The organism is Pradoshia sp. Z6_59 (assembly GCF_058267515.1).
The window spans coordinates 115,343-173,013 of record NZ_JBZCPP010000004.1 but is presented as its reverse complement, the minus strand read 5'-3'; the positions used below and the strand labels follow the sequence as shown (position 1 = coordinate 173,013).

At 38.3% G+C, this 57,671-nt stretch carries 61 protein-coding genes (2 of these 61 running past the window's edge); 14 read left to right on the top strand and 47 right to left on the bottom strand.

What is annotated here, in order from left to right; genetic code table 11:
- A protein-coding gene (locus AC4D4B_RS06285) for a hypothetical protein (protein WP_490999442.1) crosses the window boundary here: on the top strand, positions 1 to 209 show its 3' portion. 154 nt of this gene lie to the left of the window's left edge; 209 of the gene's 363 nt are visible here — the last part of the coding sequence; the start codon falls outside the window, past its left edge; it ends in the stop codon at positions 207 to 209.
- Positions 206 to 667: a hypothetical protein gene (locus AC4D4B_RS06280; protein ID WP_490999441.1), complete on the top strand. Its 462-nt coding sequence runs from the start codon at positions 206 to 208 to the stop codon at positions 665 to 667. The genes AC4D4B_RS06285 and AC4D4B_RS06280 overlap by 4 nt, the downstream gene beginning before the upstream one ends.
- A gap of 19 nt (positions 668 to 686) precedes the next feature.
- Here AC4D4B_RS06280 and AC4D4B_RS06275 read toward each other — a convergent pair whose 3' ends face one another.
- Positions 687 to 1,079, bottom strand: coding sequence for a hypothetical protein (locus AC4D4B_RS06275; RefSeq protein ID WP_490999440.1), 393 nt, complete (start codon positions 1,077 to 1,079; stop codon positions 687 to 689).
- A 220-nt stretch (positions 1,080 to 1,299) separates the two neighbouring features.
- Here AC4D4B_RS06275 and AC4D4B_RS06270 point away from each other — a divergent pair, with 220 nt between their 5' ends.
- On the top strand, positions 1,300 to 1,917 hold the full coding sequence (locus AC4D4B_RS06270; RefSeq protein WP_066105670.1) for a LysE family transporter: 618 nt from the start codon (positions 1,300 to 1,302) through the stop codon (positions 1,915 to 1,917).
- Between the two features lie 69 nt (positions 1,918 to 1,986).
- On the opposite strand, the gene phoU is transcribed toward AC4D4B_RS06270, so the two are convergent.
- The 9 genes from phoU to AC4D4B_RS06225 all read right to left on the bottom strand — a co-directional run bounded on the left by phoU (position 1,987) and on the right by AC4D4B_RS06225 (position 11,324).
- Positions 1,987 to 2,646 (bottom strand): phosphate signaling complex protein PhoU, encoded by a 660-nt coding sequence (phoU, locus tag AC4D4B_RS06265; RefSeq protein WP_066105126.1) that lies wholly within the window; start codon positions 2,644 to 2,646, stop codon positions 1,987 to 1,989.
- 30 nt (positions 2,647 to 2,676) lie between these two features.
- The gene (pstB, locus tag AC4D4B_RS06260) at positions 2,677 to 3,477 is read right to left on the bottom strand and encodes a phosphate ABC transporter ATP-binding protein PstB (protein ID WP_490999439.1); all 801 of its coding nucleotides are present in this window, start codon (positions 3,475 to 3,477) and stop codon (positions 2,677 to 2,679) included.
- A 32-nt stretch (positions 3,478 to 3,509) separates the two neighbouring features.
- Positions 3,510 to 4,424 (bottom strand): phosphate ABC transporter permease PstA, encoded by a 915-nt coding sequence (gene pstA, locus AC4D4B_RS06255; RefSeq protein WP_490999438.1) that lies wholly within the window; start codon positions 4,422 to 4,424, stop codon positions 3,510 to 3,512.
- Positions 4,421 to 5,308 carry a phosphate ABC transporter permease subunit PstC gene (gene pstC, locus AC4D4B_RS06250; protein ID WP_140462016.1) on the bottom strand — a complete coding sequence of 296 codons (888 nt, stop codon included), beginning with the start codon at positions 5,306 to 5,308 and terminating at the stop codon, positions 4,421 to 4,423. Before pstC ends, pstA begins: the two co-directional genes overlap by 4 nt.
- A gap of 71 nt (positions 5,309 to 5,379) precedes the next feature.
- Positions 5,380 to 6,276, bottom strand: a complete 897-nt coding sequence (locus AC4D4B_RS06245; RefSeq protein ID WP_490999437.1) for a phosphate ABC transporter substrate-binding protein PstS family protein — start codon at positions 6,274 to 6,276, stop codon at positions 5,380 to 5,382.
- Positions 6,277 to 6,557: 281 nt separating this feature from the next.
- Complete coding sequence (locus tag AC4D4B_RS06240) at positions 6,558 to 8,642, bottom strand: peptidoglycan D,D-transpeptidase FtsI family protein (RefSeq protein WP_490999436.1); 2,085 nt, start codon at positions 8,640 to 8,642, stop codon at positions 6,558 to 6,560.
- Positions 8,643 to 8,720: 78 nt separating this feature from the next.
- Positions 8,721 to 9,938, bottom strand: coding sequence for an MFS transporter (locus tag AC4D4B_RS06235; RefSeq protein WP_490999435.1), 1,218 nt, complete (start codon positions 9,936 to 9,938; stop codon positions 8,721 to 8,723).
- Positions 9,939 to 10,108: 170 nt separating this feature from the next.
- Positions 10,109 to 10,717, bottom strand: a complete 609-nt coding sequence (locus AC4D4B_RS06230; RefSeq protein WP_490996654.1) for a superoxide dismutase — start codon at positions 10,715 to 10,717, stop codon at positions 10,109 to 10,111.
- 124 nt (positions 10,718 to 10,841) lie between these two features.
- Positions 10,842 to 11,324 (bottom strand): DUF456 domain-containing protein, encoded by a 483-nt coding sequence (locus AC4D4B_RS06225; RefSeq protein ID WP_490996653.1) that lies wholly within the window; start codon positions 11,322 to 11,324, stop codon positions 10,842 to 10,844.
- 145 nt (positions 11,325 to 11,469) lie between these two features.
- Here AC4D4B_RS06225 and AC4D4B_RS06220 point away from each other — a divergent pair, with 145 nt between their 5' ends.
- The 3 genes from AC4D4B_RS06220 (at position 11,470) to ispG (ending at position 13,978) form a co-directional block, all read left to right on the top strand.
- Positions 11,470 to 12,261, top strand: a complete 792-nt coding sequence (locus AC4D4B_RS06220; protein ID WP_490999434.1) for a DUF1189 domain-containing protein — start codon at positions 11,470 to 11,472, stop codon at positions 12,259 to 12,261.
- A 191-nt stretch (positions 12,262 to 12,452) separates the two neighbouring features.
- A complete protein-coding gene (locus tag AC4D4B_RS06215; protein WP_490999433.1) occupies positions 12,453 to 12,746 on the top strand; it encodes a hypothetical protein in 294 nt (97 codons plus the stop codon).
- 116 nt (positions 12,747 to 12,862) lie between these two features.
- Positions 12,863 to 13,978 carry a flavodoxin-dependent (E)-4-hydroxy-3-methylbut-2-enyl-diphosphate synthase gene (gene ispG / locus AC4D4B_RS06210; RefSeq protein ID WP_490999432.1) on the top strand — a complete coding sequence of 372 codons (1,116 nt, stop codon included), beginning with the start codon at positions 12,863 to 12,865 and terminating at the stop codon, positions 13,976 to 13,978.
- A 216-nt stretch (positions 13,979 to 14,194) separates the two neighbouring features.
- On the opposite strand, the gene AC4D4B_RS06205 is transcribed toward ispG, so the two are convergent.
- On the bottom strand, positions 14,195 to 14,560 hold the full coding sequence (locus tag AC4D4B_RS06205; protein WP_490999431.1) for a hypothetical protein: 366 nt from the start codon (positions 14,558 to 14,560) through the stop codon (positions 14,195 to 14,197).
- A 159-nt stretch (positions 14,561 to 14,719) separates the two neighbouring features.
- Between AC4D4B_RS06205 and AC4D4B_RS06200 the strand changes: the two genes are divergently transcribed.
- Positions 14,720 to 15,298, top strand: a complete 579-nt coding sequence (locus tag AC4D4B_RS06200) for a 5' nucleotidase, NT5C type (protein ID WP_490999430.1) — start codon at positions 14,720 to 14,722, stop codon at positions 15,296 to 15,298.
- Between the two features lie 39 nt (positions 15,299 to 15,337).
- Here AC4D4B_RS06200 and AC4D4B_RS06195 read toward each other — a convergent pair whose 3' ends face one another.
- The 3 genes from AC4D4B_RS06195 to AC4D4B_RS06185 are packed head-to-tail and all read right to left on the bottom strand — an operon-like array spanning position 15,338 to position 17,391.
- Entirely contained in the window at positions 15,338 to 15,772 is a 435-nt protein-coding gene (locus AC4D4B_RS06195; RefSeq protein WP_066105166.1) for a Fur family transcriptional regulator, read from the bottom strand.
- Between the two features lie 14 nt (positions 15,773 to 15,786).
- Complete coding sequence (locus tag AC4D4B_RS06190; protein WP_066105169.1) at positions 15,787 to 16,620, bottom strand: metal ABC transporter permease; 834 nt, start codon at positions 16,618 to 16,620, stop codon at positions 15,787 to 15,789.
- Positions 16,621 to 16,635: 15 nt separating this feature from the next.
- Positions 16,636 to 17,391, bottom strand: coding sequence for a metal ABC transporter ATP-binding protein (locus tag AC4D4B_RS06185; protein ID WP_066105172.1), 756 nt, complete (start codon positions 17,389 to 17,391; stop codon positions 16,636 to 16,638).
- Between the two features lie 147 nt (positions 17,392 to 17,538).
- On the opposite strand from AC4D4B_RS06185, the gene AC4D4B_RS06180 reads away from it, so the two are divergent.
- On the top strand, positions 17,539 to 17,796 hold the full coding sequence (locus tag AC4D4B_RS06180) for a DUF2624 family protein (RefSeq protein ID WP_490999429.1): 258 nt from the start codon (positions 17,539 to 17,541) through the stop codon (positions 17,794 to 17,796).
- Positions 17,797 to 17,833: 37 nt separating this feature from the next.
- Here AC4D4B_RS06180 and AC4D4B_RS06175 read toward each other — a convergent pair whose 3' ends face one another.
- Positions 17,834 to 18,730: a deoxyribonuclease IV gene (locus tag AC4D4B_RS06175; protein WP_490999428.1), complete on the bottom strand. Its 897-nt coding sequence runs from the start codon at positions 18,728 to 18,730 to the stop codon at positions 17,834 to 17,836.
- 21 nt (positions 18,731 to 18,751) lie between these two features.
- Positions 18,752 to 20,047: a DEAD/DEAH box helicase gene (locus AC4D4B_RS06170; RefSeq protein WP_225983608.1), complete on the bottom strand. Its 1,296-nt coding sequence runs from the start codon at positions 20,045 to 20,047 to the stop codon at positions 18,752 to 18,754.
- A 210-nt stretch (positions 20,048 to 20,257) separates the two neighbouring features.
- Between AC4D4B_RS06170 and vrrA the strand changes: the two genes are divergently transcribed.
- Both vrrA and AC4D4B_RS06160 read left to right on the top strand, forming a co-directional pair.
- Entirely contained in the window at positions 20,258 to 20,866 is a 609-nt protein-coding gene (gene vrrA, locus AC4D4B_RS06165) for a VrrA/YqfQ family protein (protein WP_139892582.1), read from the top strand.
- Positions 20,867 to 21,015: 149 nt separating this feature from the next.
- Positions 21,016 to 21,957 (top strand): 4-hydroxy-3-methylbut-2-enyl diphosphate reductase, encoded by a 942-nt coding sequence (locus AC4D4B_RS06160; RefSeq protein ID WP_490999427.1) that lies wholly within the window; start codon positions 21,016 to 21,018, stop codon positions 21,955 to 21,957.
- Positions 21,958 to 22,370: 413 nt separating this feature from the next.
- On the opposite strand, the gene AC4D4B_RS06155 is transcribed toward AC4D4B_RS06160, so the two are convergent.
- Entirely contained in the window at positions 22,371 to 23,492 is a 1,122-nt protein-coding gene (locus AC4D4B_RS06155; RefSeq protein ID WP_490999426.1) for a Nif3-like dinuclear metal center hexameric protein, read from the bottom strand.
- Positions 23,492 to 24,199: a tRNA (adenine(22)-N(1))-methyltransferase gene (locus tag AC4D4B_RS06150; protein ID WP_490999425.1), complete on the bottom strand. Its 708-nt coding sequence runs from the start codon at positions 24,197 to 24,199 to the stop codon at positions 23,492 to 23,494. Before AC4D4B_RS06150 ends, AC4D4B_RS06155 begins: the two co-directional genes overlap by 1 nt.
- A 201-nt stretch (positions 24,200 to 24,400) precedes the next feature.
- Between AC4D4B_RS06150 and AC4D4B_RS06145 the strand changes: the two genes are divergently transcribed.
- Genes AC4D4B_RS06145 through AC4D4B_RS06135 form a run of 3 tightly spaced genes read left to right on the top strand, consistent with a single transcriptional unit; the run spans position 24,401 to position 27,113 of the window.
- Entirely contained in the window at positions 24,401 to 25,204 is an 804-nt protein-coding gene (locus tag AC4D4B_RS06145) for a GDSL-type esterase/lipase family protein (RefSeq protein ID WP_490999424.1), read from the top strand.
- Between the two features lie 3 nt (positions 25,205 to 25,207).
- Positions 25,208 to 26,128, top strand: a complete 921-nt coding sequence (locus AC4D4B_RS06140; RefSeq protein WP_490996642.1) for an ABC transporter ATP-binding protein — start codon at positions 25,208 to 25,210, stop codon at positions 26,126 to 26,128.
- Positions 26,121 to 27,113, top strand: coding sequence for an ABC transporter permease (locus tag AC4D4B_RS06135; RefSeq protein ID WP_490996641.1), 993 nt, complete (start codon positions 26,121 to 26,123; stop codon positions 27,111 to 27,113). The genes AC4D4B_RS06140 and AC4D4B_RS06135 overlap by 8 nt, the downstream gene beginning before the upstream one ends.
- Before the next feature lie 135 nt (positions 27,114 to 27,248).
- Here the strand turns inward: AC4D4B_RS06135 and cccA are convergent, their stop codons facing one another.
- The 16 genes from cccA to yqfC form a co-directional block, all read right to left on the bottom strand.
- Positions 27,249 to 27,605, bottom strand: a complete 357-nt coding sequence (cccA, locus tag AC4D4B_RS06130; RefSeq protein WP_490996640.1) for a cytochrome c550 — start codon at positions 27,603 to 27,605, stop codon at positions 27,249 to 27,251.
- 384 nt (positions 27,606 to 27,989) lie between these two features.
- Complete coding sequence (gene rpoD, locus AC4D4B_RS06125) at positions 27,990 to 29,126, bottom strand: RNA polymerase sigma factor RpoD (RefSeq protein ID WP_066105200.1); 1,137 nt, start codon at positions 29,124 to 29,126, stop codon at positions 27,990 to 27,992.
- Positions 29,127 to 29,163: 37 nt separating this feature from the next.
- Complete coding sequence (dnaG, locus tag AC4D4B_RS06120) at positions 29,164 to 30,981, bottom strand: DNA primase (protein ID WP_490999423.1); 1,818 nt, start codon at positions 30,979 to 30,981, stop codon at positions 29,164 to 29,166.
- A gap of 41 nt (positions 30,982 to 31,022) precedes the next feature.
- Positions 31,023 to 31,514, bottom strand: a complete 492-nt coding sequence (locus AC4D4B_RS06115; RefSeq protein ID WP_490996638.1) for a YaiI/YqxD family protein — start codon at positions 31,512 to 31,514, stop codon at positions 31,023 to 31,025.
- Between the two features lie 246 nt (positions 31,515 to 31,760).
- Entirely contained in the window at positions 31,761 to 32,567 is an 807-nt protein-coding gene (locus AC4D4B_RS06110) for a pyruvate, water dikinase regulatory protein (protein WP_490996637.1), read from the bottom strand.
- Between the two features lie 43 nt (positions 32,568 to 32,610).
- The gene (gene ccpN / locus AC4D4B_RS06105; RefSeq protein WP_490996636.1) at positions 32,611 to 33,249 is read right to left on the bottom strand and encodes a transcriptional regulator CcpN; all 639 of its coding nucleotides are present in this window, start codon (positions 33,247 to 33,249) and stop codon (positions 32,611 to 32,613) included.
- A 135-nt stretch (positions 33,250 to 33,384) separates the two neighbouring features.
- Complete coding sequence (locus AC4D4B_RS06100; protein ID WP_490996635.1) at positions 33,385 to 34,767, bottom strand: glycine--tRNA ligase; 1,383 nt, start codon at positions 34,765 to 34,767, stop codon at positions 33,385 to 33,387.
- 293 nt (positions 34,768 to 35,060) lie between these two features.
- Positions 35,061 to 35,813, bottom strand: a complete 753-nt coding sequence (gene recO / locus AC4D4B_RS06095) for a DNA repair protein RecO (protein ID WP_490999422.1) — start codon at positions 35,811 to 35,813, stop codon at positions 35,061 to 35,063.
- A 30-nt stretch (positions 35,814 to 35,843) separates the two neighbouring features.
- The gene (locus tag AC4D4B_RS06090) at positions 35,844 to 35,987 is read right to left on the bottom strand and encodes a YqzL family protein (protein WP_066105219.1); all 144 of its coding nucleotides are present in this window, start codon (positions 35,985 to 35,987) and stop codon (positions 35,844 to 35,846) included.
- 624 nt (positions 35,988 to 36,611) lie between these two features.
- A complete protein-coding gene (gene era, locus AC4D4B_RS06085) occupies positions 36,612 to 37,529 on the bottom strand; it encodes a GTPase Era (protein WP_490999421.1) in 918 nt (305 codons plus the stop codon).
- Between the two features lie 384 nt (positions 37,530 to 37,913).
- Complete coding sequence (locus tag AC4D4B_RS06080) at positions 37,914 to 38,297, bottom strand: diacylglycerol kinase family protein (protein WP_490999420.1); 384 nt, start codon at positions 38,295 to 38,297, stop codon at positions 37,914 to 37,916.
- A complete protein-coding gene (gene ybeY / locus AC4D4B_RS06075) occupies positions 38,281 to 38,751 on the bottom strand; it encodes an rRNA maturation RNase YbeY (RefSeq protein ID WP_490996631.1) in 471 nt (156 codons plus the stop codon). Before ybeY ends, AC4D4B_RS06080 begins: the two co-directional genes overlap by 17 nt.
- Positions 38,752 to 38,765: 14 nt before the next feature.
- Complete coding sequence (locus AC4D4B_RS06070; RefSeq protein ID WP_490999419.1) at positions 38,766 to 40,910, bottom strand: HD family phosphohydrolase; 2,145 nt, start codon at positions 40,908 to 40,910, stop codon at positions 38,766 to 38,768.
- 162 nt (positions 40,911 to 41,072) lie between these two features.
- Positions 41,073 to 42,044: a PhoH family protein gene (locus AC4D4B_RS06065; RefSeq protein ID WP_490996629.1), complete on the bottom strand. Its 972-nt coding sequence runs from the start codon at positions 42,042 to 42,044 to the stop codon at positions 41,073 to 41,075.
- Between the two features lie 3 nt (positions 42,045 to 42,047).
- Complete coding sequence (gene yqfD, locus AC4D4B_RS06060) at positions 42,048 to 43,235, bottom strand: sporulation protein YqfD (RefSeq protein ID WP_490999418.1); 1,188 nt, start codon at positions 43,233 to 43,235, stop codon at positions 42,048 to 42,050.
- Positions 43,236 to 43,252: 17 nt separating this feature from the next.
- Positions 43,253 to 43,537: a sporulation protein YqfC gene (gene yqfC, locus AC4D4B_RS06055; RefSeq protein ID WP_066105239.1), complete on the bottom strand. Its 285-nt coding sequence runs from the start codon at positions 43,535 to 43,537 to the stop codon at positions 43,253 to 43,255.
- A gap of 405 nt (positions 43,538 to 43,942) precedes the next feature.
- Here yqfC and AC4D4B_RS06050 point away from each other — a divergent pair, with 405 nt between their 5' ends.
- Complete coding sequence (locus AC4D4B_RS06050) at positions 43,943 to 44,449, top strand: DUF1648 domain-containing protein (RefSeq protein WP_490999417.1); 507 nt, start codon at positions 43,943 to 43,945, stop codon at positions 44,447 to 44,449.
- A 156-nt stretch (positions 44,450 to 44,605) separates the two neighbouring features.
- Here the strand turns inward: AC4D4B_RS06050 and AC4D4B_RS06045 are convergent, their stop codons facing one another.
- The 13 genes from AC4D4B_RS06045 to hemW form a co-directional block, all read right to left on the bottom strand.
- Positions 44,606 to 45,157, bottom strand: a complete 552-nt coding sequence (locus AC4D4B_RS06045; RefSeq protein ID WP_490996626.1) for a YqfB family membrane protein — start codon at positions 45,155 to 45,157, stop codon at positions 44,606 to 44,608.
- Positions 45,158 to 45,194: 37 nt separating this feature from the next.
- Positions 45,195 to 46,193 (bottom strand): flotillin-like protein FloA, encoded by a 999-nt coding sequence (floA, locus tag AC4D4B_RS06040; RefSeq protein ID WP_490996625.1) that lies wholly within the window; start codon positions 46,191 to 46,193, stop codon positions 45,195 to 45,197.
- 31 nt (positions 46,194 to 46,224) lie between these two features.
- Complete coding sequence (locus tag AC4D4B_RS06035) at positions 46,225 to 47,541, bottom strand: NfeD family protein (protein ID WP_490996624.1); 1,317 nt, start codon at positions 47,539 to 47,541, stop codon at positions 46,225 to 46,227.
- A gap of 154 nt (positions 47,542 to 47,695) precedes the next feature.
- A complete protein-coding gene (locus tag AC4D4B_RS06030) occupies positions 47,696 to 48,145 on the bottom strand; it encodes a GatB/YqeY domain-containing protein (protein ID WP_066105252.1) in 450 nt (149 codons plus the stop codon).
- Between the two features lie 15 nt (positions 48,146 to 48,160).
- Positions 48,161 to 48,334 carry a 30S ribosomal protein S21 gene (gene rpsU, locus AC4D4B_RS06025; RefSeq protein ID WP_066105253.1) on the bottom strand — a complete coding sequence of 58 codons (174 nt, stop codon included), beginning with the start codon at positions 48,332 to 48,334 and terminating at the stop codon, positions 48,161 to 48,163.
- A 240-nt stretch (positions 48,335 to 48,574) separates the two neighbouring features.
- Positions 48,575 to 49,930 carry a tRNA (N(6)-L-threonylcarbamoyladenosine(37)-C(2))-methylthiotransferase MtaB gene (gene mtaB / locus AC4D4B_RS06020; RefSeq protein ID WP_490996623.1) on the bottom strand — a complete coding sequence of 452 codons (1,356 nt, stop codon included), beginning with the start codon at positions 49,928 to 49,930 and terminating at the stop codon, positions 48,575 to 48,577.
- 5 nt (positions 49,931 to 49,935) lie between these two features.
- Positions 49,936 to 50,682: a 16S rRNA (uracil(1498)-N(3))-methyltransferase gene (locus AC4D4B_RS06015; RefSeq protein ID WP_490996622.1), complete on the bottom strand. Its 747-nt coding sequence runs from the start codon at positions 50,680 to 50,682 to the stop codon at positions 49,936 to 49,938.
- A 203-nt stretch (positions 50,683 to 50,885) separates the two neighbouring features.
- Positions 50,886 to 51,824, bottom strand: a complete 939-nt coding sequence (gene prmA, locus AC4D4B_RS06010) for a 50S ribosomal protein L11 methyltransferase (RefSeq protein WP_490999416.1) — start codon at positions 51,822 to 51,824, stop codon at positions 50,886 to 50,888.
- A 21-nt stretch (positions 51,825 to 51,845) separates the two neighbouring features.
- The gene (gene dnaJ, locus AC4D4B_RS06005) at positions 51,846 to 52,967 is read right to left on the bottom strand and encodes a molecular chaperone DnaJ (protein ID WP_490996620.1); all 1,122 of its coding nucleotides are present in this window, start codon (positions 52,965 to 52,967) and stop codon (positions 51,846 to 51,848) included.
- 155 nt (positions 52,968 to 53,122) lie between these two features.
- Positions 53,123 to 54,949, bottom strand: a complete 1,827-nt coding sequence (dnaK, locus tag AC4D4B_RS06000; RefSeq protein ID WP_066105268.1) for a molecular chaperone DnaK — start codon at positions 54,947 to 54,949, stop codon at positions 53,123 to 53,125.
- 41 nt (positions 54,950 to 54,990) lie between these two features.
- The gene (gene grpE, locus AC4D4B_RS05995; RefSeq protein ID WP_490996619.1) at positions 54,991 to 55,572 is read right to left on the bottom strand and encodes a nucleotide exchange factor GrpE; all 582 of its coding nucleotides are present in this window, start codon (positions 55,570 to 55,572) and stop codon (positions 54,991 to 54,993) included.
- 63 nt (positions 55,573 to 55,635) lie between these two features.
- A complete protein-coding gene (gene hrcA / locus AC4D4B_RS05990; RefSeq protein WP_490996618.1) occupies positions 55,636 to 56,670 on the bottom strand; it encodes a heat-inducible transcriptional repressor HrcA in 1,035 nt (344 codons plus the stop codon).
- Between the two features lie 115 nt (positions 56,671 to 56,785).
- On the bottom strand, positions 56,786 to 57,671 hold the 3' portion of the coding sequence (hemW, locus tag AC4D4B_RS05985; RefSeq protein ID WP_490999415.1) for a radical SAM family heme chaperone HemW. It continues 245 nt past the right edge of the window; 886 of the gene's 1,131 nt are visible here — the last part of the coding sequence; its start codon lies beyond the right edge, outside the window; it ends in the stop codon at positions 56,786 to 56,788.

Genomic DNA, 57,671 nt, shown 5'->3' with positions numbered 1-57,671 from the left:
GTGCACTTGAGGAGGAAATCCTGCACGAGGAATCGTTATCAGAGGTATCTTTTTTAACTAATTCCTCGTCCATACACGCGGTTATTCAAAATCAGGTCATTCATTTGTACAAACAAGGATTATCGATTGAACAAATTTCCAGACAATCTGCATTATCAAACAATGAGGTAATTAGAATCCTTGAAAGTCAGGGAGGCGATCTTCATTGAACCGACTATACATATCTGGAGCAGCTGCAGGTATTTTTTTAGCCACAAGCGTATTTACGGCATATTATCTTGCCACAGATGAATCAGCAGCTACAAATGTGCCCATTTCAAGCGAGGACGCCCATAAAACTCTACAGGAGGCTGGTTATCATGTTTTATCAAAAAGTGAGTGGGATAACTATCAAAAGAACCTTCAATCTATTAATCAACTAAAATCAGAAAATCAACAAAGTAATAAAGAAGAAACTGTAGCCATTAAATTATCGATTAAGCCTGGAATGGCTTCCGACGAGATTATTAGCCTATTAAAAGAGGAGCGCGTGATCGAGGATACCGAAACGTTTTCCACCTACTTGAATGATCGGGATCTCACAAAAAAAATTCAAACCGGGACCTATACAGTTTATAAAAACATGGACTATGCTGCCTTATCTGCCATTTTAACGAAGGGGAAATAGTGCATCAAAATGGCAGCTTTTAAACTGGGATGACCTTTGCAATAACATCCCAGATTTTTCTATTTTGATCAATACTCTCTTCCCCTGAATCGATAATATCGGCCTTTTCAATCAAATTTTTCATCGCCTGATCAACAAAATTAGGTAAGGGCAATTCTTTTATAGCTTTGGCCAGTTTTTCTGGAAAGATATGACCATAGATTTCAATAGCCATAGAAAGCTCAGATACCGATAATTCCCTTCCGTATTTCTTTTGATAGTTTGCTTTCAGTTTCCTTGCCAGCTCAATGGCTGTTTTAGGATTTGGGATGATGGATTCCAATTCTTTATTATTGTCAATATGAACAGCTTTTTCACTCAGAAAATAGGTTATAGGTACACCATTCACTTCTATTGTGTCTCTTTCTTTCATTCTTCTCATCCCCCTTTTATTAATAAATGTTATTTTCTTATATCCAAGTCACCAATTTATAAACCTCTTTAAGGATTGTCCATTAGTCGGATAAAGCTAGAGTTTTAGTTAAACGCTTTTACAACCTCAATAAAACTGTTATACTTATCCACCTTTCCTCATAATATGTACAAGTTACTAATACATAAGAAGATGGAGTGAAAGCGTGAGCGGACATATTATGTTTAGTTATTTTTTGTTAGGAATAACATTGGCAGCACCCATTGGTCCGGTTAACTCAGCCCGAATTGATAAGGGGATCAAAAACGGTTTTTTACACGCCTGGGTAGTAGGCGCAGGATCTATGATTGCGGATGGAATATTCATGCTATTGGTCTATTTGGGTTTTGTACAATTTATTACGATTCCATATGTCCAGATTTTCCTGTGGCTCTTTGGAGGATTTGTTCTTATTTATACCGGAATTGAAAGCATTTTGAGGGTCCATACACTTTCATTGGAAGATTATCGTACGAAGGACTCGTTATCAAAATCTTTTTTAACTGGATTTATAATGTCCATTACAAGTCCATTATCTATCCTCTTTTGGATAGGGATATATGGGTCGGTTCTCGCTAAAACAGTTACTTCGTACGGCACAAGCTCTCTTCTCGTGTACAGCTTGATGATTTTTCTCGGGCTAACTTTTTGGGACATTACCGTTGCCTTTCTAACAACTGGGTTCAGAAGATTTCTGAATGACACTAGCTTGAAAGCTATTTCAGCCTTTTCTGGAATTTCTCTGGTCGGTTTTGGAGTATATTTTGGTTTTCAGGGCATAAAGACATTGTTTTTTTAAGCATTAAAAATAGGAACAAGAAAAAATGGAGTTCCCTATATGGGAATCTCCATTTTTATTATCACAATTCTATTCATTTAAATGATAGTGTCTTCCTTTAATCATATAAAGGGTTTCTTCCGCCATATTAGTTATATGATCGCCTATTCTTTCATAGTGGCGGACAATAAACAATAACTGAGAATTTTCGTTAACCGTAGCAGACTCAGGATGCTTCATTTCAAGTATTTTACGGATTTCCTGTCCATATAAATCATCCACTGTATCATCGAGCTCTGCAAGTTCCTTAGAAAGGACAATATTTTCCTCCATAAAGGATTTATTGAACATATCAAGCATTTTCATACAAGTAGCGTGCATTTCGCCTACAGCCTCATTAACAAAGGGCTTTTCTTCCTTTGATAATCTAATCGCAGTTTTGGCAACATTCTTTGCATAATCACCAACCCGTTCAATTTCAGAACCGATTTTAATAGCTGAAACAATATGCCTTAAATCCGTTGCAACAGGCTGCTGCTTTGCAATCATCAGGATGGCCAGTTCATCAAGCTCTTCTTCCATTTTATCAAGCTTTTTATCATCCTCTATAACAGAAAGTGCTAGCTCTACATCATTTTTCAGCAACGCTTGGTACGATTTATTCAAGGCAGATGAAGCAAAACGTTCCATATCTATTACTTTAAGCTTTAATTCCTTTAGCTCGCTCTCGAATTTTTCTCTTAAAACCATTTTTTTATTCTCCCTTCAAAATGATCTGGCTTATCCGAAACGTCCTGTTATATAATCTTCTGTTCTCTTATCATATGGGTTTGAGAAAATCTTATCTGTCTTGTCATATTCAATGACTTCACCGTTCAAGAAGAAGGCAGTTTTGTCAGATATACGAGCTGCTTGCTGCATATTATGCGTAACGATAATAATACTGAATTTCTCTTTTAATTCTTGTACAAGTTCTTCAACCTTTAATGTTGAAATTGGATCTAATGCAGAAGTCGGTTCGTCCATTAATATCACATCAGGAGAAACGGCTAGGCATCGCGCCAAACAAATACGTTGTTGCTGTCCGCCTGATAGACCGTTGGCATTTGTATGCAATCGATCCTTCACTTCATCCCAGATTGCTGCGCCACGCAAGCTTTTTTCTACAATTTCATCCAATTCTTTTTTGTTTTTAATACCATGTATTTTAGGTCCGTATGCTACATTTTCATAAATAGACTTTGGAAAAGGATTTGGCTTCTGAAATACCATGCCAACTTTTGTCCGTAATTCTTCCACTTGAAAATCTTTATCAAAGATATTCTGTCCCCGGTAAAATATATCACCAGAAGTACGTACACTTGGAACAAGTTCAATCATTCTATTCAATACTTTAATGTAAGTAGATTTCCCACATCCAGATGGGCCAATAATGGCTGTAACTTCATTCTCATTAATGGCAAGATTAATATCCTTTAAAGCATGGTGATCACCATACCACAAATCCAAACCCTGTGTATCGTAAACAAGTTTACTAGACTTTTCCGTTTTAGCCGGGTTGGCTTCTTTTAATTCTATCATCTCAATTTCCCCCTTGGTAATGGTGATTTCACTTAAGACACAGATGCCTTTTGTTTTGTTTTACTTTTGCCGCCTTCAAAATGTTTTTGGATAATTTTTGAGAATAAACGTGCAAGGAGATTAAAGATTAATACCATAATAATCAAGACTGCTGCTGATTTCGTCGCGATTGCCGTTGCATCCGGAACAATTCCTTCAGAATTTAATTTCCAAATATGAACAGCCAATGTCTCTGCAGGTCTGAATATATTAAAAGGATTAACCGGACTTGTTAGATCGGCTGCTGTATTCAAGATTGGTGTTGTCAATCCTGCTGTAAAAATTAACGCTGCTGCTTCACCAAAAATACGGCCAGCTGCCAGGATAACTCCCGTTATAATTTGAGGCATTGCTGTAGGAAGAGCAATTTTTACAATTGTTTGCCATTTGGTAGCCCCAAGTCCCAGACTGGCTTCTTTAACTCCGGCTGATACCTCTGTAATGGCCGCTTCACTGACACGTGTTAAACTCGGTAAATTCAGGATCGTAATTGCAAGTGCCCCACCGATAATGGTGTACCCCCAACCTGTAGCTGTGACAAATACCAATAAACCAAATAAACCAACTACAATGGACGGAAGAGATGCCATCGTATCAATACATAATCGGATAAACGTTAATAACTTACCGGGTTTGGCATACTCCGCCAAATAAATACCTGCGCCTAAGCCAAGTGGTACGGAGATAATCAGAGTAATAATCAACATATAGAAAGAGTTAAATAGCTGATATCCGATTCCCCCACCAGCATCTATATTGCTGGAACGACCAGTTAGAAAAGATGGGTCCCAGAAACCCCAGCCCTTTTTGAGTATTTCAAATACTAAATAACTCAATAAAATAATGACAAAAATAGCAACGATATAGAAAATACTCGTCCAGATTTTATTTACTGTTCTAGCATTCATTTCTGTGCCCCCCTATTCCCGATAAAACGAATAATCATGATGAATAAGAATGACATGATTAAAAGTATTAGCGCGAGGCTCCATAATGCATTATTCCATGCAGTTCCATTCATTGTATTAGACATGTCCATCGTTAAAATTCCAGTTAACGTTGCCGTGGGATCATTTAAGCCAGTCGGCAATTTAACCGTATTTCCGATAACCATCTGAACGGCAAGTGCTTCACCAAAAGCACGGGCAAGCCCCATAACAATTCCTGTAAAGATGCCATTCTTTGCGGCAGGAATGATTACTCGGCTGATTGCCTGCCATCTCGTGGAACCGAGCCCATAGGAGGCTTCCAGAAGCTGTGGCGGGACATTTTTTAACGCATCTGTTGCCAAGCTTGCAATAGTCGGTAATATCATGATACTAAGTACAATTATCCCGGCTGTTAAACTGAATCCTACTCCGCCGAATGTGTTTCTAAGTAGGGGAACTAATAAAGTCACACCTAGCAAACCATAAACAACGGATGGAATACCAACCAGCAATTCCAAAACCGGCTGCAAGACCTTTTTTCCGAATTTCGGGGAAATAAAGTTCGTAAATATTGCTAGAGCTATTGCAATAGGTGCACTGATAACAATGGCACCAATTGATACAAGTATAGAACCGATGATAAATATCAAAGCTCCATATTCCCCATCATTGGGACTCCAGTTTGTTGAGGTCAACATCTCCACTATAGAGATATTACTGTTTGTAAATGACTGAATACCCTTTCCTGTTATAAAAACAATAATAGCCAAAGTTGTTACGACGATTAATAGTCCACATAATGTAACAAGAATCCGTCCGATATATTCACTTTTCCAATAGTTGATTGGTTTATGATCATTCAAGCCTTTTCGCTCCTTCCGGCAAACAGATGATAACCAGGCTGTTTGACTTCCTGTTTACTTCATCCTTGGAATTATTCTTTATTTTCTAGCTCTAACATTGGAATGTATCCCATTTTCGTAACAGTTTCGGCAAACTCATCACTCCTAATGAAATCCATATAACCTTTAACAGCTCCGCCTATTTCTCCTTTCGTTACCATATATTCATAGGACCAAAAAGGGTAGCTGCCATTTACCACATTTTCAATTGTGGGTTCAGCTCCATTAATAGTTACCGGTTTTAAGGATGAGCCTTTCCCCTCAGCAAGGTAACTCATAGCCAGATAACTAATAGAACCAGGTGTGGAATTAATCGAGTTTTCTACAGCACCGTTAGAATCCTGAGTTGTTCCAACCCCTGTATCCATGCTGACATCCTTCATGATTGTTTTTTCAAAGGCATATCGTGTGCCTGATGATTCTGGTCTGTTCACGACATTTATTTCCGAATCAGCTCCGCCAACCTCTTTCCAGTTTTTAATTTTTCCGGAGAAGATTCCTTGAATTTGTTCAATTGTTAAATTATCTACATTGGCATCATCATTCACCACTATGCCAAACGCAATACCGGCTACTTTATAATCGACCAGTTCTTCCGCTAATTTCTCATCTTCAATTTTATCTGCTGAAGGAAGATCAGAGTTTCCGATATTAACTGCACCACTCGCCACTTGATTTATACCTGTTCCGCTTCCACCGCCTTGAACAGTAACCGATACATTTGGATTTTTCGCCATAAATTCAGTTGCTGCTTCATCTGCCAATGGTAGTAAAGCTGTAGAACCAGCTGCATTTATGATCCCTGTGTATCCTTCTTCTTCAGAGCCGCTTCCCGCCTTTGCTCCTCCCCCATTATTACTGGTACAAGCTGCCAGCAATCCGATCATAAGTATCAAAGTAATCATAAATGCTGATTTCCTTCTACGCATTTCCAATCCTCCCGTATACTCTTGTTTTTATTTGTGATTTTTAATTTTCGTCCTTTACATTTTCTATAGTAAAGAAAGATTTTAAATACTCTATTAAGGAATTGTAAACGTAGTGTAAAAAATCATAATTTTATTGTAAAGATGCCTGGAAAGTACTAGAAATCACACTGTTTTTTGTAATAATAATCCAAAATGAATGATAATTACCCAAATTATGAAGGCAGTAAATAAAAAAGGGTCTGCCCCATAAACCCAGGCAGACCCCATTTTCTATTAATCTTTTATTTTTGTTTAGCTCGTTCTTCTTTTAATTCATAGTATTTTTCATAAACTTCTTTTGCGATTTCGAGATTCATTTTATGTCCTGACGAATTTTGATAAGCCCAAGGTACTACTACACTCATGGCAATTTCCGGGTTATCGGCAGGAGCATAGGTGACAAAGGTTATATTATAGGTTTCTGGCTGTACAGTACCCTTTTCCCATTTAGGTCCATCATAAAAGGCTTCCGCTGTCCCTGTTTTACCTGCTGGTTTATAGTCAGCATTTCCAAAATAAGAGTAGGCGGTTCCTCCGGTGGATTGGGTAACTTGTCTAAATCCTTCCTGGACACGTTCAATCCATTCAGTTTTCATCGGAAGAGTATTCAGCACTTCTGTTTTAACCTCTTTAATAACCGGTCCAAGCGTATTATCTTCATCATTATCCACTGGCTCACGGACTTGTTTTAACACATGCGGTTTTATACGGTTACCTCCGTTTGCAATGGTAGAAACATATTGAGCCAACTGCAATGGAGTATACGTATCGTATTGGCCAATGGAAAAGTCCATTAATAATCCGGCACCCTGCGAGGATCCTTTATAGCCGATTTGTTCACCAGGTAAGTCTATACCTGTTTTAACACCTAAACCAAATTGACTGTAATAATTTCTCATTGTGCTGAATGCTGAGTTATTAACTTTCAGGGAGCCTCCCGGAACATAGTTTCCCTTACCAAGAGCAATCGCTGTTTTAAACATGTAGACATTGGAGGATACTTTAAGTGCTTCAATGTCACTAATATTCCCAAAATTCTTCCATGATTTTTTAATTGGCGTGGCTTTAATCTTCATTGGTCCATCATAAATGACTTGTCCAGGTTTTATTGCACCGGTCTGGTATCCAGTTAAAATAGTTGCTCCTTTAACTGAAGAGCCCATGGCATAGGATGAAGTAAATGTTCCCAATGCCATATCATTCATTTGCATTTTTCCTTTATCATCGGCTGCATATTGTTTACCAGCCAGAGTTAAGAGTTCACCAGTATTAGGATTCGTTACAACAACAAAAGCACGATCGAGATATTTTGTATTCCCGCTTGCTTTCTTTTCCTTCAATTGCTTTTCAATAATTTCTTCTGTAGCTATTTGAAGATCCATATCAACGGTTAATACAAGATCCTTACCTCTTTGTCCTTCAGAAATAACCTCCGTGCTGACAATATCGCCGGATGTATTCGTTACATTTCTAATTTTCTCCTGTTGACCGCGTAATAAATCTTCATATTGTTGTTCTAAGTATGAGGTTCCAACTCTATCATTTCGACTGTAGCCCCGAGCTAAATAATAACTTGTTTTATCAGAGGGCAATCCTTCGCTGGCACTTGATACTTTACCTAAAACAGATTTAAGCGTATCACCATACGCATATTTACGTTCCCAATCTGTTGTTGTATCAACTCCTGGAAGAGATTCAATCTGCTCATTAACTCTCGCTACCTCTTCATATGTCGTTCCTTTATTTTTCACAATTTGCGGAGTTAGATAGTAACCGGCAATAAACTTGCTATAGATCGCCAGCACTTCCAATTCACTTTGACTGTAATCAATTTCTTTTTCAGTAATACGCTCAAGCTGTAATTTGTAAATATCATCATCTGTCAGCTTTCCATCACTTAATTGCTGATATTCCTTTTCTGTTACTTTCTTTTTAGCAGCCTCTGGATTGTTTAAAATCCAAAAGTCTTTCTTATCCCGTTCACGAACTTTATCAGTATCAACCTCAATTAGCTTAGAAAGTTTTTCAGCAGTTTCAAGCATCTCTTTGCTTGAGGTTTTTTGTGTACGTGTGTAAGTTATCGCATATAAAGGTTGATTATCAACGATGATTTTTCCATTTCGGTCATATATTTTTCCCCTCGGCACAGAATTGCTCACAGTTACATCCTCTGTCCGTTCTATTTCACGTTTATAGTCATCTCCATATACAATCTGAACGATTCCTAAACGGAGTATTAATGCAGAAAACATTACAAATACTGCGAAAAACAGTAAATTCAGCCGAACAGGTACATGTTTTTTCTTTTTCTTTTTTCTGACTTTCACTGTCCCCATCCCTTCTAATACACATTCCTTATCATTTTATTATCAATTTTTAAAGATTAACAGAAGTAAAAGATTCCATCAACTTTTAGTTGAATACATCTTGATATCTTTTACAAAATAGTAAACAAACAGATGGCCGGATCCTAATAACAATAGTAATATTTTGATGCCCGTACTTTCAGGCAGAGTTTTAATAAACAATATAAATATAAGAATCGATACGGCTCTTCCCATATTTAAAAATAATTCCCGGATTACCACATATTCAATACGATGTTCGCCTGCTTTCCAGGATCGTCCTATTACATCATACGTGACAGACATATAAGGGACAAGCAATAAGGGATAAGCTACAGCAAGAATAGACGCATATGTAAGCAGTTTAGTGAATGACACTTGATATATCAAAAAAAAGATTGAACCATAAAGGAATATGACTCCCACCAGCATCGACCATTTCCGGTAACGAACCTTTAAATATCTGCTGACTAAAAAGTAAGCAATAAACGATATTCCTGAACTAATTAATCCATATGTACCTAAGGCCATTTCGCTACCCGTTTCGACAAATACAAAAACGGAAACAACAAAGAGAAACGTCCCTTCCCTTAGCCCCTGTGAAAAATTGGCATATGTAATTCTTCTCCAATCCTTACTATTTTTTCTTTCATCAAGAATACGCTTCAGCATATACTTTCCATTAGCTGCTCTGCTTTTTAATAAGAAACTGACAAGTACTGCCACGATAAACAAACATAAGGAAAGTCCAAAAATGAGCAGATAGCCATTGTTACCAGTCAAAACTGTAATAATATATCCCGCAAAAAAAGGACCAATCATCCCACCAATGGATCCCGTTATCCCCTGGAGTCCGTTAAATGTATCTCTTGTTTCAGGTTCAGTTATTTCAAAGGTCAGTACATTATAAGCAAGCCAATAGAATCCATAGCCAATCCCCAGTAAACCACCAATCATAACAAGATAAAAGTGATTTGTAGAACTGAAGGTCAGTACCGCTATATAAAATGCAGCTAAAAATAAAATCCCGATCCTTAATACAATAATACGATCTATGTGTTTAGCCAATTTTCCTGCCAAAATAAAAGTAACTCCCTGAAGGACTACAACGGATAGATTATAAATCCCCAGGTTGATCAATGCCTCAGACTGTTTCCATAAATAGATATTAACAAAAGTATTGGAAAGAGCCGTACTTAATGAATAAAGTGCTCCAATCAACAAAAGGATATAAAGTTCTTTATTTGTTTTTATTTTATTGACAAATTGATTATCCATTTTCATAAAAACTCCCCTTCACTTCCGGTTAGTTTTCCTGTAGATAATCCTCTTATGTAGATTTAAATCATTTGGTATTTGTTAACAGCACAATCCTTTATTTTTGCACAAAAAAAGATACAGGAAACGAATCGGATCCGTTTCCTGTACCCACATTTTTTATTATACGATTATTTTGCTGCTGCGTAGCGCTTAGAAACTTCATCCCAATTTACAACATTCCAGAAAGAATTAATGTATTCAGGACGACGGTTTTGGTAGTTTAAGTAGTATGCATGCTCCCAAACATCAAGACCCAGGATTGGTGTTTTACCTTCCATTAATGGAGAATCCTGATTAGCAGTGCTGTAAAGTTCTAGTTCGCCATCTTTAACAGTAAGCCAAGCCCAACCAGAACCAAAACGAGTTGTAGCAGTTTTTGCAAACTCTTCTTTAAAGTTTTCAAAGCTTCCGAATTTAGCTGTTAGTGCATCAGCTAATTCACCTTCTGGTTGTCCGCCTCCATTAGGAGATAGAATATCCCAGAATAAAGTGTGGTTAGCATGTCCACCGCCATTGTTTCTAACAGCAGTACGAATGCTTTCAGGTACAGATTCAATGTCAGCTAAAAGGTCTTCCAAGCTCTTAGCCGCTAATGCTTCCTGTCCTTCTAAAGCATTGTTTAAGTTAGTCACATACGTGTTATGATGTTTTGTGTGATGAATGTTCATTGTTTCTTTGTCGATATGAGGCTCCAACGCATCATACTCATACGGTAATTGTGGTAAAGAATAAGCCATAATTCTCTCCTCCTAATAATTGTAAGAATAAGTACTTTCGGGCAATTCTGTAAGTTCATGTGTTACGAAAGTCTTTATCTTTAGATTAGCAATTGAAACCGTTTATTTCAACCTTTATGCCTTATCAGAGTACTCGGATAAAGAAATAGACAATCATAATAATCTGAATGATAAATTTGGTTATCACACTGCCAACAAATCCAACGACAGAACCCATACCAATTTTCACTGCATTTTTTAGCGATTGTTTATGTACCAACAATTCAGCTATGACTGCACCTAAAAACGGCCCCAGTATAATACCAAGAAAAGGAATAACAAACGGTCCAATCAGCAATCCTATTGTACTACCCCAAACACCTGCTTTTGAACCTCCAAATTTCTTAACACCAAAAAGATTGACCAAATAATCTGCTCCAAACAACAGTAAAACAAACATTCCCTGTACAATCCAGAAAAACCACGAAAACGGTTCAAATGAAAAGAATACCCCGTATAAAAGCATTCCACCTACTATAAATAGAACGCTTGGAATAATAGGATATATCAATCCTACAAACCCAATAATAAATACCAGCCAAATAATAAGCCAATACATCCAATCCATCTTCGACACTCCTCTCAAATACCCTAATTCAATACACATTTAACACTTTTTCGATTTGTTTCGCTATAATAAGCAGAACATTCTTGTCTTATCAACATAAGCCAGATAGAATAAAGAATGAATTTAAAAAAAGGTGTTGTAGCCCATGAATATATTCTCACAATTTATTAAAAGCCTATACTCGCCAAAGCATATTGCGTCCTTTCGCTTTCAGGGTATAGGGAAAACCATCCTCTATGCTTTTTTATTATCTCTATTAACTATTTTACCATCATCGATCTATCTTACAAATGCAATCCTAGATGGGGCAGATCATATGGCAAAAGCATTAACGACAGAATTTCCTGACTTTGAAATTAAAGATGGCAGACTTCATTCAGATGAATCATTACCTGTCATTATTAATGATGATGTAGCTACGTTCCATTTTGACAGCACTGGTAGTCTGAATGCAAATGATATCACCAGCCCTACTGGAGTAGACTTTGGAATACTACAGGATGAATTTGTCATTGCTGCAGACGGGGAATCACAAACCATTCCGTATTCTATGATACCTGGTCTTGAATTAACGAATGAGAAGGCCAGCGATTATATTAAATCTGCAAAAACATCTTTATACATAATAATCGGTCTATGTATGTTAGTCATGTATTTATTTACAACAGCCATATTCTTCTTGGAGATTACACTTCTAGCCTATCTTACCGGCTTATTTGTAACTTCTATGAACAGAAAAGCTACTTTTGGACAGCAGTGGAGGATAGCCACTTACAGCTTTACATTAGCCGTAACCTTCTTTACTTTTATGAATTTTATTCAGGTTCCTGTAATAGGTGATGTTTATGTCAAATGGTTTATTACATTAATGATGATCTACCTGACTATTAAAGAAATGCCTATTCCAAAAAGTAAACAAAAGACCATACAATCATAAAGTGCAGCCCTTCCGAATTTTTGCGGAAGGGTTTATATGTATCCTCTATTATTAAATGCTGATCATCATTCAGCTCAAAAACCTCCTCTATTCTATCTAAACGATAAATCTAAAAAATCCTTCAAAATCAATTCTATTATCTCTACTAACTTCATATACTCTAGTAAAAGATGGAGGGAGTGCTAAAAGAGATGAAAAGAATAATCCTGTTTATCGGCTTTTGTATAGTAGCTTACTCAATATATTTTGATATAAGTGTAGGCACCCTTCCTGCCTACTCCTCCGAGAATATGGATAAAATGAATGAAAACTACTATAATATAAAAGTAGAGCCGGGAGATACCGTTCTTACTATAATAGAGAAAAATGAAGGTACTATCCCAGTACCGATTGATCAAATGATTGAAGACTTTTCTTTATTAAATAACGGAATGAAACCGGAAGAAATAGAAATCGGACAAACTTACCGATTTAAAAATTACTAAATAGCCAATTCATAATCAACTTTATTGTTATTTTAGCTAAAACGCTGATACAATAATTTAGAAGATAATATATTTATTGGTATTGAGGCAAACAGCCTAAAAGGAGAGAATGACCAGTGAGTGAACTAATACATCGTACAAAAACCCGCCCCGTAAAAGTGGGACCACTGACTATCGGTGGCAACGATGAAGTTATAATACAAAGTATGACGACAACGAAGACACATGATGTAGAAGCAACAGTCGCGGAAATAAATCGTTTAGAAGAAGCGGGCTGCCAAATTGTACGTGTAGCTTGTCCTGATGAACGGGCTGCTCATGCAATTTCTGAAATAAAAAAACGTATTAATATACCTTTAGTAGTTGATATTCACTTTGACTATCGTCTGGCTTTAATCGCGATTGAAGGCGGAGCTGATAAAATCCGTATTAACCCGGGCAATATCGGCCGACGCGAAAAAGTGGAAGCCGTTGTAAAAGCAGCTAAGGCGAAAGGGATTCCAATTCGCATCGGGGTCAACGCAGGATCTTTAGAACGTAAAATCCTTGAAAAATACGGTTACCCAACTGCAGACGGTATGGTTGAGAGTGCTTTACATCATATAAAAATTCTTGAGGACTTAGACTTCCATGACATCATCGTATCAATGAAAGCATCTGATGTACGCTTGGCAATTGAAGCCTATGAAAAGGCAGCACAGGCCTTTGATTATCCACTTCACCTTGGAATCACAGAATCCGGTACATTATTCTCAGGAACGATCAAGAGTTCTGCCGGTATTGGTGCCTTATTAAGTAAAGGCATTGGGAATACATTGCGTATTTCTTTAAGTGCTGATCCAGTAGAAGAAGTCAAAGTAGCCAGAGAGCTGTTAAAAGTATTTGGTTTATCAGCCAATTCTGCTACCTTAATATCATGTCCGACATGCGGACGTATAGAGATTGATTTAATTTCCATTGCTAACGAAGTGGATGAATATATTCAAAAAATTAAAGCTCCAATTAAAGTGGCAGTATTAGGTTGTGCCGTTAACGGACCTGGCGAAGCAAGAGAAGCAGATATCGGCATTGCTGGTGCTCGCGGAGAAGGTCTATTGTTCCGCAAGGGTAAAATCGTTCGTAAAGTACCGGAAGAAGTAATGGTTGAGGAACTTAAAAAGGAAATCGATATCCTTGCTGAAGAGTATTACGAAAAACAAAGAATTGAGAAAGAAAAAGCAAGCCTGTCTTAATTCAAGCAGAATCCATTCAGGTTTGAACCAGAAATTTCAAACTTAATTAAAGGTATTAGAATTTATTCTTTCGCCTAATATATGTAAACAAAGAACTTCAAAATAATCTTTATTTTGAAGTTCTTTGTTTTATATCTGTTATTTATGAATGGAGGAATTGGATAAAAATCCAATCCCTAAACTATTTGAGATACGAAACGATTCAGGCCTACTGTATTAGAAAAAGGGATATACCAAAAGACCAGCAGCAACAGAAAATACACCAATTACTATTGCTGCTATCCCCATCATACGCGATTCAGTTTTCATCGCAAAAATCCCTGCGACAATGCCAATTGTCCCAAAAATCACCGGCATAAAAAATAGAGAGGCAATTGACAAGGCTAACGCCACTATACCAAAGCTGCTTACTTTAGAAGTGGTCTTATTATTATTTTCTGTTTGACTTTGACGTCTGTATTCAACAGAATCCATAAATTCTGCTCCTGTCTCCTCACGATAATTGAGCTTTTGACACACGTCTTCATTTTTAAATTTATCTCTTTTATTCCTGGCAGTCCAATGTCTTTTTGAGGCTGACAATAGCGTTCCCCACCTTCCTTTTTTGGAGCCTTCCTAGTTTGCTCCATAAAAGGCTTACTCATAAGCAGAGATTGTTGCATGAATCTACAAAATTTAGAAAAGCAATTTGTCGCATTTTGATGTAAACTACAGACAAACATATTTTGGAGGAAATGCTTCATGTCAAAACCTAAACGTTTTGGAATAGATATTGATGGTACCATCACTACACAGGATTCCATGCTTCCTTATATCAACAAAGCCTTTCGCTTACAATTAACATTAGAGGATATTAACCAATATGAATTTTATCCGTTTGTAAATGTTCCAGAGCATGAATTTGATCTTTGGTTTCAAAAACACGAACCCATCATCTATTCTGAATCACCTATGGCAAAGGATGCCAAAAGAGTTTTACAGGAATGGAAAGAACTATATGAATTGTATTTCATCAGTGCCAGAAACCAAACTTTACTGCCAGTTACAAAGGAGTGGTTCAGTAAAAACGATTTACTCTATCACCACATCGAATTAATCGGTACGCATAATAAAATTGCAACCGTAAAAAAACACGAAATCGATCTTTTCTTTGAGGATAAGCACGATAACGCCGTTGCAATTGCTGAAGAATGTGAAATTCCGGTCATCCTATTTGACGCTCCTTATAATCGGATGGCCATTCCAAACAATGTGATTAGAGTGGAAAATTGGATGGAAGCCTATCAGTGGGTAAACCATTGGACTAAGGAAAATCGATAATAAAAGGGAGCCACTCTCAAATCACAGAATGGCTCCTTTCTAGTTACTTTGTTGTATATTCTCCTGCAAACAATCCGGGCATCTTCCGTATATTTCAAATTTATGTCCTGAAATATCATACCCTTTAAAGTCCTCTGTTATTTTTTCCATTGGACATAACTCTACATTACGAGTTTTCCCACATTCCATACAAATGAAATGATGGTGATGATGATTTCCAACACAAGCAAAACGGAATCTTTTTTCACCAGATAGCTCAGTGGTTTCCAGAATTCCTAAGTTTGCATACAGGGATAAGTTTCGGTATATCGTGTCATAGCTCATACCCGGATATGAGCTTTTCAATTTTTCAAGGACTTCTTTGGCTGTTAAATAACGATTGCTCTTCGAAAAAAGTTCAAGCATATCTTCACGCTTCTCAGTGTATTTGTATCCCTTATCTTTCAAGAGTTGTATTGCTTCTTTAACATCCATCTTCAGCTACCTCCTTACGCAGTCATTCTCCATTTCTTGATAAAAATTGTGATTAAAAGAATGATGATTGCCAATACAACGATTGTACCACCCGGAGCAAGATTTAAGTAATAGGATGTGAATAGCCCCCCTATTACAGCCAATTCTCCAAACAGAATGGAAATAAAAATGGTTTGTTTAAAGCCCTTTGCTACTTTTAAGGCAGCCGCTACCGGTAAAGTCATTAATGAAGAAACAAGCAGGACACCTACAATTCTCATAGAAATGGCAATGACCAAAGCAACGAGCACGATAAAGATAAAGTGAATCGCTTTAGCCGGTATTCCGGAGGTTTTAGCATGCTCCTCATCAAAGGATAAAAGGAATAATTCCTTATATAAGAATATAACAATTGCGATAACAGCAATACTGATTGCCAAAACAATCCATAAGTCTGTCCGACTTACCGCACTGACACTTCCAAATAAATATCCGAATAAATCAGTCGTGAAGCCATTAGCGAGCGAGATAAAAATTGCTCCCAGCCCTACTCCACCGGAAAGAATGATTGGAATGGCAAGTTCCTGATAATGTTTATACACGGAACGCAGTCGCTCTATAAAAAGCGATCCCGTTACCGAGAAGGCCATCCCCATATATAAAGGATTGATAGGACCCAGTGCAGGCACTTCCTTACTTAGTAACAAACTGAATGCAATTCCGGTCAGGGTTACATGGCTAAGAGCATCTGCAATTAAGGAGAGTTTTCGAACTACAATAAACACACCCAACAGCGGAGCTATAATACCAATAACAATCCCTGCTAGAAAGGCATTTTGCAGAAATTCATACTGAAACATTGATAACATACTACTTCCTCCAAATTAATGATCATGTGTTAATGTATAAACATCATGGCCATAAAAAGCTGACATATCCTTATCATCTAAATGTTCATATTCACATGTATTTCCGTGAAAATGCAATTGTTTGTTTAGACAAGCAATATGAGTGACCTTTTCTGTAATGGTACCAGTATCGTGAGTAACCAAAATAAGCGTCAATCCAAGGTTACGGTTTAAATCGTATAGCAGGTCATAAAAATTAGTGACATTCTTTACATCTACACCAACCGTAGGCTCATCCAGTATTAACATGGCAGGATCGCTGACCAGTGCTCTTGCAATGAATACCCGCTGTTGCTGACCGCCCGATAATTCTCCAATTGGTCTTTTGATGAAATCCTGCATTCCTACTTCTTTAAGCGCTTTTACCACTTTTTGGCGATGGGTTTTATTGTAGAAACGAAAAAGTCCTATTTTCTTCGTCAATCCGCTCGCTACAACTTCTTCCACTGTAGCTGGGAAACCACTGTTAAAGGAGTTGGCCTTTTGTGATACATAGCCAATTTTCTCCCAATTTTTAAATTTATTTATTTTCTCACCGAACAAGAAAATTTCACCTTGCTGTACTTTATTTAATCCAAGCATCAGCTTCAGCAATGTTGATTTGCCAGAACCATTCGGTCCGACAATAGCGAGAAAATCTCCATCTTTGACGGATAAGTTAATATCTTCAAGAACGTTTTCTCTCTCATATTTATAAGTAACATGTTCAATTTTAATTAAGTCATTATTCATAATCGGCCACCTGTTAATAAGAATGATTACGATTTATCTCAAGTAGTATACAGGACAATTTCAGTAAAGTAAACACATTTACTTAATATTGTATAATTTAGTTCATTTTTTTCTGTCCTATTCATATGGTAAACATGGGGTGGTAATTTGAAGCTATTTGAAAGCATTGTTAACTTAAAAATCAATCGTATCACTGCCAGTGAATTGCTTGATTTTGCCGGGCAGAATGGTTTAACTTTAACAAAAACTGAAGCTGAGGAAATAACCAAACTAATCCGGGGGAAATCCGTTAATATTTTTGATCAGACTGAACGAAAACAGCTCTTAACAAAAATCGAGAAAATTACCGGTGCTAAGAAAGCGCAGCAAATCGAGAAAATATTTCATAACATGACCGGAATTTAAAAAGGAAGCAGTACAGATGTACTGCTTCCCCTTCTCTTTATACCGTTTGTCCAAGCATGGAAGCTTGAAAATCTACCCAAGCTCCATCTCTTAGCATACCAATTTCATGTTTATACGGTGCTTTTTTGTTTGTTTTATCCGTACCAACAAATGGAGTTTCCAATATTTTTGGTACAGAGCTTAATTGTGGATGATGAACAATGTAATGAAGAGGTTCAAAACCAATCTTTCCATACCCGATATTTTCATGTCGGTCTTTTCTCATTCCACATTCATTTTTACTGTCATTTATATGCAGCACTTTAATACGGTCTACACCGACAGTTTTATCAAAATGGTTTAAAACGCCATCAAAATCATTCACAATATCATAACCCGCATCATGAGTATGACAAGTATCAAAGCAAACACTCAGCTTATCATTATGTGTAACTCCATCGATAATCATCGCTAATTCTTCAAAACTTCTTCCACACTCTGAGCCCTTGCCGGCCATCGTTTCCAATGCGATTTGGACTTTTTGATCAAGGGTAATGACTTCATTTAATCCCTCGATGATCTTTTTAATACCTATTTCTGAACCTTCTCCGACATGAGCACCTGGATGCAATACAATTTGGTAGGCCCCCAGAGCTTCCGTCCGTTCGATTTCCGAACGAAGGAAATCAACACCCAATTGGAAAGTAGCGGGATTTACTGCGTTACCGATATTGATAATATAAGGAGCATGGACAACGATATCGCTCATTCCATTTTCCTTCATATGCAATAGACCTGCCGCAATATTTAAATCCTCGATTTTCTTTCTTCTTGTGTTTTGAGGAGCGCCTGTATAAATCATAAATGTATTGGCACCATAAGAAACTGCTTCTTCACTTGCACCTAAAAGCATTTTCTTTCCGCTCATGGAAACATGTGATCCAATTTTAAGCATCCATCTGCCCCCTATTATCGTTTATCTTTTCTTTAAGCGTCTTTCTCTCTTTTTGATTTTTTCTACTTCAGCTTTTACTTTCTTTTTATAGCCAGGCTTTACTTTACGTAAATGCTTAGAGAATTTACCATAATTCTTTACCTCACCGGCTGCTTTAGGTGAATTTTTACGTTTTTTACGCTTATTACGGTCATCAATTTCAACCCATTCACCTTTTACCACGTCACGGTTGCTGAATGTTACACCCATGGATTCGAGTTTATTCAGAGCTTGATCATCTTTCTCCTCATACAAGGTAACAGCGACTCCGGACATACCTGCGCGCGCTGTACGGCCACAGCGATGGATATAGAAATCCAGGTCCTGAGGAAGTTCATAGTTAATCACATGACTTACGCCTTCAATATCAATACCTCTTGCTGCTAGGTCTGTAGCTACAACATATTGATATTTAAGAGCATTAATCTCTTTCATAACCCTTTTTCTTTCTCTTGCCGGTAAGTTACCGTGTAGTCTTCCTACCTGCAATCCCTTTTCAAGGAGAGCATCTGCCAGCTCATCTGCGTTTTGCTTTGTATTAGCAAAAATAAGCACAAGGAAAGGATTTTGAAGTTCAATAATTGACTTAACCAATTGAACCTTGTCTCGGTGTCTAACAGGAACGAGAATGTGCTCCAATTTTTCTACAGACACTTTTGTCGGATCCACATGGATATGTTTCGGATTGTTCATATACTTTTTCAAGAATGGCTGTAGCTTTTCTGGAATTGTCGCAGAAAATACTAGCATTTGCAGCTTAGGAGCCATCCTTGAAGCGATTTTATCCACATCTTCCATAAATCCTAAATCAATCATTAAATCAGCTTCATCAACTACTAAAATATCGGCAGAAAAAACACTCAACGCATTTTCTTCCGATAAATCTTTAATACGACCAGGTGTACCGATCACAAGCTGTGGTTGAACGGTGAGCTTGTCAATTGAACGTTGTTTATCTGTTCCACCTACATAGCTTTTTATATGAATTTGTTTATCTTCAGGAAATTTCTCATTCAAAGAAACAGCAGCTTTATAAATTTGGGCCGCTAATTCTCTCGTCGGTGCCGTAATTACAGCCTGTACTTCCATCTTTTCCTGATTGATTTTAGCCATGATCGGCAATAGAAAAGAATGGGTTTTTCCAGTGCCAGTTTGTGACTGCCCTATAATACTCTTACCGCTAAATACAGCTGGAATGACTCTTTCCTGTATGATTGTCGGCTCCTTAAATCCTACCTTCTCAACAGCTTCCAATACATATTCGGGTAACTTAAACATTTTAAATGAACTCATTTTTTACCAACTTTCTGACATGCTTACAAGCTTTTTAGCAACTATCCTTCTCATATTACCTTATGTGAAGGACTAATAACAAGTTTTTGTAGATTAAAAGCCTATTCTTTCATATATTCGCACTTTACCGTCCCTAACTGACATATTCTATTATGGGAACTTAAGTAAAATATTGAATAGAAAGGAGGGTTAAATATGCCGCCTATGAGACCACCCATTTTCGGCCCGCCACGAGGACCAGGCTTTATCAGAGGTTCTGCCCCACCACAATTTAATACAAGAGGATTATTCGGTCCACCTATGCCAAGGAGAGGAATTCCTTTTGGAGCAGCAAGTGCTCCCAAGCAAGGAGGAGGATTTCTGGCTTCTTTGTTTGGCAGAGGAGGAGGTTCCGGCTTGGCACAGGGTGCCGGTACAGCTGCTAAAGCTGCCGGAGGAGGTTCCACTTTAACAAATTTTATGAACAGTACGCAAAAGGTGTTAGCAGCAGGGGAACGTGTGGTACCAATGGTTCGCCAGGTTCAGCAATATGGACCTTTAATTAAAAATTTACCATCCATGTGGAAAATTTATCGGGGATTAAATGCAACTACAGCAGAAGATCAAGAAGAAGCTATCGATCAGGTCGACTCAAACATTTTGGAGTCATCCAACCATATAGAATCTTCAGCTTCTCTTAAAAGCTCTAAAAAGGAAAAGAATGAATCTAGCGAAATAGACTATTCACACGAGCTTCCTGGAAGCACAATAATAAAATCGAAACCTCAAAATGTGAAACCATCCCTGCCAAAGCTTTTCATCTAACTATACAGCGCCCCTAAAAGGAGCGCTTTTCTACATATGCAATATTCTCCCGAAGGATTTCTTTTTGTAAGTTTTTAATCACTCGCTTATAATATAAGAAACACTCCATCTGTCAAACAGACATGGAGCAAGGAGGTTTTTTTGAATTAATGAAAGTAGTTAAAATTTCCCCAAGAGGATATTGTTACGGCGTTGTTGATGCGATGGTTATCGCCAGAAATGCCGCTTTAGATAAAACTTTGCCACGCCCTATTTATATTCTGGGCATGATTGTTCATAATCAGCATGTAACGGAAGCGTTTGAACAAGATGGGATTATCACCCTCGACGGTAAAGACCGTAAAGAAATAATCGAGAAGGTTGATTCCGGCACCGTCATCTTTACTGCCCACGGCATTTCACCTGAAGTAAGAGATATTGCCAAACAAAAAGGACTTGTAACGATTGACGCAACCTGTCCGGATGTTACAGCAACTCATAATTTAATCGAAGCAAAAGAAAAAGAAGGTTATGATATCATTTATATCGGAAAGAAAGGCCACCCTGAACCAGAAGGCGCTGTTGGTGTAGCCCCGGATATCGTTCATCTCGTTGAGTCCAAACAAGATATTGATGACCTGACAATTGAAAACGAGAAAATCATTGTGACCAATCAAACAACTATGAGTCAATGGGATGTTGCCGACTTAATAGAAGAAGTTAAGAAAAAATATCCTGCAGCAGAAATTCATAAAGAAATTTGTATGGCTACTCAAGTCCGTCAGGAAGCTGTCGCTGAGCAAGCAAAAGACCTTGATGTTCTGATTGTAGTTGGAGATCCTAAGAGTAATAACTCAAACAGATTAGCACAGGTATCGGAAGAAATCGCCCAAACAAAAGCCTATCGAATTGCTGATGTCAGCGAGTTGGAAATAGATTGGATTAAAGATGCTCAAGTAGTTGGTGTAACAGCAGGAGCATCCACGCCAACACCTATTACCAAAGAAGTCATAACATTTTTGGAGCAGTTCGATCCGGCTGATTCATCGACATGGAAAACGGAAAAGAAAGTACCTCTTTCCAAAATATTACCTAAAGTGAAAGTGAAATAACGAAAATAGCTAAAAAGAAAAAAGGACCTGGGTCCTTTTTTCTTTTTACTGTTGTATCTCCAGGGCTTAACCGCTCGAGTCATTAGTGTAGCTGCTGCTGAGGCCAACAGGACGTTGGTCACAAAGACGTTGCCACAGGACGTGGCGCTTTTAGTCTTTGTTCCTTAATTAGCCCCTACGTGCCTTTGTCTTATGCTCCTCGCGGGCCTACAGGATGTAGGTCATGAAGACGTTGCCACAGGACGTGGCGTTCTTAGTCTTCGTTCCTTAACCAGCCGTCTCAGCTTTTTAGCCAATCTAGCTTCAGGGCCTAACCGCTCGAGTCATAAGTGTAGCTGCTGCGGGAGAAAAAAGCGTTCTCCCTACGCACCTCCTCTTATGCTTGTCGCGGCTGAGCAAGGCCCTTCAGCCTTTTAGATTACCTGGAATGGATTTGTATCAATTTTAGATGCTATGAATTCTATTTCATAGCCGGCGTTTTTGCATAGGGATGTCATTTTTTTGGCGACGCCTTGTTTCATGATTTTTTCAACATTATGGCCGGGGTCAATGATATTCATGCCTTCTTGTTTAAAATCAACGGCTGTATGGTAATAAATATCTCCTGTAATAAATACATCAGCTCCGGCAAATTGAGCTGTTCGCACAAATTTATCACCGTCTCCGCCTAATACCGCTACCTTCTTCACCGTGGCATCAAGGTCACCGATGACTCGTACAGAAGTCACATCTAGTGCCTTTTTAACATGCTCTGCATATTCTCTTAAAGACATAGCCTCTGAAATAGCACCTACTCGACCTAAACCAAATTCCTTACCTGACTCGTTTTCAAGAACATACAAATCGTAAGCGACTTCTTCGTAAGGATGAGCTTTGAGCATTGCTTTTACAACTTTGTTTGTAATAGATTCCGGCACAATTACTTCTATCTTTACTTCTTCTACGTGTTCAAACTCCCCAGAAGACCCAATATACGGATCTGCCTCTTGATTTGGCTTAAATCTACCCGTGCCTGATAAGGTAAAACTGCAATGACTGTAATTGCCCAAATTGCCTGCACCAGCTTTCCCCAATGCTTCACGCACTTCAGTTTCAGCTGAGGTAGGTGCATATACGGCTAATTTGTAAAGTTTTTCCCGATGGGTAACCTTCAAAACAGAAGTATTCTCTAGTCCCAATGCATCCGCGAGCATATCATTGACACCGCCCTCCGCGATGTCAAGATTCGTATGCGCTGCATACAGAGCGATATCATTTTTAATTAATTTTTCAATCGTTCTCCCGGCAGGCTGATCAGGGATAATTTTTTTTAATGGCCGAAAAATTAACGGGTGATGTGCAATAATTAAATCCACACCTTGATTTACAGCTTCATCAACCACTTCTTCCGTTACATCCAATGCCACAATAACTTTCTTTACTTTTTTAGCAAGACTACCTACCTGCAATCCAATTGGATCTCCATCCTCAGCTAAATATTTGGGAGAAAAGCTTTCAAAAAGCTGGATGACTTCATAACCATTCGGTGTTTTCATTATTGAAGTGCCTCCTCTACCAACTCTATGGATTTTTGGATTTCTTCTTTCTTTTCCTGAGTCCGTTCGTTTTCACTGGACTCTATTTGTTTCAAAATCTTATTCCAATGCTTTAACTCCATTGTCCACTTTTTCATAAAGATAGGATTCTTTTCTTTCAATAAAAATGGCCCCATTAATTCTGCTGCTTCAAAAGGCAATTCTCGATAAGACTTCAATGCCTCTCCTTTTTCTGCTACTAAAATTTCATATATTTTTTCGTCCTCTTCCAGGATTTCTTCCGCTTTCAATTCCCAACCCTCGGCAATCAGCCATTTCCGGATAAACTGAGCACCGATATTGGGTTGAAGAATTAAGGTCTCCCGTCCTGACAGTTTCGTTTTTCCATTTTCTAGAATACTCGTTATTAAAGACCCACCCATTCCGCATATTGTAATGGCTGTTACTTCTCCATGAGATATGACTTCCAGCCCATTTCCTTTACGAACGGATATAGAGTCTTCTAGTTTAGATTCCCTCACTTGGTTTAACGCAGATTGATACGGACCTTCCACTACTTCTCCTGCAATGGCTTTTTGCACGATGCCTTCTTTAACTGCATAGCAAGGCAAATAAGCATGGTCAGATCCAATATCAGCCAAAAAACTGCCCTTTGGTACATAGGAGGTTACTCGCGTTAATCTTTTTGATAATTTATCTACATTCATTACTTCATACTCCACTCTTAATAGGAATTCATTTATTTCTTTAGTATAAGAAAACTCATCCCCTATTGCAAAGGACTTTCTTCAGAACATATTTTTCAGCCAAAATATTCCTCCTTATTTCAATATTTTGGTTTAATAGAGATAGGAACGTGAAAACTGAAACTATATCAACATCCAATCTATAGTAAAGCAGGTGGGTAAATGAGAAAAAGGTGGGTAACCGGTACAATCCTTATCATTAGTTTACTGACAACGTTTCTATTACTCGTTGGCTTTATTCAGGGTACCCGGGCAGTTATAAACCCTAAGGAGATTACTCAGTATAAAACTGTAAAAGAGAAAGAGCCGCTTACTAAAAAAGACACCAAAACATTGTCTATTGTTGCTCTTGGCGATTCTTTAACTCGAGGTGTTGGCGATGATAGCGGGGATGGCTATGTAAAAAGATTAAGCACCAAATTAACAGAGGACTATAATCAGAAGATTAGCTTGTCCAACCTCTCAGTCAGCGGAGCCAAAACAACCGATTTACTAACCCTTCTTGATACTTCAGGCACCAAGCATACTCTTAAGAATGCTGATTTAATAGTTATGACAATTGGAGGAAATGATCTCTTTCCCGGTGTCGAAACATTAACAACCAACCTCACTGAATATACACCAGATACAAATACTTTTGTTAATAACAGCAAGAAAATTATCGAGATAATCCGATCAAATAATGCGGATGCTCCTATCTATTGGCTCAGCCTGTACAATCCCTTTGAAGAATTCAAGGAATTAGGGGACACATCTAAGTTTGTTATTGACTGGAATCACCAGCTGCAAACATTAGCTACCCAATACCCCGAATTACATATCATTCCTGTATTTGACTTATTTCAGGGCCAAGGAAAAAACTTTTTGTACACGGATCATTTTCATCCAAATAAAAAAGGCTACGAGGCTATATCAGAACGCTTAATCCAATCCATCGCAAGCCAACAACAGTTGGGAGGGGATTGATTAATGAGTCAATCTGTATTAAAAGTAGAACATTTAACCAAAGTCATTAAGGGGAATCACCTTGTTGAAGATATCAGCTTTGAAGTGAAGCATGGAGAGGTTTTTGGTTTTCTAGGCCCTAACGGTGCAGGTAAAACTACTACCATCCGAATGCTGGTCGGCTTAATTAAACCAACAAAAGGAACCATTACAATTGCTGGTTACAACCTACGAACATCATTTAAGCAAGCCATGCGCCAGGTAGGCTCAATTGTAGAAAACCCTGAGCTCTATACGTATCTGACAGGTTGGGAGAATCTTAAACAGTTTGCCCGGATGCTTGGAGATGTTCCGGATGACAGAATCGAGGATATTATCAGGCAGGTAAATCTTGAAAGCAGAATACATGACAAAGTTAAAACCTATTCTCTCGGGATGAAGCAGCGCCTTGGTATTGCCCAAGCATTACTGGGAAATCCGCAATTATTAATATTAGATGAACCTACTAATGGCCTTGATCCTTCGGGAATAAGGGAATTACGTGAATTTGTCCGTTATTTAGTTGAAACAGAAGGTATCAGCGTATTTATATCCAGTCACTTATTAAGTGAAATCCAATTAATGTGTGACCGGGTGGCCATTATCAATAAAGGAAACATGATTACCGTCTCTACTGTTAAGGATCTACTTGATCATTCCAGAGACAGGGTCGAGTGGAAGGTCACTCCCCTCAAGGAAGCATATGATCTATTAAAAACAAAAGAAAACATACAAGATCTACAAATAAAAGATAACCTGCTGATTTGCAGTTTACAACCGGATTTAATCAGTACATACAATCGATTATTGATTGAAAATGGGATTGATGTACATTCTGTTTATGAAAAGACATTAACCTTAGAGGATCTATTTATGGAGCTGACAGGGGGAATCAACCATGATTGAGTTCGGTAAACTCGTATTTAACGAAGCAGAAAAAATAATCAAAAAACGACGTATTGCGGTTATCATCCTCATCCTGCTTGTTCTGATTCCAATTTTCCTTTATGCTCAAAATCAACAAACAAAAGAAACTGAGAAGCGGATGGGTACAGATGACTGGCGCGTTGTTCTTCAGCAGAGAATTGTCGAAGGTCAGAACCGTCTCAGCAGTACCGGGATATCAGAGGAATGGAAACATTATTTAAGCATTCAGGTTAAACAGCAGCAATACTATTTGGAACATGATATTAATCCGAGCTCACCGGGTGCACCAACATTTGTAAGGGAGTTCCTAAAGCAGGGGATCGGTATGTTTATACCTTTACTCGTAATGATTGTGGCGATTGATATAATTAGCGGAGAACGCAGTGACGGTACAATTAAATTATTGCTAACCCGACCGGTGAAAAGGTGGAAGATTCTTTTAAGCAAATATGTGACACTTCTGCTGTTTATTTCATTAATTGTTTTAATTGTTATAGCCATGGCTTATTTGCTGGCGGGAATATTCTTTGATTTTTCAGGCTGGAAATTACCGATTGCGACAGGGTTTGAATATGTTAATGGCAACTTGATTACTGATTCCATCCGGCTCATTCCACAGTGGCAATATATTTTAATGTCAGCAGGACTCGTATGGTATGTCAGCGTAATCGTAGGTACAATCGCTTTTATGGTCTCTATACTGATTCGTAACACTCCAGGTGGTATGGGGGTTATGTTTGCTTCCCTCATAGCAGGCGCTATTTTAAAGGGATTTGCAACGGCCTGGGATGGGGCGAAATATATTTACAGTGTGAATATGGAATTAATCGATTATCTTTCAGGTAGTATGCCCATGATTGATGGAATGACCTTACCTTTCTCTTTGTCCGTTTTAGCCATATGGGGACTTGGCGCCCTGCTTGTTTCCTTTATTGTATTTACCCGACAGGATATGCTTAGCTAATGTAATAGACCTCCGACACTACGGTAAGCTTATTCTCAAATAACGGCAAAAACAAAAACAGGTTAAGGAAAACGAAATCGTTTCCTTAACCTGTTTTTAAAATAGGGAACCTCTTGGAGAGTCCCGCGCGTATACTTATTTTAAGCCAGCTATAAACTCAACCATATCGTCCACTTTGTCTTCTGGGACAAGTCCAGGAGGCATCATGCCTTTACCATTTACGATACGATCTTTAATAAGCTCTTTATCCGTAACCCCAATTAGCTTCGGACCTGCTCCACCTTCATAATTACCGCCATGACAAGATAAGCATTGTGCTTTATAAATGTCTTCAGGTTTATCAGCACTTGCTGTTTCTTCTGTTTTTCCACCTTCTTCATTCTCCTTGGCCATTTTATCAGCATCCCCAAGGCCCTTAATGGATAAGAAAAAGACTAGTGTAAGACCAATCACCATAATTAGAATGTATGGCATAACTGCATTGTTTTTCATAGTAGTTCCCTCCCCTATGTAAATACTAATTAACCATCAACTTACATTTACCCCTCTTTATTTTACTGTAAAAACCAATTTTGGAAAAGTTATAACTTGCATTTTCTTCAAAGTTTTCCATAGTTTCTACAATTCAAATCAATATTCGGGATAACACTCGAAGTCAATGACAACGTATTTCCCTATATTACAAACCACTGAAAGCTCTTTAAATTCACTCCCCTAAGCCAGTTTATTGATCTCAAACAACTTTATTATGTACTGTGAATCGAACCACTCAAGGTCAAAATGAATCGTTCTACTTTATTCCAATAAATAATAAAACAGCTCTACTTGGAAAATCCAGTAGAGCTGTTTTATTTTCGAACCAATTTATGGTATATTCTATTCTAAGAAATCCTTAAGACGTTTACTGCGACTCGGATGGCGCAATTTACGAAGAGCTTTCGCTTCGATTTGTCGAATACGCTCACGTGTTACACCAAATACTTTACCTACCTCTTCCAACGTACGGGTTCTGCCATCATCTAACCCGAAACGTAAACGAAGAACATTCTCTTCACGGTCTGTTAAAGTATCCAATACATCTTCCAGCTGTTCTTTCAATAATTCATATGCTGCATGATCAGAAGGAGATGTAGCATCCTGGTCTTCAATGAAATCTCCTAGGTGAGAGTCATCTTCTTCACCAATTGGTGTTTCCAAAGATACAGGTTCTTGAGCAATTTTTAAAATCTCACGAACTTTTTCCGGTGTTAAATCCATTTCTTCAGCTATCTCTTCAGGAGAAGGTTCACGTCCTAAATCTTGAAGGAGCTGTCTTTGGACCCGGATTAGTTTATTAATGGTTTCTACCATATGCACCGGAATACGGATTGTTCTGGCCTGGTCAGCAATAGCACGAGTGATAGCTTGTCTGATCCACCATGTTGCATACGTACTGAATTTGAAACCTTTACGGTAGTCAAATTTCTCAACTGCTTTAATTAATCCCATATTACCTTCCTGAATCAAATCAAGGAACAACATCCCGCGTCCTACGTATCTTTTCGCAATGCTGACAACGAGACGAAGGTTAGCTTCTGCCAGACGTCTTTTCGCTTCTTCATCGCCTTCTTCTATACGCTCCGCCAAAACAATTTCTTCTTCAGCAGATAATAGATCAACACGACCAATTTCCTTTAGGTACATGCGTACAGGGTCATTAATTTTTACACCTGGAGGAACACTTAGATCATTTAAATCAAACTCTTCTTCTTTTTCAAGTTCCTGAGTTCCTGGATTATCATCAGCATCACTTTCATTCACTATATCAATACCCTGTTCTCCAAGATATTCATAAAATTCATCCATTTGTTCTGAATCAAGCACGAAGCTGGAAAGTCTTTCTGCTACATCCTCATAGGTAAGGCGGTTTCGTTTTTTCCCTAGCTCTGTAATAAATTCTTTTACCTGATCTAATGTCATTTCTGTGTTGTTATCTACTTCTTTTTCTTTGGAACGTGCTGACTTTTCAGCCATTTGTTCCCCTCCTTCTCAATCCACTTCTTATTTAAAGTCATAAAGAGTTTCTTAACGAGATGAGCTCGATTCCTAATTCGACAGCACGGCTTGTGTCCTGTCTTCTTGTGGCCTCGAGTAGCTCTGCCTCTTTTTCTTTAATGACTAATAATTTTTGATATTTAGTGATTTGGTGGACATAATCATTTAATTCCTGTTCACTCGGATCGTGATTATAGGTCATCATTTCAATTTCTGTTACTATCTTACGTAAATTTGGATCCGGAAGAAAATGCAGAAACAAACTTGTGTCAGCTTCGTGGTCTTCTTCATAAAAAGCAAATAAATACGTAATAATGGCCTGGTGATCATCCACTATCATCTGATTTTCTCCAAGCATTTTTTGAATACGAAATGCAAGTTCACGATCATGCAGCATTAAAGCCAGCAAGGTCTCCTCTGCTTTTATATAAGCAGGTTTGATCCGATTATCCCTACGCACAGTAGCAAATGCTTGCCTTTGATTATTCGGATTAGGAGAGTTTTTTGCCTTCTTATTATGTTTACCCACTTTGCTCTGTTGATTAAGCAAAGAATCAAGAGAAAGTGTGAATTCTGTAGCAATTTGCCTCAAATAAAATTCTCTTTCCACTTCACTATCAAGCTTTGCTGTTTCACGAAGGACTTGATCGATGTAGTCCATCTTATCTCCTTCGTTTGCAAAGTTCTTCCCTCTTTTATGGTAAATCATTTTAAAAGAGATATACGTATGAGCGGCCCCTATTATATCATTTTGGAATTTTTCTTCTCCAAATTCCTTGATATAGTCATCGGGATCATACCCATTAGGCATGACTGCAATTTTCACCTGACAGCCGCTCTCCCGGATCAAATCAGCCGTTTTATTTGCTGCCTCTATCCCCGGGGCATCCGAATCATAACAGATGATAATGGTATCTGTACTTCGTTTAAGCAATTGAAGGTGCTGTTCCGTTAATGCTGTACCCATCGTTGCAACACCATTGTGTACCTCTGCACGATCTGCAGATATACAATCAGCAAATCCTTCAAACAAGATAGCTGCGCCTTTTTTTCTTATAAACGGGCGAGCCAGATGATAGTTATATACTATTTTGCTCTTGTTAAATAGAGGTGTCTCAGGACTATTTAAATACTTTGGTTCATCACCGGCTGCAAGCGCTCTTCCAGAAAAAGCAATTGTTTTACCTTGCCTGTCAAAGATCGGAAACATAATTCTATTTCGGAATCGATCGAAATAATTCTGTCCGTCTTCCCGTTTAACCAGCAAACCTGCTTTTTCCATACGTTCGATTGAAAAGTTTCGCTTCTTTAGGAAATTATGCACATAATCCCAGGAATCCAATGAGTACCCTATCTGAAATTTTTCTATGGATTCCATTGTAAATCCACGACTCAGCAGATATTCCAGGGCGTCCTGACCCTGTTTTGTATTTACAAGCAAATGATGGTAAAATTTCCTTAAAAGCTCATGTGCTTCCTTCATATCATCGAGCTCATGACGGGGCTTTGTCCCATCCGAAGATTCATTTTCATGAATTTCTAATGGTATATTGGCCCTCTCAGCCAAACTTTTTGCAGCTTCTGTGAAGGAATATCCTTCTATGTCCATTAAAAATGTAAATACATTCCCTCCGGCACCACATCCAAAACAATGGAAGATTTGTTTATCAGGGGCTACAGAAAATGATGGACTGTTTTCATTATGAAATGGACATAGACCAAAGTAATTTCGACCTTGTTTTTTTAGCTGAACATATTCACCAACGACATCAGCGATATCATTTTTATTGCGAATTTCGTTCACCGTTTCTTCTGGTATTAATTGGTTTTTCAAATTTTAACACCTGTTTCATAATAAGCATGAATAACTTAATTCTATATCGGTCCCTGAAATCCTTCAATTTTCGACAATATTTTTTGTAATGCTTCCGAAAATTTCATTTTATCAAGGTCCTTTATTTTCCTTGGCCCTTTTTCATACTTGCCGGATCTTCTTGCTTTCGCATTCAAATGCCTGGTTTCAAGAAATGAATCAATTTCATTATCTGTTATCTCTTTACCTCTTGATGTTAAGACGTAAGCATGTTTAGCAAGACATCCTGCTGCCAATCCTATATCTTCAGTAATTACAATATCATGCCGCTTTAAATGATTTAATATATATAAATCTGCCGCATCTCTTCCCGGTTCTACCCATCTCCAGGTAACATCAGGATAACGGTCGGTAGTGTTGGTATAGGCTGCCACAAAGTTAATCTCTACTTCATATGGTTTGCATACGCTCAAAACCTCTTCTTTAACCGGGCAGGCATCCGCATCTACAAAAACCGTTAAACGACTCTTCCTTTGTATTTCTACATCTCTCATCTTAATCCTTCTTTTTTCCAGGCTGATTATCCATTTGTCGAATTATTTTTTTTAGGACTTCTTGACTTTTTGTTTTTTAAAAGCTTATTCTAGTTTATTCCTTTATAAATAACTCTAAACCTGATGAAAGGTATTTTATCACGATTTTTTATTATAAAATAAATCTTGTCAAATTGCCACACTTTTAACTCGCTTAACATAATCCTTTATTTTACATGTAAAAAACATGCTTCCGCATGCTCTTTTTTATTGTTGTTTATTTACGATATTAACAATAATATTTGCGGTTTCTTCTACAGCCTTATTCGTTACATCAATAACGGGGCAATTAAGTTTGTTAACAATGGCTTCAAAGTAGGCTAATTCTTCTTTTATGCGATCCATATTTGCATAAACCGCGCTATCATTCAATCCGAGAGACTTTAGACGTTCTCTTCTGATATTGTTCAACTTTTCACTGCTAATCGCTAATCCAATACATTTATTAGGATTTATCTTGAATAATTCTTCAGGAGGTTCAACTTCTGGAACAAGCGGGACATTCGCCACCTTAAATCGTTTATGTGCCAAAAATTGAGATAAAGGAGTTTTTGAGGTACGTGATACACCCAATAGTACAATATCAGCCTTGACAATTCCTTTTGGATCTCTGCCATCATCATATTTCACTGCAAATTCAATTGCCTCAACACGCTTAAAATAATTTTCGTCCAACTTCCTAACCAATCCAGGTTCATTTAAAGCTTGTTCTCCAAACTGTTTTTCAAGCGTATCAATGAAAGGACCAATTATATCAAAAGACACGATCTTTTTTTCTGCAGCTTTTTCAGCCATATACTCGCGTATATCTGGCTTTACCAACGTATAAGCTATAATAGCATTATCCATTTCAGCTAAACTTAACACCTCATCGATGGTCGATATATCTTCCACGAAAGGTATTCGTTTAAGCGTAATATTATGATTACTAAATTGACTCACTGCCGCCTTTGTCACAAGGTCCGCTGTTTCACCCACTGAATCCGAAACCACATATATGATAGATTGATTCATTGTCTCCTCCAATAATGAATAATTTCTCTTTTATCTGAATTGATTAATGGTCGTCTCGCGCCAAACCAACAAACGCCTTTGTTATGTTTGTTTTAGTTAACCGGCCTATGACCTCAAAGCCCTTTGGACTTTTTTTGACAACCGGTAGGGCATCAATTTGCTTATCGATTAATTTCTCTGCCACATCAATCAGTAAATCTTCTTTCGTGCACACCGTAATATTAGGCATTCTTGTCATAATAATATGTACCGGAATACTGCTTAATTCCTGTTGACCGAGACTAGCTCTTAACAGGTCTTTCCTGGAAAGAACACCAACAAGAAGCGACTCTTTATCCACAACAAATAAGGTACCCACATCTTCTAAAAACATGGTGCATATTGCATCGTAAACAGATACACCTTCACTGACTACAATTGGTATAGACTGATAATCTCCGACCAATAGCTTTTTAAGATTATCTGTGAGCAATTGGGTTTCCGTCCTGCCTGTATAGAAATACCCTACACGCGGCCTTGCATCCAAATAACCGGCCATTGTCAAAATCGCTAAATCCGGGCGCAATGTAGCACGTGTTAAATTTAATTGTTCGGCAATATTTTCGCCAGTAATCGGCCCATTATCTTTAACAATTTGAAGGATTTGTTCTTGTCTTTTGCTTAGTTCGATCTTACTCACCACCCTAAAGTGCCCATATACTTAAATTATATAATTTAAGTATAAACTATTTATACATGAAGTGTAATAAATCCACTTAATTTAAAATAAGCCTGCCCAATAAGGGGAGATTGCATTCCTTATTGAGCAAGCTTTACATTAAAATTTAATTTTTGTTTGTAAAAAGGCTGGAAGTTCTTCGATGCTGATACGAGTTTGCTCCATTGTATCACGGTCACGTACAGTTACTTGGTTATCCTCAACTGAATCAAAATCATATGTGATACAGAAAGGTGTTCCAATTTCATCATGACGACGATATCGTTTACCGATAGAACCGGCTTCATCATAGTCTACCATAAAGTCCTCTGACAGTTTGGCAAATACTTCTCTTGCCCCCTCAGAAAGCTTTTTGGACAGCGGCAGTACTGCAGCTTTAAATGGTGCCAGAGCTGGATGAAGATGCATTACCGTACGGGAAGTACCATCTTCAAGCTGTTCTTCTTCATATGCATCAATTAAGTAAGCCAATGTTACGCGGTCTGCTCCCAGGGATGGCTCAATACAATAAGGAATATACTTTTCGTTTGTCTCAGGATCCAAATAGTTGAAATCTTCTCCTGAGTACTCCATATGTCTCTTTAAATCAAAGTCTGTACGGGATGCAATGCCCCAAAGCTCTCCCCAACCAAACGGGAATTTATATTCAAAATCAGTGGTTGCATTACTGTAATGAGATAGTTCTTCCTCCTCATGATCACGAAGGCGGAAGTTTTCCTTTTTCATACCTAATGATAACAACCAGTTTTCAGCATAATCTTTCCAATATTGGAACCATTCCAGTTCAGAACCTGGTTTGCAGAAAAATTCCAATTCCATTTGTTCAAATTCACGTGTACGGAATGTAAAGTTACCTGGTGTAATCTCGTTACGGAAGCTCTTACCAACCTGAGCAATACCAAAAGGCAATTTTTTTCTCATTGTACGCTGTACATTTTTAAAGTTAACAAAAATACCTTGTGCTGTTTCTGGACGAAGGAAGATTTCATTTGTACTCGTTTCAGTAACACCCTGGAATGTTTTGAACATTAGGTTAAATTGTCTAATTTCTGTAAAATCCTTTGCTCCACAATCTGGACATGCAATATCATTCTCTTGAATCAATTCTTGCATTTTATCAAAAGATAAGCCATCCACGATCATCTCTGTACCTTTAGCCTGCAATGCATCCTCAATCAATTTATCCGCACGATGACGAGCTTTACATTTCTTACAATCAATCATTGGATCATTAAAGTTTCCGATATGACCGGAAGCCTCCCACGTACGTGGATTCATTAGTATTGCAGAATCAAGGCCCACATTGTATGGTGATTCTTGAATAAACTTTTTCCACCATGCTTTTTTAATATTGTTTTTTACCTCTACGCCAAGAGGGCCATAATCCCATGTATTCGCAAGTCCTCCGTAAATTTCGGAGCCGGGAAAAATAAATCCTCTGTGTTTCGCGTGTGATACAATTTGATCCATTGATACTGTCATATTCGTTCTCTCCTTTGTACAAATTAAAAAACTCTCGTCTCTATGCTTTTTAAGAGCATAGGGACGAGAGTTAATCGCGGTTCCACCCTATTTGCCGGATTTCCGGCCACTTTGTATGCGTTACTCCAGACTGCCTTCTTTGGTTGATATGTTCCGGCTTACACCAGTCCCGGACTCGCTTAGCATATCGTAATCCAAATACTACTTTCCTTCACTGTAACTACATATTAATTTATCTCACATTCTATACAATAATGACCTGTATTGTCAATACAATCACCTAAAGGAAATGATTAAAAATTCCCTTTAAATTTATTCATTTGGTTTAGAAAACGTTTTGCTTTTAATTCTACACCTAAATACTCACCATAGTATGCATCCAGGACTTTTCTGATTTCCTGTTTGGTCTCATCTTTAATAGATATGGTACCAAGGCGATTTAAGTCCATGTAATACAAGATACGCAAAATCCTAACGACAGCCGGTAATATCTTAATTTTATAGGGATCAATATGCTCACATCGATGACATAATAGACCACCTTCTCTTACAGAAAAGGAAAACGTACCATCCTGTGCCCCACAATTCACGCATCGGCTTAACTCAGGTGCGAATCCAAAAACGTTTAACATCTTCAATTCGACTATATTCATAATGACTTCCGGATCATATTCCTCATCGATATAATGGAGCGATAGATAAAATAGGTCATATAAGGACGGGTGAGGTTTTCTCTCCTCTGTTCCTTTATCCAATAATTCTGCGATAAAGGCAGCATAGGCAGTTAAGAAGATATCCTCTCGAATGGAACGGAAGGATTCTTTGGTCTCCGCTTGCTGTAATTGACCCAGTCCACGGCTTCCCTGAAATAAATATGTACCATAATGAAACAACTGGGTGACAGCTGAGAAGCGGCTGTTTGGCTTTTTCGCTCCTCTAGCCATCACTCCAATTTTCCCAAATTCTCTGGTATATAACGTAATAATTTTATTTGTTTCACCATAGTCAGTACTGCGAATGACAATTCCTTCGCACTTTGTTAGCACGTCACTCACTCCAATATGACGGCAAGATTATTAAATTATAGGGATTTCCATTTCTTCGTGATCCTCTTTAATCACATCAGGTTGGCCTTCATTCTGTCTTTCAAGTTCCTTAAAAAGAAGATAAGTATCCACACTGCCGGTTTGTCTAAAAACATTCCAGGTAAAGCTAATCATACTTATTCCACCTTTCGTTCATAGAAACGCTAATTGTCTCCCCTTACCTAACATTAGCTTCACCAACCTGAAAAAAATCATGTGATTAAAAATTTACTAATTCCGTTTCCCTATATTGCCGAATAAAATTATTTTTTAATGTAAAAGCCTGCAGGAAGTAGGTCATGAAGACGTTGCCACAGGACGTGGCGTTTTTAGTCTTTGATCCTTGATTCGGTTCCTACGTCCTGCTTTTTACGCAATTGAGCTTCGACTCTTAACTCCTCGAGACATAAGTGTAGCCACTGCGGAGGCCAACACGATGTTGGTCACAAAGACGTTGCCACACGATGTGGCGTTCTTAGTCTTTGATCCTTGATTCAGCTCCTACGTCCTGCCCTTTATGCAATCGAGCTTCAGGGCCTAAGTGCTCGAGTCATAAGCAAATACCCTACGGGAGAAAAACCCTCCCTTCGAGTATTCGTCTTATGCTTGTCGCTCCTGAGCAAGGCCCTTCAGCATCTTAATTAATCGAGCTTCGACGGCTAGGAGCTCAGGACATAAGCATAGCCACTGCGGGGGAGAACCTTCCCCTTCGTGCCTCTGTCTTATGCTCCTCGCTCCTGACCAAGCCGTCTCAGCATCTTAATAATCATCTTCTCTAAATCCAATATCCCTTAAATGGGAGGCTTTGTTTCTCCAGTCTTTTTGGACTTTTACCCATAGTTCTAGGAATACTTTGGAGCCTAGTAGGTTTTCGATGTCGGTGCGGGCGCGTTGTCCTATTTCTTTTAGCATCGCGCCTTTTTTCCCGATAATGATTCCTTTTTGGGAGTCACGTTCTACAATGACTGTTGCCATAATGTGGACGGTCTCTGATTTTTCTTTTCGCTCAATTTTATCAATCACTACTGCAAGGGAATGTGGGACTTCTTCTCTTGTTAAATGTAATGCTTTTTCACGAATCATCTCTGAAATAATGAAACGTTCTGGGTGATCTGTTATTTGATCGGCTGGATAATATTGCGGTCCCTCTGGTAAATAAGCATTAATTTGCTTTAATAAAGTTTCAATATTATTTCCTTCAAGAGCAGAAATAGGAACAATTTCAGCAAAGTCATATTTCTCTTTATACGTATCTATGATGCTGAATAATTCATCGGGATGAATCTGGTCGATTTTATTAATGACAAGGAAAACAGGTGTCTTACATGTTTTTAACTTTTCAATAATAAATTCCTCTCCGCGTCCAAAGCCCTCCTCGGCGTTTACCATAAAGAGAATGGCATCTACTTCCTGCAATGCAGTTGAAGCCACTTTCATCATAAAATCACCAAGCTTGTGCTTTGGTTTATGGATTCCCGGTGTATCAATAAAAATGATTTGACTTTCATTTGTTGTTAATACGCCTTGAACTTTATTACGTGTGGTTTGCGGTTTATCGCTCATAATGGCAATTTTTTGCCCAATAACTCGGTTGATAAAAGTCGATTTACCTACATTTGGTCTTCCAATAATAGATACAAATCCTGATTTAAATGATTTATTAGTTTGATTAGTCATGCATTTCCTCCGGTGTAAGGCTCCGGATAACAGCTCTTGATCTTTCGAATCCTCTTTTATCATCTTGTAAGTTAGTTGAAATTACCGATATACGCTATCTCACAATCCGAAATAGCCTACCTTCAGTCCCACAAGAAGTAACAGGATGCTCTCTTTCAGCTGTTACCGCCAATTTTTTATATTTGGTTAATCCATGAGAAAAAGATTGAAAAAATGCGTTTATTTATACAATCATATATAGAATAAGCTGCATTTCATGTAACAGCAATGAATCAGTCACCTTTTTCGACAGCTGCTTCAATTAGGGTTAGTACATATACCTTAACACGCTTTTTACTCAATAATTAAACCTTGATTATCCATATCTTACTTTCTCTTCTTCAATTAAACAAGCATGCTCCAGATCCTAGGCAGAAAAATAATAAAACCGATAATAGCCGAAAGAATAGCATATACCAATACAGCTCCAGCAGCTAAATCTTTTGCTGCCTTAGCAAGCGGATGATATTCTCCTGTTACCAGATCCACCACTTTTTCTATCGCTGAATTAATAAGCTCTAACGTCAGCATACCACCAATCGCTATAAGGACAAATAACCATTCTATTTTTGTAATAGAGAAGGAAAAAGCCGCTATACAAACGACTATAGCGGCAGTCAAATGGAACCTGAAATTTGCTTCTTTTTTTGCTCCATAGAGAATTCCCTGCCAGGCATAATAAAATCCTTTTAAAAAACGGTACAATGCTTTCTTATCTTGTGAGCCCATACTGTTCCAACAACTCTTTTTGTCTTGAAAACATTACTTTTTCATCTTCTTCATTCATATGGTCATAGCCAAGCAAGTGAAGGAATCCGTGGATTGCCAAAAAACCAAGTTCACGTTCATATGAATGTCCATATTCTTCAGCCTGTTCCTTCGTACGGTCAATCGAGATAATAATATCCCCTAAGACTGCCGGAACGTCCTCACCGATAATCTCAATTTCTCCCTCTCCCATTTCTTCCATAGCAAATGAGATAACATCGGTTGGCGCATCTTTTTGACGGTACTCTTTATTAATTTCATGAATACGTTCGTTATTTACAAAAGTTACAGAAACTTCGCTGCCCTCTGTCACCTTTTCCTGCATAGCTGCAAATTCAAGCAATTTTGCGACGAGCTCCTGTTGTTGTGGAGTTACTTGCTCCGTTTCATCTAAGATATCAATGGTTAGAATCATTTCTTTCACCTACTCTATTCTTTTTCTAATTCTGGATATTCAATGCGGTTATGAAATATGCCCGCTAACGTTTCACATAAAGATTGACTTACTTTATTCAATTCCTTAAACGTTAAATCGCATTCATTCAACTGTCCATCATTTAGTCTATCAGCAATTATGGACTTTACAAGCTTTTCGATTGTAGCCTGCGTAGGAGACTTCAAGGATCGTACAGCTGCTTCTACACTATCCGCTATCCCAATAATAGCTGCTTCCTTCGTTTGCGCTTTCGGCCCTGGATATCTGAAGTTTTCATCCTTAACCTCGCCCCCTGCTTCACATGCTTTGTGGTAAAAGAACTTTAGCAGGGTTGTCCCGTGATGCTGCTCAACAATATCGACAATCTCTTTCGGCATCTTATATTTTTTCACCATTTCAGCCCCATCAGTCACATGGGAAACTATAATTTTTGTACTTTTCTCCGGTGACAGATGATCATGAGGATTTTCAATATTGACCTGATTCTCAATAAAATAATAAGGTCTCTTCGTTTTCCCTATATCATGATAGTAACATCCAACCCTTGCAAGCAACCCATTGGCTCCAATCGCTTCACAAGCGGCCTCAGCAAGGTTTGCAACCATCACACTATGATGATAGGTACCGGGAGCCTCCGTTAATATTTTTCGTAAAAGCGGATGATTCGGATTTGATAATTCAATCATCCTCATAGAAGAGAATATACCAAATCCTGTTTCAATAAAAGGAAGGATTCCAATCGTAAAGACAGCAGAGATGACCCCTGACGCAATCGCTGCAACAAGAATCATAATGTGATTAATACCGCTCCCGCCAATCCAGATCAGACCTAATACCACGATCAAATTAATGATTGCATTGATCATACCTGCTCTTAATATACTAGTGCGCGCTATCCCCTGTTTCAATAGAAGGATTCCCGAGATGCCGCTTACAAGAATATAAATCCCCATCGTCACATGTACAGTTCCCGCTAATTCCTCTTTAAACATTATACTGCCGATAACGGAAAGGACTATTGTTATTCCCACAGCATAGCGCTCTCTCATTAGGATTGTTACAAGCATGGCCGCCATCGCTGCGGGGAAGAAATAAGCGATTGATTCCTGGCTTAACATTACAAATATATGAATTATCTTCATAAATAGCAGTGCCAGGAGATAGACGATACTGAAAATGAATAGATTATCCCGATAATCTTCATGTTCTTCGTTTCTGATTGTATTACCAAACATCATATAGACACCAGCAAAAATTAATACAATAACCGCAGCCAATCCAACATATGGAAGAAGGGAGTCCTCACTATTCAGAAGACCAACCAGCTTTAATTGGCGATAAACTTCTGCGTCAATTAAATATCCTTCCTCGGCAATGATCTGTCCCTGAAGAATCCTGACAGGCTCAACGGATTCACTTGCATTTTCCCTTGCTCTCTCTGTTGATTCAGGATCAAAAAACACGTTCTGAATAATTGCATACCTTCCTAAATCAACTGATGCTGATTTTAATCTCACAGGAAGACTAGAGTATTTTATTCCCTCTTCGACCTTCTTCTTGGCATTTTCGACCTCATTTGCCCTTATGCCATCTTTCATGGTCTCATTAATGCTGGTCATCGTAATATCCTTGGCAATGGATAAGTCAGATAAGGTCGAGCCCAACAGATTAATCAGTGTTTCATCGGTTAAATCTTTATTAACATTATCAGATAATTTTCCTCTTAAATCAGATACATAATCTGAAGGCTTCAAAAGTGTTTGTGCCGAATTTTTCTTATCTTTCTCCACCTCTTGATTTTTCAAACCGGCACTAACCACACTTTCTGCCGATGTATAGATTTCATTTATTAAATTGACTCTCTTTTTCACATATTCTTTATTAACTGTATAAACATCCTCAACACTATTAACTGCTTTTTGCTGCTTTTCTTTTGTTTCGACTGGATCTTCTATTGTCTTCGGAGACCGAATCGTCGTTTCAGCAACATTGTAAAGCTCAACATTAAGTTTTTCCGGTTTAACGCTATCAAACAAAAAAATAAAGGAAATGAGCGCCATTAATAAAAGAATACCTATCTGCGAAACTGGTTTGGATACCCAATTTTTAAAAGAGCTGCCTATGGTTTTAAATTTCATACGTTTCCCTTTCCGGCGGAGGATTTTATTTATATATAATTTTCTAACACTTTCTGTAATAATAACAGGTTTTATTGTTCCTTTCACTTACAATTGTAAGAATAACAAATTTATAATAAAAAAAGCCACAGTTAATTCTGTGGCATGTTTCTAACTTTATTATCACTGTTGAGTTGGTTCAAAATTTTCATATGCCTGAATGATTTTTGCAACAAGTGGATGCCTAACCACATCAGTTTGATCTAGGTGGATAAACTTAATGCCTGAAACATCTTTTAATATTCTTTCAGCTGCCCTTAGCCCTGATTGGACACCACGTGGCAGATCTATTTGTGAAGTATCACCGGTAACGACTATTTTAGAACCAAATCCCAGTCGAGTCAGGAACATTTTCATTTGAGCCTGTGTTGTATTTTGCGCTTCATCCAGAATCACAAAAGCGTCATCAAGCGTTCTTCCCCTCATATAGGCTAAGGGTGCTATTTCAATTGTACCACGCTCAATAAGTCTGGTTGTTTGTTCTAACCCTAAGATATCATGAAGGGCATCATAAAGAGGTCGTAAATATGGATCCACTTTTTCTTTTAGATCTCCCGGTAAGAAGCCCAAGCTTTCACCTGCTTCGACGGCCGGCCTTGTTAAAATAATACGTTTAACATGTCCATTTTTCAATGCAGTCACGGCCATAACAACAGCTAAATACGTTTTTCCCGTTCCGGCTGGACCAATCCCAAATACTAAATCTTTTCCTCTAATAGCAGAGATATATTCCTTCTGGCCCAATGTTTTTACACGGATTGATTTACCCTTAGCGCTTCTGGCAATTTCCTCATCATATAGATCAGAAAAGTATTCCAATGTACCGCTATTTGATAAATTTATCGCATAAACAACCTCACGAGGTCCAATCTTAATCCCTTTTCGTATAATGGCTAAAAGCGTTTGCAGGATCTCATCCGCTTTCTCCAAATTCTCAGGATTACCGGACACACTGATTGTTTCACCCCTGGAAACAATACTGACTCCAAGCTCACTTTCCAATATCTTTAGATTGCTATCATGTACACCAAACAGTTCTGCTGCCTCATTTGGTGATTCCAATTGTAAATTAATCAATTTAGACTTCTCTGACATTCGCTAGTCTCCTTGAATCATCGGTTGTCCGATTGCAATATTTTCTAAAACTTGATAATGTATAGTCATTTTAACTTTACCATTGTCAAGCTGGTTTTTCAAAATTTTTTCATTCATTATGGTTGCATCATCGGGAGCATTCTTCAGAACATCCTTTTTCCCCATATTCATCGCCTGCTTCTCCGCCTCAGTTTTTGTATAGACTCGTGTCACCTTTTCTTTACTGCGATATGTCTTCTTATGAAAGGCAACAGGAACCTCCCACTTCAAAAATTTAAATGTTTTTTCATCCTCTTCCACTTCATATTCTTTAAAATTATGTTCACCAAATCCCCATATCGGCACATGAGTATTACCAAAGCTTAGACTGTATTTATTTTTAGCATCACCATTAAACACATATAAATTCGTTTCGAGCGGAACCTCTACGCTTGTTTTATACCATGCTTCTCCCATGACCTTTCCTTTAGCTCCTACAAATTTTTGATTATCCTCTTTACCAATAAATCCGCTAACCAGGATTTGCCCCTTGCTGACAACCTGATGCTTTTCTACCAAGCCTTGTCCTCTTTCAACCAACGTTTGGACAATGGTCGCTTTTTTTGCGGAAATGAGATTCACATATAAATCAGCAGAGTTCTTCTTAGGCTGCTTTTTTTCAACAACCTGAAAATGAAAGGTCGTCCCTTCCAGCTGTACGCCAATCCAGGTAATGGATGGTACCCGTTCACTGAGCTCCTTTTGTATATCTTCCATATCCCCAACAGCAAACTGAAGCTTCCCGACTTTTATATTCATTTCATCCAATTCTTTACTGATTTGATGTTCAATCGCCGGACTGGCCCCTTCTATTTTTATCCCCCAAATCATATTAGATAGAATAAAAATGATCATAAAAAACAGCATCACACCGACCACCAGACCGCTGTATCTTTTCAGTTTTAAGGCAAAAAAAGGCCCTCCTCTTCTTTCTAAAAAAGAGACCTTACAGCCGCTGTTTCTTACTGCCTTCCTCAATTGAGGAATGTCAGATAGCTTCATATAAAAAACAACTGTTTCTGTGCCCATATTTTTTGCATCCCAAACTTGAATGCCCTCTTTAAGCATCCTGTTTATACATCGCTCTGTACCTTGCCCCTTTATTTTCACTTTAATATAGCCGGTAATAGTATTCGTCCATTGGTTTTTCATAAGAACCTCCTATTAGGTTATTCTTCGAGGAATATAACTTGATCAATTTTCCCTTCAAGTAAAATTTCTTCCGGAAGAATAGTTTTTAATACAAAAGCCTGACCTTTGACAAGGAGTTGTCCGTTCTTAAGCAGCAATCTTAATTCCTGGTCTGAAAATGTAAGTAAGCCTTTATGATTCTCTATGTAAATATGAATTTGACCCACCATCGTAATCCTTGGCAAATCCATCATGATATCCTGGGGCAGGTCCATTGCGGCCGTGACCCACCTCTTTAAACGATACCCCCATGCACGAGCCATAAGGAAACCTCCCTTTCCGCCGGTTAATATCTTCGTAATCATTACAGGCTGTTCTGTAAAATCACCTCATAATCATACTTATTCGTTAAGAGGTCATTAAATGCTTAATTAAAACGTTCCATTATCAATAATCTGACGGAGAGAAAACGTTGTTATCATTTATAATCCGATGTACATTCTAACGTTTACTTGATTAACAAATAGTGTTGTAGAGTTTGATTGGTCAGGTTTCATCTGTTTAAATCAATCAAGTAAAATCTATGACCAATTACCATAGGAAGAATTAGGATTAAATGTTAAAATATTTTGTGAAAGTTAATTCATACTATTCAATCAAATAACCTAAATCATGTAAAAGTGGACTTTCAACTATATAATTGAGGGTAATTAAAGGAGCTGACCGGAATGCCAAAATCTAATGCAAGACCTAAAATACACATACCGAAAACAAAAAGTGAGAGGATATGGGATACTATTGGTTATTCATGTTATATTGGATCTTTACTTTTTTTAATCTATATTTGGGGTGAACTTCCGGATAAAGTACCAGCTCATTTTAATGCTCAAGGCGAAGTTGACCGTTGGGATTCAAAGCAAGTACTTCTTATTTTGCCTATTATAGGTGCATTTCTTGCTATATTGATGCAATTTATTGAAAAATTCCCCCAATCACATAATTATCCTCAACGATTAAACAAAGAGAATGCTAAAGAATTTTATTTAAATAGCAGAAAAATGATAAATCAATTAAAAGCCATTTGTCTCATTATTTTTACATTAATCATAATTGAATCCGTTTCAATAGCACTAGAATGGGGTGGAGGACTCGGAGTCTGGTTCTTACCAATATTAACAGTAAGTTGTGCTATCCCAATCATTTTTGGCCTAATCAAACAAAGTAAAATCAGATAGCTAAGTCCCTTGATTTTTCATATTAATAGAATAACAAAACGCAGAGAGTACCAAACTCTCTGCGTTGTTCTATATAATCCTATTAAATCATTTGTAATGATAAAAAATGCAGACAAAAACTTCAAAAAGTTTCTGCCTGCATTCACTATAGAACTCTTATCTGATCTGTTTCCTTTTTGAACGGGGAGGACCCAATATTTCTGACATAACAAAAGCTTCCTGCAGGTTGATGTTCCGTACATCAAATCCCTGTTTAGAAGGCTTGACATGTCTTTCTGTTGCTTGTTTTACTGCTTTTTGAACTATTGGCTTGAATTCCCTCGGGACACTTACATCAACCGGGGTTTCTTTTATAACAACCGGCTTTTCAGCTTGCATTACTTTCTTTTTCTGAGCCTCATACTGCTCCTTTATTGTTTGAGCTAGAGAGGTCGCTTCTCTTTGCAAATCAGGATGCCCGCTTAATTTCTTTTTAATCTCTCTTTCGCGTTCCTGAATTTTTTTCCGGATATCATCATCCTGTTTCCCACCAATAGGCTGTGATTGTCCCTTAACAGGTTCACTTTTGTTTATTGGAGGAGATGTATATTTTCTATTTTGCGTTTCATCAGGCTTCTCTGTACCTTTATCCCTTTGAAAGAACCAGCTTATTAAAGTTATAATCAAAAACAGGATAATGGGATTATCCCATATAGCTCCCAAACTCATGGGCAGGACCTCCTTTCCCAGCATTCAGATAGGGAAATTATTCATCATCTGTATTTCGATCATCTTTGTTGGCTTTGCTTATGGATTCTCTCATTTGAGTATCAGATGCAAGGTTTTGATAGTTCATATAATCCATAACGCCCATATTCCCCGCTTTGAAAGCATGAGCCATTGCAAGCGGTACTTCAGCTTCTGACTCAACAACTTTTGCACGCATTTCTTCTACTCTTGCTTTCATCTCTTGTTCTTGTGCAATCGCCATAGCACGGCGCTCTTCAGCTTTTGCTTGCGCAATTTTTTTATCTGCTTCTGCTTGTTCTGTTTGCAGCTCTGCACCAATATTTTTGCCGATATCCACATCAGCTATATCAATAGATAAAATCTCAAATGCTGTTCCGGCATCCAGACCTTTACTTAAGACAGTTTGAGAGATACGTTCCGGATTTTCCAACACAGTTGTATGACTTTCACTGGAACCAATGGTCGAGATTACACCCTCACCAACCCTCGCGATAACAGTCTCTTCACCTGCACCCCCAACCAAACGCTCAATATTGGCACGTACAGTGATTCTAGCCTTTGCTTTAACCTCAATCCCATTAATAGCAACACCCGCAATAAACGGCGTTTCTATGACTTTAGGGTTAACACTCATTTGTACAGCTTCCAGCACGTCACGTCCTGCAAGGTCAATCGCTGCACAACGTTCAAATGTCAAATCAATATTGGCACGATGAGCCGCAATTAGTGCATTAACAACCCGATCTACATTACCACCGGCTAGATAATGACTTTCCAGTTGATTCGTTGTTACATTTAGACCTGCTTTTGACGCTTTAATTAAAGGATTGATAACACGGCTTGGAGATACTCGACGCAATCTCATCCCAACCAATGTAAAGATGCTTACTCTCACTCCGGAAGCGATCGCTGAAATCCAAAGCATAACCGGTACAAAAGTGAATAGTACTGCCAATAAAATGATAACTAAAGCAATGCCCACAAGAGCAAAAATAGATGCTGATGTTAATACCATTTGTTTATAACTCCCTTCATACTTCTAATTATTATGAATCTAATGGTCGTACTACTATACGGGAACCTTCTGTTTTAATTACTTTGACATGCGTTCCCTTCGTTACAAAACTACCTTCACTTACCACGTCAATTCTTTCCCCTTCAAGCGAGAGTGTTCCAGAAGGACGCAGGTCAGTGACAAGAATACCTACTTTTCCAACTAAATCATGACGATTAATATTAGAAACATATCCACTCTCCGTATTCGTAGAATCTGTGAGTATAATCCTATTAAAGGCTGTCATTTTCTTTCCAAATACTTTAATTAATATCACACTTGCTATAAATCCTGCAATCAATGCAATTAATATTGCGATTGCCATATGCTCCACATCCCCCGCAGCAAGAAAGAAGCTTGCTATAATTGCCATAAAACCAATAATTCCTACAATACCGCCAGGAAGGAATAATTCCAGTAACAGGAACGCTATTCCAACTATAAATAAAATTAACGGTTCATATCCAGCCAGACCTGATACCATATGTCCATAAAAAAACAATAACAGAGACGTAATACCGGCAAACCCAGGTAAGCCAAAACCAGGTGAATAAAGCTCAACGACAAGACCTATTGTACCAATCGACAATAGAATAGGAATTACAATCGGATTCGTAAGGAAACGGGCTACTTTATCAGCAAAGCTTTCACCAAATTGAATTAATTCAGCTTTTTCATATCCCAGCGTTTTTAATAATTCCTTTTGATTTTCAACTGTACCTTCACTATAACCGACCTTTACAGCCTGGCTTGCTGTGAGCGTAAGCAGCTCTCCTTTTTTCGCTCCATAATCTGGCAAATCAATATCCTCATCAGCCATTGCTTTAGCGTATAACGGATCTCTTCCACTTGATTCAGCAGCCTTTTGCATATTTGCAAGCCAATAGGATTGTGCTTTTTTATCAGCTGCATTTCCATCAGATGTTATGACAGCAGCTGCACCCATCGTTGCACCGGGTACCATATAAATCTCATCTGCATTTAAAGAAATAAATGCACCTGCAGATAGGGCTCGGTTATTAACAAAGGCTATTGTTTTTAATTTAGTATTTGCAAATGTTTCACCGATCTCATCTGCTGCATCTACCGCCCCGCCAGGTGTATTAATATCGAATATAATCGCTTCTGCCCCATCCTTCTCAGCGGTTGCTATCGCTCTTTTCAGAAAGTTAGATAGACCTTTTTCAACCTCATCTTGCAAAGGGACTATGTATACTTTATCAGCATTCGCATTTCCTGACGGTGGACCTGCAATTCCAATTAAAAAAAATGCAAAGATGATCATAACTGACCACCATCTTTTCCTCATACCTATTAACCCCTCCTTTCTTCTCCATTTTTGACGTCTTAATTCATTATACGTTATTTGCATGGATAAGTTTCACAATACTTAGATATTCATCATATAATTAATTTACGGGATATAAAAAACCCGCAAATTAAATTTGCGGGTTTTAAACGTCTTATTTTGTAAGATTTTGCAGTACAAGTTTATTGACTAAAGATCCATCAGCTTTACCCTTCACTTTTGGCATGACAGCAGACATTACTTTGCCCATGTCAGCCTTGGAAGTGGCATTCGTCTCGGCAATCGCTTGAGTAACAATCGCATTTAACTCATCCTCGGATAATTGCTGTGGCAAATATGCCTCGACAATCTCGATTTCTGATTGAAGCTTTTCGACCAAATCTTGGCGTCCTGCTTTATCAAATTCCTGGAGGGAGTCTTTGCGTTGCTTTAATTCGCGAGAAAGTACGGTTAACTCTTCATCTTCGGATAATTCTTGTTTACCAAGCTTTATTCCTTCATTTTGAAGAGAAGCCTTCACCATTCGGATGACGGAGAGCTTGTCTTTTTCTCTGTTCTTCATAGCTTGTTTCATATCGCTGTTTAAACGCTCAACAAGACTCATTTAAGGGCACCTCTTTTAGAACTTGCGTTTTCTCGCAGCTTCAGACTTTTTCTTACGTTTTACACTAGGTTTTTCATAGAATTCGCGCTTTCTTACTTCCTGCATAGTACCTTGCTTGGAAACTGTGCGTTTGAAGCGTCGAAGAGCATCTTCAAGCGATTCGTTTTTCTTAACGACTGTTTTAGACATCTCTTTCCCTCCCTCCGAGCACAACAACTCTAATTTCCTACACATAGAAGGAAACCATGTACCTTCAAATTATAATATATGTGTCGTTCAAGGTCAACTGTTATTCCTATAATCGTGTAGGTTAATTGAATGATTTAGATAATACAGATTTAAACTCTCCACTCTTTCTATCTATATATACCTCATTTTAAAAAAATAGAAACGGGCTGATGCGATCTGCACCAGCCCCACTGCCCAATATTATGAATTAACAACAACAGCTTGTTCAACCATATCATCCATCACACGGACAAATTGTCCTTCATTGTATGGATATCCGGCTTTTGTAATTTTTACTTTTACAATCTTTCCAACCATATCTTCCGTTGCAGGGAACACGACTTTCAAATAGTTATCGGAATACCCTTGATATAGTCCTTTTGTCTCTCCATCCTCATATAGTTCCTCAGGAATTACTTCGAGAACTTCATTTTCATAGCTGGAAGCATATTCTTTCGCAATCTGCTCAGATAGTGAAATCAAGCGATGCACTCGATCGTTTTTAACATCCTCATCCACTTGATCTTCCATGCGGGCAGCCGGCGTACCAGTACGTTTAGAATAAGGGAATACATGCAGTTCAGAGAAACGATGATCTTTAATGAAATTATATGTTTCCATAAACTCTTCCTCTGTTTCACCAGGGAACCCAACAATCACATCTGATGTCACCGCTAAGTCAGGAAGTACTTCACGCAATCTTTCCAGTCTTTCTGCAAAGAATTCAGTAGAATACTTACGGCGCATACGTTTAAGGACCGTATTAGAAGCTGATTGTATCGGAATATGCAAGTGAGGCACTACTTTATCAGACTCACGTAATACTTCAATCACTTCATCTGTTATTTGAGAGGCTTCAATGGATGAAATACGAATTCGTTTCAATCCTGCCACTTTTTGATCGAGTTCTCTCAATAGCATAGCGAGATTATAATCCTTCAAGTCTTCACCATAACCACCTGTATGAATACCTGTCAGGACAATTTCTTTATAGCCCGCTGCGACAAGCTGCTGAGCTTGGCGAATAACTTCCTGAGGATCACGGGAGCGCAGCAATCCGCGAGCCCAAGGAATAATACAGAATGTACAGAAGTTATTACATCCTTCCTGAATTTTCAGTGACGCACGCGTACGATCTGTAAAAGCAGGTACATCCATTTCTTCATAAACTCTCGTTTTCATGATATTTCTTACGCCATTAATAGGCTGTCTTTCAGTTAAATACGTATCGATATAACCTATTAATTTATCACGGTCCTGTGTTCCGACAACTATGTCCACTCCTGGAATTGCCATGATTTCTGCCGGTGAAGTTTGTGCATAACATCCCGTTACACAAATAACAGCATCAGGATTCTTACGTACGGCCCTGCGAATAATCTGCCGGCTTTTTTTATCTCCTGTATTTGTAACAGTACATGTATTAATTACATAAACATCCGAGCGTTGTTCAAAATCGACTCTTTCATATCCTGAAGCTTGAAACAGCTGCCATATCGCTTCTGTCTCATAATGATTCACTTTACATCCTAATGTATGGAACGCTACAGTTGCCATTCCCTTCACCTCGCTAATTCTAATTGATATGATATTGCTGACAATGCGTATAAAGGAGCAGTCTCTGTACGTAAAATACGCGGTCCAAGACTGCATGTTTGAAAGCCATTTTCTAAAAGTTGGTTCACTTCCGCGGTATCTAAGCCGCCTTCAGGGCCAAATACCATTAAAAGAGACTGCCCTGGTACCATCCCTCTAATTGTTTTCGCCAATTGCGAAGATTCCCCTTGCTTAGCGTCTTCTTCATAAGCAACCAGCTTATAATCATAGCTTTCAGCAAGATCTAACAATCTGCGAATATCTACAGGATCGTAAACACTTGGTATTTCAGTCCGATGGGATTGTTCTGCAGCTTCCTTCGCTATTTTCCGAAGCCGTTCTGTTTTCTTTGCAGCCTTTTTAGAATCCCATTTTACAATAGAACGAGTTGCATTAAAAGGGATAAAGGTATTTGCACCCAATTCTGTCCCTTTTTGGATAATCAATTCTAGTTTATCCCCTTTAGGCAAACCGTTCACAATAGTTACTTGAATGGGCAGTTCTTTTGTTCCTTCTATCCAATCAATAATGCGGCCAGTCAGAGCTTTATCTTGAATGGATTCAATTTTGACGATCGCCGTTTTTTTATCAATAACCCCATAAAATGTATCACCTGGATTCATTCGCATGACCCGGGTCATATGGTGAAAATCATCTCCGGTTATCGTCACTTCAAATTGATTATCTAATTTCTCAATAAAATATCTCTGCATGGCCTGCACCTTTCTATCCTTAAAATCAATAACGACTATAGCATTATTGCGGCGGAAAAACGTTTAGGCGTCTGCCTAATAATCCCTTACGAAATTCCTGCCTTCCGCGTTTAGTCCTTAACTTAAGTATAGTGGGAGTTTGAGCTCCCACTATACTCTAAACACCCACCTGAAGTGGTGATTTCTCTTAAATCAAGTAAGACTTATAATTTACGAGCTGTAATAGAGACCCAGTCTTCCATTGTCATGACATCCTCAATTACAAGTCCGGATTTCTGAATAGCTTCTTCAACTTCCCGGCGTTTTTGCTGGATGATGCCGGAAGATATAAAGGTTCCGCCTGGTTTAAGCACTCTCGCTACATCTTCTGTACAACGTACAATAATTTCAGCCAATATATTGGCTACCACTATATCTGCTTCAAATTCAATTCCTTTTAAAAGGTCATTTTGTTTAATTGTAACTTTATCATGGACCTTATTTAATTTACAATTCACCCTGGCACTGTTCACAGCTACCTCATCCAAATCAAGCGCTAAAATGGACTCAGCACCAAATTTTGCAGCAGTGATTGTAAGTACCCCTGAACCAGTCCCTACATCAATGACCTTCATCCCAGGTTTGACTGTCTTCTCAAGTGCTTGAATACAAAGTACAGTTGTAGGATGTGTACCTGTACCGAATGCCATGCCTGGATCCAATTCAATAATTTTTTCATCTGTATGAACCGGAGTGTATTCCTCCCACGTCGGAACGATTGTGACTTGTTCCGAAATCTTTACTGGATGGTAATACTTTTTCCATGCAGTAGACCATTCTTCCTCATTAACCTCACTGATGGTTACTTTATTATGACCTAGATCGATATCATATTTTATTAGATTATTGATAAGGTCCTTAATGCCATCTACTGTGTCACCAAGGAAACTTGTGACAGGGAGATAAGCTTTAATAAGTACGCCTTCTTCAGGAAAATCAGCAGGATTAAGTTGATAGATTTCTCCGAATACATTCTCCCTTTCACGAACCAATTCAAGCGGATCTTCAATCACTACCCCGCTTGCACCAGCCTCATGTAATATATTCGATATTGGTTCGATCGCTTCATTCGTTGTATGAATACATAATTCGGACCATTTCATTTTCTACCAACTCCTACCTGTTTATTCACCTTTTATTGCTCTTTTAACTTTCGCAAAAAAACCTTCATCATGTTCATCTAATTGTCCATGACCACTGATTTCAGCGAATTCGCGAATTAATTCTTTTTGTTTATCGGATAATTTTGTTGGCGTTACAACTAAAATACGGATGTGCTGATCACCTTGACCATATCCTCTAACGTTAGGAACACCTTTTCCTTTTAAGCGGAAGCGAGTACCTGTTTGTGTTCCAGCCGGAACTTTCAGTTTCACTTTACCATGCATGGTTGGAACTTCGATTTCATCACCCAATGCAGCCTGTGCAAAGGTAATAGGCATTTCACAGTAAATATCGTCACCATCACGCTCAAAGAATTCATGCGGTCTGATTTGGAAGACAACAAACAAGTCTCCCGGAGGGCCACCATTAATACCCGGCTCACCTTTACCAGGAACACGCAATTGTTGACCATCATCAACACCTGCAGGTACTTTGATTTGAATTTTATTCCGTTTTTTCACAGAACCTTTACCATGACAGGTAGCACATTTCTGCTTAATAATTTTTCCTGTACCACTGCAATGTTGACATACTCTGCGGTTTACAATTCGTCCGAATGGAGTATTTTGTTCTACATTTAATTGGCCTGTACCATTACAATGAGAACATGTTTCCGGCTTTGTGCCAGGTTTTGCTCCTGACCCTTTACATGTATCACACTCTTCCTCTTTCGGTATTTCAATGGTCGTTTCTGTACCAAATACAGCTTCATCAAATGATAATGTCATTGTATATTGCAGGTCTGCACCTTGACGGGGAGCATTTGGATCTCTTCTTCCCCCTCCGCCAAAGAAAGAATTGAATATATCTTCAAAGCCACCGAAGCCTTCGAAACCAGCTCCGCCTCCACCAAATCCCTGTGTTGGATCTTCGTGGCCAAATTGATCGTATCTTGCTTTCTTTTGATCATCGCTTAACACTTCATAAGCTTCCTGGATCTCTTTAAATTTTTCCGTAGCATCTGCTGCTTTATTGAGGTCAGGATGATATTGCTTGGAAAGGCGGCGATATGCTTTTTTTATCTCATCCTTCGAGGCATTTTTGCCAACCCCCAACACCTCATAATAATCCCGTTTGCTCATTCCTCACACTCCTGATTCTATTTAATCCGTCGTTTCACATAAAAATCATTGTACCACTTGACTAAGCTGCGGCGCAATATAAACAGAAAATGTCCAATCTGTTAAAAAAAGCCAAAGTCAAGGAGATCCTGACTTTGACTTTTTACGTTCAATCATTATTTTTTGTCGTCGTCAACTTCAGTAAATTCTGCATCTACGACATCATCAGCCTTGCCCGCACCATCTTGACCTGGTTGTTGTTGCGCAGCTTGAGCAGCTTGCTCATAAAGTTTCACGCTAAGAGCTTGCACAATTTCCTGCAATGCTTCTTTTTTCTCTTTCATTTCAGCAAGATCATTCTTCTCAATTGCTGCTTTTAAAGCATCTTTAGCTTCTGTTGCTTTTTGAACTTCAGCTTCTTCTACTTTACCTTCAAGATCTTTTAATGTTTTTTCTGTTTGGAATACTAAAGCATCAGATTCGTTACGTAATTCAGCTTCTTCCTTACGTTTTTTATCTGCTTCTGCATTTTCTTCCGCTTCTTTAACCATGCGATCGATTTCTTCATCGCTTAAGCTTGTAGCTGATTGAATCGTAATCGCCTGCTCTTTATTTGTACCAAGATCTTTTGCACGTACATTAACGATACCGTTATTATCAATATCGAACGTTACTTCAATTTGCGGGATTCCGCGTGGTGCCGGTGGAATATCAGTCAATTGGAAGCGACCAAGTGTTTTGTTATCTGCTGCCATTTGACGTTCTCCTTGAAGAACATGGATATCTACTGCTGTTTGGTTATCAGCTGCTGTAGAGAAGATTTGAGATTTGCTAGTTGGGATTGTTGTATTACGGTCGATTAAACGAGTAAATACTCCACCCATTGTTTCAATACCAAGAGATAAAGAAGTTACATCAAGTAATACAACATCTTTAACGTCTCCGGAGATAACTCCACCTTGGATTGCTGCACCCATAGCAACAACTTCATCAGGGTTTACCCCTTTATGAGGCTCTTTACCAGTTTCTTTTTTAATTGCTTCCTGAACAGCAGGAATACGAGTAGAACCACCAACTAAGATAACTTTATCAATCTCAGCTGGAGACAAGCCTGCATCACGAAGAGCCTGGCGAGTAGGTCCCATTGTTCTTTCTACTAAAGAAGCAGTGATTTCATCGAATTTCGCGCGTGTTAATGTTAAATCCATGTGCAATGGACCAGCTTCACCCGCAGTGATGAACGGCAAGGAAATTTGTGTAGATGTTACACCAGACAAATCTTTTTTCGCTTTTTCAGCAGCGTCTTTCAAACGTTGAAGAGCCATTTTATCTTTAGATAGATCGATTCCGTTTTCTTTGCGGAATTCTTCGATTAAATATTCCATTACTGCGTTATCGAAGTCATCTCCACCAAGACGTGCGTCACCAGCAGTAGAGCGTACTTCGAATACACCGTCACCTAACTCAAGGATGGATACGTCAAATGTACCGCCACCAAGGTCGAATACAAGGATTTTTTGATCTTCTTCAGTTTTATCCAAACCATACGCTAATGCAGCAGCAGTTGGTTCGTTAATAATACGTTCTACTTCTAAACCAGCAATACGGCCAGCATCTTTAGTTGCTTGACGTTCAGCATCATTAAAGTAAGCAGGTACTGTAATAACAGCTTTTGTTACTTTTTCTCCCAGGTATTCTTCAGCATAGGATTTTAAATATTGAAGAATAATCGCAGATACTTCTTGTGGAGAGTAATCTTTTCCTTCGATATTTACTGAGTAATCTGTACCCATATGGCGTTTGATGGAGCTGATCGTATTCAGGTTTGTGATAGCCTGGCGTTTTGCTACTTCCCCAACTTGACGTTCTCCGTTTTTAAATGCAACAACAGATGGAGTTGTTCTATTACCTTCTGGATTTGGAATAACTTTTGGTTCTCCGCCTTCTAATACGGATACACAAGAGTTGGTAGTTCCTAAGTCAATACCAATAATTTTACTCATTTACTTTTTACCTCCCATTAATATGTAGCCTATGTGTTTGATTACTGATTCACTTTAACCATTGATGGTCGAATAACCCGGTCTTTTAATTTATAACCCTTTTGGAATTCTTCCACAATGATATTTGAACCGTATTCTTCGTTATTGTCCTGCATAATTGCCTGATGAACATGAGGATCAAATTCTTTACCTACTGATTCAATTACCTCTACACCTTCTTCTTTCAAGGCAGATAAAATACCTGTTAAAACCATATTCATTCCTTGAAGAAGCGGTTTTGTTTCATCTGTTTCAGTTGTACTATTTATCGCCCGATCAAAATTATCTAAAGCAGGCAATAGGTTTGTTACAAGAGACTGAGCTCTGTATTTTTGCGCTGCTTCAGCATCCAATTTAACACGGCGGCGATAGTTATCAAAATCTGCATAAAGACGAACATATTTTGCTTCAGCTTCCTGCAATTTCTTTTCTAGTTCAGCTACTTTGCTATCCCCTTCATTTTCGGAAGCTTCCTCAACAGGTTCACTTGTTCCAGTGGTTTCCTCAGAGGCTGTATCATTCATTTTATTTTCTTCTGCTTCATCAAATATTTCTTCAATATTTTCTTGATTTTTTTCAGACACTGCTTCTCACCTCCCTGAAAGTGTTGTTCTATATACGTTAAAGCAGTATTACTACTATTACCGTTACTTTTTATTTTGATACTGTTTGGTCAGCATCTCAGTTAAGTCATTCGCGAAAAATGACAATAAACTCATCACTCTGGAATAATCCATCCGAGTTGGCCCAAGAATAGCTATTGTTCCAAGATTTTCGTCTCCAATGGAGTAGGTAGTGCTTATAATACTGCAGTTTTCAAGCGCCATATTATTATTTTCGGTGCCTATTTTCACATTGATTCCTTCATGTGTTTTACTGACCAACTCATACAAGTCTCTTTCCTGTTCCATGATTTTAAAGATTGCCTTTACTTTTTCAATATCATGAAATTCAGGTTGGCTTAGCATATTCGCCTTACCGCCAAAGAAAAGTTTCTCATTCTCTGGCAATTGCAGAGATGTTGCCAGCATTTGCAGAACCATATCATAATTTGTAATATGCTGTTTTAATAGTACAGCCACTTCCCTGAATATCTTATCTTTCAGCTGCACCAATGGTACACCTCTCAAGCGATCATTCAGGATATTTACCACTCTCTCCATTTCATTCATATCAAATCCTGGAGGAAGATAAATCATTTTATTTTCAACATGACCAGTATCCGTCACGATGATAGCAATTGCCTTATTTGTATCAAGCGGTACAATTTGGATTCGACGTAAGTGATTCTCTAGAACAGCAGGTCCCAGCATAATCGCCGTATAATTTGTAATCTCGGATAGTATGCCGGCAGAACGTTGCACTATCTTCTCTAACTCAAATAATCTCTCTTTAAAAACAGATTTAAGCTTAAGAACATCATCCTTTTGCAGCTGCTGAGGTGATACAAGATGATCCACATAGTACCGATACCCTTTTTCAGAGGGAATACGCCCTGAAGAGGTATGTGTTTTTTCGAGATACCCCATTTCCTCTAAATCAGCCATTTCATTTCTAATTGTGGCAGAACTTAGCGAAATGCCTTCTTTTTTGGAAATATTTCTGGACCCCACAGGTTGGGCGGTAGAAATAAAATCATCGATGATCACCTGTAAAATTGCCAGTTGTCTATTTGTTAACATCGATAATCACCCCTGTTAGCACTCTTTACTACTGAGTGCTAAGTCTATAAATAAAGTAACAAAACCGTCGTTATGTGTCAACGGTTATGATTATGTTTTCTCACTCATTTTTAAACTATAATAAAAATGCCTGAAACACTTCGTTCCCCATTAATTTACCCGGATGTGTCAGTCGTACTCTTCCGTTTACCAGCTCCAATAACCCCTCTGAAACCATTCTTTTTATTGTTTCCCCAAATACGTCATTTATGTTTACAGAAAATCTCTTTTGAAAATGCTCCAGAGAAACTCCCTCCATTTTTCGAAGCCCCAAAAACATCTCTTCTTCCATTTGTTCCTTTTTAGAAACAGTTGCTTGTTCAACGATCGGCTTCCTGCCATCCTGAATAGCATTCATATATTTCTTTAAGGGTCCATGATTATGATAACGGACAGCATCGAGGTATCCATGAGCACCAGCACCAAGCCCATAGTATTCTTCATTGTTCCAATATACGAGGTTATGCCTGCTTTCAAATCCTTTTTTTGCAAAATTTGAAATCTCATATTGATCGTAGCCCGCTTTTACTAAACGTTCCATCACATATTCATACATAGTTGCTTCAGCATCCTCACCAGGTAAGGATAATTTGCCTTTATTGAGCATGATATAAAACACAGTCTTCGGTTCAATAATTAATGAGTAAGCCGAAAAATGCGGAAGGTTTAATTGTAAAGCGCGATCTATTGTATCCTCCAAATCACTGAGTGTTTGACCGGGCAAGGAATAAATCAAGTCAATGCTAATGTTGTCAAACCCTTCTTCTCTAGCCATATCAATGGTTTCATACACATCTTTGACGTTGTGCGCACGACCAATCTTTTTCAATAGCTCTTCGTTGAAGGATTGAACACCCAGACTTAATCGGTTAACGCCCGCTTCCTTCATAATTCTTAATTTTTCCTTTGACAAATCCCCAGGATTTGCCTCAACTGTGTATTCATACCCTGGCGCAAGCGTA

Coding starts and splice junctions, on each gene's coding strand:
- AC4D4B_RS06275 (WP_490999440.1), bottom strand. CDS start 1,079: ATGAAAGAAAGAGACACAATAGAAGTGAATGGTGTACCTATAACCTAT.
- AC4D4B_RS06230 (WP_490996654.1), bottom strand. CDS start 10,717: ATGGCTTATTCTTTACCACAATTACCGTATGAGTATGATGCGTTGGAG.
- mtaB (WP_490996623.1), bottom strand. CDS start 49,930: ATGGCAACTGTAGCGTTCCATACATTAGGATGTAAAGTGAATCATTAT.
- AC4D4B_RS06115 (WP_490996638.1), bottom strand. CDS start 31,514: ATGAGAGATGTAGAAATACAAAGGAAGAGTCGTTTAACGGTTTTTGTA.
- rpoD (WP_066105200.1), bottom strand. CDS start 29,126: ATGGCTGAAAAGTCAGCACGTTCCAAAGAAAAAGAAGTAGATAACAAC.
- AC4D4B_RS06145 (WP_490999424.1), top strand. CDS start 24,401: ATGAGAAAAAGGTGGGTAACCGGTACAATCCTTATCATTAGTTTACTG.
- AC4D4B_RS06185 (WP_066105172.1), bottom strand. CDS start 17,391: ATGAATAATGACTTAATTAAAATTGAACATGTTACTTATAAATATGAG.
- era (WP_490999421.1), bottom strand. CDS start 37,529: ATGACTAATCAAACTAATAAATCATTTAAATCAGGATTTGTATCTATT.
- AC4D4B_RS06195 (WP_066105166.1), bottom strand. CDS start 15,772: ATGGATGTTAAAGAAGCAATACAACTCTTGAAAGATAAGGGATACAAA.
- phoU (WP_066105126.1), bottom strand. CDS start 2,646: ATGGTTTTAAGAGAAAAATTCGAGAGCGAGCTAAAGGAATTAAAGCTT.
- AC4D4B_RS06235 (WP_490999435.1), bottom strand. CDS start 9,938: ATGGATAATCAATTTGTCAATAAAATAAAAACAAATAAAGAACTTTAT.
- AC4D4B_RS06135 (WP_490996641.1), top strand. CDS start 26,121: ATGATTGAGTTCGGTAAACTCGTATTTAACGAAGCAGAAAAAATAATC.
- floA (WP_490996625.1), bottom strand. CDS start 46,193: ATGGTATTAACATCAGCATCTATTTTTGCTCTTGTGGGCATTGCTTTA.
- AC4D4B_RS06050 (WP_490999417.1), top strand. CDS start 43,943: ATGCCAAAATCTAATGCAAGACCTAAAATACACATACCGAAAACAAAA.
- hrcA (WP_490996618.1), bottom strand. CDS start 56,670: ATGTTAACAAATAGACAACTGGCAATTTTACAGGTGATCATCGATGAT.
- AC4D4B_RS06065 (WP_490996629.1), bottom strand. CDS start 42,044: ATGTCAGAGAAGTCTAAATTGATTAATTTACAATTGGAATCACCAAAT.
- AC4D4B_RS06150 (WP_490999425.1), bottom strand. CDS start 24,199: ATGAATGTAGATAAATTATCAAAAAGATTAACGCGAGTAACCTCCTAT.
- pstB (WP_490999439.1), bottom strand. CDS start 3,477: ATGATAGAATTAAAAGAAGCCAACCCGGCTAAAACGGAAAAGTCTAGT.
- AC4D4B_RS06175 (WP_490999428.1), bottom strand. CDS start 18,730: ATGCTTAAAATTGGATCACATGTTTCCATGAGCGGAAAGAAAATGCTT.
- vrrA (WP_139892582.1), top strand. CDS start 20,258: ATGCCGCCTATGAGACCACCCATTTTCGGCCCGCCACGAGGACCAGGC.
- pstA (WP_490999438.1), bottom strand. CDS start 4,424: ATGAATGCTAGAACAGTAAATAAAATCTGGACGAGTATTTTCTATATC.
- AC4D4B_RS06015 (WP_490996622.1), bottom strand. CDS start 50,682: ATGCAGAGATATTTTATTGAGAAATTAGATAATCAATTTGAAGTGACG.
- AC4D4B_RS06035 (WP_490996624.1), bottom strand. CDS start 47,541: ATGAGGAAAAGATGGTGGTCAGTTATGATCATCTTTGCATTTTTTTTA.
- cccA (WP_490996640.1), bottom strand. CDS start 27,605: ATGAAAAACAATGCAGTTATGCCATACATTCTAATTATGGTGATTGGT.
- AC4D4B_RS06080 (WP_490999420.1), bottom strand. CDS start 38,297: ATGGGCTCACAAGATAAGAAAGCATTGTACCGTTTTTTAAAAGGATTT.
- AC4D4B_RS06110 (WP_490996637.1), bottom strand. CDS start 32,567: ATGAATCAATCTATCATATATGTGGTTTCGGATTCAGTGGGTGAAACA.
- AC4D4B_RS06155 (WP_490999426.1), bottom strand. CDS start 23,492: ATGAAAACACCGAATGGTTATGAAGTCATCCAGCTTTTTGAAAGCTTT.
- AC4D4B_RS06225 (WP_490996653.1), bottom strand. CDS start 11,324: ATGGATTGGATGTATTGGCTTATTATTTGGCTGGTATTTATTATTGGG.
- ybeY (WP_490996631.1), bottom strand. CDS start 38,751: ATGATTCTAACCATTGATATCTTAGATGAAACGGAGCAAGTAACTCCA.
- AC4D4B_RS06215 (WP_490999433.1), top strand. CDS start 12,453: ATGAAAAGAATAATCCTGTTTATCGGCTTTTGTATAGTAGCTTACTCA.
- dnaJ (WP_490996620.1), bottom strand. CDS start 52,967: ATGAGCAAACGGGATTATTATGAGGTGTTGGGGGTTGGCAAAAATGCC.
- yqfD (WP_490999418.1), bottom strand. CDS start 43,235: ATGAAAAACCAATGGACGAATACTATTACCGGCTATATTAAAGTGAAA.
- yqfC (WP_066105239.1), bottom strand. CDS start 43,537: ATGGCTCGTGCATGGGGGTATCGTTTAAAGAGGTGGGTCACGGCCGCA.
- AC4D4B_RS06170 (WP_225983608.1), bottom strand. CDS start 20,047: ATGTTTAAGTTACCCGAATATGTATTGGAAGCTGTTGAGAAGGTAGGA.
- AC4D4B_RS06140 (WP_490996642.1), top strand. CDS start 25,208: ATGAGTCAATCTGTATTAAAAGTAGAACATTTAACCAAAGTCATTAAG.
- AC4D4B_RS06090 (WP_066105219.1), bottom strand. CDS start 35,987: ATGATTAGCTTTACCTGGAATGTTTTTAGACAAACCGGCAGTGTGGAT.
- AC4D4B_RS06270 (WP_066105670.1), top strand. CDS start 1,300: ATGTTTAGTTATTTTTTGTTAGGAATAACATTGGCAGCACCCATTGGT.
- AC4D4B_RS06045 (WP_490996626.1), bottom strand. CDS start 45,157: ATGAGTTTGGGAGCTATATGGGATAATCCCATTATCCTGTTTTTGATT.
- AC4D4B_RS06160 (WP_490999427.1), top strand. CDS start 21,016: ATGAAAGTAGTTAAAATTTCCCCAAGAGGATATTGTTACGGCGTTGTT.
- AC4D4B_RS06030 (WP_066105252.1), bottom strand. CDS start 48,145: ATGAGTCTTGTTGAGCGTTTAAACAGCGATATGAAACAAGCTATGAAG.
- dnaK (WP_066105268.1), bottom strand. CDS start 54,949: ATGAGTAAAATTATTGGTATTGACTTAGGAACTACCAACTCTTGTGTA.
- AC4D4B_RS06070 (WP_490999419.1), bottom strand. CDS start 40,910: ATGAAATTTAAAACCATAGGCAGCTCTTTTAAAAATTGGGTATCCAAA.
- AC4D4B_RS06220 (WP_490999434.1), top strand. CDS start 11,470: ATGAATATATTCTCACAATTTATTAAAAGCCTATACTCGCCAAAGCAT.
- AC4D4B_RS06100 (WP_490996635.1), bottom strand. CDS start 34,767: ATGACAGTATCAATGGATCAAATTGTATCACACGCGAAACACAGAGGA.
- AC4D4B_RS06200 (WP_490999430.1), top strand. CDS start 14,720: ATGTCAAAACCTAAACGTTTTGGAATAGATATTGATGGTACCATCACT.
- AC4D4B_RS06190 (WP_066105169.1), bottom strand. CDS start 16,620: ATGTTATCAATGTTTCAGTATGAATTTCTGCAAAATGCCTTTCTAGCA.
- AC4D4B_RS06245 (WP_490999437.1), bottom strand. CDS start 6,276: ATGCGTAGAAGGAAATCAGCATTTATGATTACTTTGATACTTATGATC.
- rpsU (WP_066105253.1), bottom strand. CDS start 48,334: ATGTCTAAAACAGTCGTTAAGAAAAACGAATCGCTTGAAGATGCTCTT.
- prmA (WP_490999416.1), bottom strand. CDS start 51,824: ATGAAATGGTCCGAATTATGTATTCATACAACGAATGAAGCGATCGAA.